General features: G+C 72.0%; 56 protein-coding genes (1 of these 56 only partly in view). 34 read left to right on the top strand and 22 right to left on the bottom strand.

All coding sequences use genetic code 11. The features are described from left to right. Positions 1–69 precede the first annotated feature (69 nt). The 3 genes from ACFYX0_RS04735 (at position 70) to ACFYX0_RS04725 (ending at position 3324) form a co-directional block, all read left to right on the top strand. Positions 70–669: a hypothetical protein gene (locus ACFYX0_RS04735; RefSeq protein ID WP_388966303.1), complete on the top strand. Its 600-nt coding sequence runs from the start codon at positions 70–72 to the stop codon at positions 667–669. A 490-nt stretch (positions 670–1159) separates the two neighbouring features. Next, complete coding sequence (locus tag ACFYX0_RS04730; RefSeq protein ID WP_388966300.1) at positions 1160–2581, top strand: rhodanese-like domain-containing protein; 1422 nt, start codon at positions 1160–1162, stop codon at positions 2579–2581. After that, a complete protein-coding gene (locus ACFYX0_RS04725; protein WP_388966297.1) occupies positions 2578–3324 on the top strand; it encodes a sulfite exporter TauE/SafE family protein in 747 nt (248 codons plus the stop codon). Before ACFYX0_RS04730 ends, ACFYX0_RS04725 begins: the two co-directional genes overlap by 4 nt. 12 nt (positions 3325–3336) lie before the next feature. On the opposite strand, the gene ACFYX0_RS04720 is transcribed toward ACFYX0_RS04725, so the two are convergent. Next, complete coding sequence (locus ACFYX0_RS04720; protein ID WP_355905683.1) at positions 3337–3624, bottom strand: metal-sensitive transcriptional regulator; 288 nt, start codon at positions 3622–3624, stop codon at positions 3337–3339. Between the two features lie 75 nt (positions 3625–3699). Here ACFYX0_RS04720 and ACFYX0_RS04715 point away from each other — a divergent pair, with 75 nt between their 5' ends. Beyond that, entirely contained in the window at positions 3700–4299 is a 600-nt protein-coding gene (locus ACFYX0_RS04715; protein WP_388966295.1) for a rhodanese-like domain-containing protein, read from the top strand. Positions 4300–4372: 73 nt separating this feature from the next. Here ACFYX0_RS04715 and ACFYX0_RS04710 read toward each other — a convergent pair whose 3' ends face one another. After that, on the bottom strand, positions 4373–5812 hold the full coding sequence (locus tag ACFYX0_RS04710; protein ID WP_388966292.1) for an FAD-dependent oxidoreductase: 1440 nt from the start codon (positions 5810–5812) through the stop codon (positions 4373–4375). A 228-nt stretch (positions 5813–6040) separates the two neighbouring features. Here ACFYX0_RS04710 and ACFYX0_RS04705 point away from each other — a divergent pair, with 228 nt between their 5' ends. Further along, a complete protein-coding gene (locus tag ACFYX0_RS04705; protein WP_388966290.1) occupies positions 6041–6541 on the top strand; it encodes a DUF6214 family protein in 501 nt (166 codons plus the stop codon). 97 nt (positions 6542–6638) lie between these two features. Here the strand turns inward: ACFYX0_RS04705 and ACFYX0_RS04700 are convergent, their stop codons facing one another. Further along, positions 6639–7352: a TetR/AcrR family transcriptional regulator gene (locus tag ACFYX0_RS04700; protein WP_388966287.1), complete on the bottom strand. Its 714-nt coding sequence runs from the start codon at positions 7350–7352 to the stop codon at positions 6639–6641. 290 nt (positions 7353–7642) lie between these two features. Here ACFYX0_RS04700 and ACFYX0_RS04695 point away from each other — a divergent pair, with 290 nt between their 5' ends. After that, complete coding sequence (locus ACFYX0_RS04695; RefSeq protein ID WP_388966284.1) at positions 7643–7888, top strand: DUF2630 family protein; 246 nt, start codon at positions 7643–7645, stop codon at positions 7886–7888. A gap of 19 nt (positions 7889–7907) precedes the next feature. Here the strand turns inward: ACFYX0_RS04695 and ACFYX0_RS04690 are convergent, their stop codons facing one another. From ACFYX0_RS04690 to ACFYX0_RS04680, 3 genes are all read right to left on the bottom strand, one after another. Further along, positions 7908–8606 (bottom strand): HAD family hydrolase, encoded by a 699-nt coding sequence (locus tag ACFYX0_RS04690; protein ID WP_388966281.1) that lies wholly within the window; start codon positions 8604–8606, stop codon positions 7908–7910. A gap of 96 nt (positions 8607–8702) precedes the next feature. Further along, on the bottom strand, positions 8703–9638 hold the full coding sequence (locus tag ACFYX0_RS04685; protein ID WP_388966279.1) for a M56 family metallopeptidase: 936 nt from the start codon (positions 9636–9638) through the stop codon (positions 8703–8705). Positions 9639–9779: 141 nt separating this feature from the next. Further along, positions 9780–10325, bottom strand: a complete 546-nt coding sequence (locus ACFYX0_RS04680; RefSeq protein ID WP_388966276.1) for a DUF5134 domain-containing protein — start codon at positions 10323–10325, stop codon at positions 9780–9782. Between the two features lie 169 nt (positions 10326–10494). Between ACFYX0_RS04680 and ACFYX0_RS04675 the strand changes: the two genes are divergently transcribed. Together ACFYX0_RS04675 and ACFYX0_RS04670 are read left to right on the top strand one after the other, a co-directional pair. After that, entirely contained in the window at positions 10495–12132 is a 1638-nt protein-coding gene (locus tag ACFYX0_RS04675; RefSeq protein WP_388966273.1) for an FUSC family protein, read from the top strand. Continuing rightward, positions 12129–12758: a MarR family winged helix-turn-helix transcriptional regulator gene (locus ACFYX0_RS04670; protein WP_388966271.1), complete on the top strand. Its 630-nt coding sequence runs from the start codon at positions 12129–12131 to the stop codon at positions 12756–12758. The genes ACFYX0_RS04675 and ACFYX0_RS04670 overlap by 4 nt, the downstream gene beginning before the upstream one ends. A 67-nt stretch (positions 12759–12825) precedes the next feature. Here the strand turns inward: ACFYX0_RS04670 and ACFYX0_RS04665 are convergent, their stop codons facing one another. Continuing rightward, on the bottom strand, positions 12826–13284 hold the full coding sequence (locus tag ACFYX0_RS04665; RefSeq protein ID WP_388966268.1) for a nuclear transport factor 2 family protein: 459 nt from the start codon (positions 13282–13284) through the stop codon (positions 12826–12828). Between the two features lie 117 nt (positions 13285–13401). On the opposite strand from ACFYX0_RS04665, the gene ACFYX0_RS04660 reads away from it, so the two are divergent. Genes ACFYX0_RS04660 through ACFYX0_RS04650 form a run of 3 tightly spaced genes read left to right on the top strand, consistent with a single transcriptional unit; the run spans position 13402 to position 14476 of the window. Next, complete coding sequence (locus ACFYX0_RS04660; protein WP_388966265.1) at positions 13402–14007, top strand: hypothetical protein; 606 nt, start codon at positions 13402–13404, stop codon at positions 14005–14007. Next, entirely contained in the window at positions 13998–14264 is a 267-nt protein-coding gene (locus ACFYX0_RS04655; RefSeq protein WP_388966262.1) for a hypothetical protein, read from the top strand. Before ACFYX0_RS04660 ends, ACFYX0_RS04655 begins: the two co-directional genes overlap by 10 nt. After that, positions 14204–14476: a hypothetical protein gene (locus tag ACFYX0_RS04650; RefSeq protein WP_388966259.1), complete on the top strand. Its 273-nt coding sequence runs from the start codon at positions 14204–14206 to the stop codon at positions 14474–14476. The genes ACFYX0_RS04655 and ACFYX0_RS04650 overlap by 61 nt, the downstream gene beginning before the upstream one ends. Positions 14477–14488: 12 nt before the next feature. Here the strand turns inward: ACFYX0_RS04650 and ACFYX0_RS04645 are convergent, their stop codons facing one another. Both ACFYX0_RS04645 and ACFYX0_RS04640 read right to left on the bottom strand, forming a co-directional pair. Further along, positions 14489–15259 carry a VOC family protein gene (locus ACFYX0_RS04645; RefSeq protein ID WP_388966256.1) on the bottom strand — a complete coding sequence of 257 codons (771 nt, stop codon included), beginning with the start codon at positions 15257–15259 and terminating at the stop codon, positions 14489–14491. Positions 15260–15319: 60 nt separating this feature from the next. After that, the gene (locus ACFYX0_RS04640; RefSeq protein ID WP_388966253.1) at positions 15320–15712 is read right to left on the bottom strand and encodes a VOC family protein; all 393 of its coding nucleotides are present in this window, start codon (positions 15710–15712) and stop codon (positions 15320–15322) included. A 72-nt stretch (positions 15713–15784) separates the two neighbouring features. Here ACFYX0_RS04640 and ACFYX0_RS04635 point away from each other — a divergent pair, with 72 nt between their 5' ends. Beyond that, positions 15785–16333, top strand: coding sequence for a GNAT family N-acetyltransferase (locus tag ACFYX0_RS04635; protein WP_388966250.1), 549 nt, complete (start codon positions 15785–15787; stop codon positions 16331–16333). A gap of 93 nt (positions 16334–16426) precedes the next feature. Here ACFYX0_RS04635 and ACFYX0_RS04630 read toward each other — a convergent pair whose 3' ends face one another. Further along, on the bottom strand, positions 16427–17110 hold the full coding sequence (locus ACFYX0_RS04630) for a glycerophosphodiester phosphodiesterase family protein (protein ID WP_355905632.1): 684 nt from the start codon (positions 17108–17110) through the stop codon (positions 16427–16429). A gap of 442 nt (positions 17111–17552) precedes the next feature. Between ACFYX0_RS04630 and ACFYX0_RS04625 the strand changes: the two genes are divergently transcribed. From ACFYX0_RS04625 to ACFYX0_RS04610, 4 genes are all read left to right on the top strand, one after another. Then, on the top strand, positions 17553–18950 hold the full coding sequence (locus ACFYX0_RS04625) for a DUF6421 family protein (RefSeq protein WP_388966247.1): 1398 nt from the start codon (positions 17553–17555) through the stop codon (positions 18948–18950). A 56-nt stretch (positions 18951–19006) separates the two neighbouring features. Further along, a complete protein-coding gene (locus tag ACFYX0_RS04620; protein ID WP_388966245.1) occupies positions 19007–19759 on the top strand; it encodes an SDR family NAD(P)-dependent oxidoreductase in 753 nt (250 codons plus the stop codon). Continuing rightward, positions 19756–20826, top strand: coding sequence for a threonine aldolase family protein (locus ACFYX0_RS04615; RefSeq protein ID WP_388966243.1), 1071 nt, complete (start codon positions 19756–19758; stop codon positions 20824–20826). The genes ACFYX0_RS04620 and ACFYX0_RS04615 overlap by 4 nt, the downstream gene beginning before the upstream one ends. A 95-nt stretch (positions 20827–20921) precedes the next feature. Further along, positions 20922–21515, top strand: a complete 594-nt coding sequence (locus ACFYX0_RS04610; protein WP_388966240.1) for a transglutaminase domain-containing protein — start codon at positions 20922–20924, stop codon at positions 21513–21515. A 143-nt stretch (positions 21516–21658) separates the two neighbouring features. Here the strand turns inward: ACFYX0_RS04610 and ACFYX0_RS04605 are convergent, their stop codons facing one another. Continuing rightward, a complete protein-coding gene (locus tag ACFYX0_RS04605; RefSeq protein WP_355905617.1) occupies positions 21659–22387 on the bottom strand; it encodes a lysophospholipid acyltransferase family protein in 729 nt (242 codons plus the stop codon). Between the two features lie 285 nt (positions 22388–22672). On the opposite strand from ACFYX0_RS04605, the gene ACFYX0_RS04600 reads away from it, so the two are divergent. The 5 genes from ACFYX0_RS04600 (at position 22673) to ACFYX0_RS04580 (ending at position 25833) form a co-directional block, all read left to right on the top strand. Next, positions 22673–23068, top strand: coding sequence for a thioredoxin family protein (locus ACFYX0_RS04600; RefSeq protein WP_355905826.1), 396 nt, complete (start codon positions 22673–22675; stop codon positions 23066–23068). 127 nt (positions 23069–23195) lie between these two features. Next, positions 23196–23276: a putative leader peptide gene (locus ACFYX0_RS04595; protein WP_388966510.1), complete on the top strand. Its 81-nt coding sequence runs from the start codon at positions 23196–23198 to the stop codon at positions 23274–23276. A gap of 47 nt (positions 23277–23323) precedes the next feature. Further along, complete coding sequence (locus ACFYX0_RS04590; RefSeq protein ID WP_388966237.1) at positions 23324–23833, top strand: flavin reductase family protein; 510 nt, start codon at positions 23324–23326, stop codon at positions 23831–23833. A gap of 194 nt (positions 23834–24027) precedes the next feature. Continuing rightward, a complete protein-coding gene (locus ACFYX0_RS04585; protein ID WP_311700845.1) occupies positions 24028–24813 on the top strand; it encodes an electron transfer flavoprotein subunit beta/FixA family protein in 786 nt (261 codons plus the stop codon). A gap of 57 nt (positions 24814–24870) precedes the next feature. Next, the gene (locus ACFYX0_RS04580) at positions 24871–25833 is read left to right on the top strand and encodes an electron transfer flavoprotein subunit alpha/FixB family protein (RefSeq protein WP_388966235.1); all 963 of its coding nucleotides are present in this window, start codon (positions 24871–24873) and stop codon (positions 25831–25833) included. Between the two features lie 56 nt (positions 25834–25889). Here ACFYX0_RS04580 and ACFYX0_RS04575 read toward each other — a convergent pair whose 3' ends face one another. Beyond that, entirely contained in the window at positions 25890–26795 is a 906-nt protein-coding gene (locus ACFYX0_RS04575) for an endonuclease/exonuclease/phosphatase family protein (protein WP_388966233.1), read from the bottom strand. A 217-nt stretch (positions 26796–27012) separates the two neighbouring features. Between ACFYX0_RS04575 and ACFYX0_RS04570 the strand changes: the two genes are divergently transcribed. After that, the gene (locus ACFYX0_RS04570) at positions 27013–28317 is read left to right on the top strand and encodes a DUF6986 family protein (protein ID WP_388966229.1); all 1305 of its coding nucleotides are present in this window, start codon (positions 27013–27015) and stop codon (positions 28315–28317) included. Between the two features lie 64 nt (positions 28318–28381). On the opposite strand, the gene ACFYX0_RS04565 is transcribed toward ACFYX0_RS04570, so the two are convergent. After that, complete coding sequence (locus ACFYX0_RS04565) at positions 28382–29458, bottom strand: LacI family DNA-binding transcriptional regulator (protein ID WP_388966226.1); 1077 nt, start codon at positions 29456–29458, stop codon at positions 28382–28384. 232 nt (positions 29459–29690) lie between these two features. Here ACFYX0_RS04565 and ACFYX0_RS04560 point away from each other — a divergent pair, with 232 nt between their 5' ends. The 4 genes from ACFYX0_RS04560 to ACFYX0_RS04545 all read left to right on the top strand — a co-directional run bounded on the left by ACFYX0_RS04560 (position 29691) and on the right by ACFYX0_RS04545 (position 36645). Next, positions 29691–30650: an ROK family protein gene (locus ACFYX0_RS04560; RefSeq protein ID WP_388966507.1), complete on the top strand. Its 960-nt coding sequence runs from the start codon at positions 29691–29693 to the stop codon at positions 30648–30650. 211 nt (positions 30651–30861) lie between these two features. Then, positions 30862–35163 carry a TIR domain-containing protein gene (locus ACFYX0_RS04555; protein ID WP_388966223.1) on the top strand — a complete coding sequence of 1434 codons (4302 nt, stop codon included), beginning with the start codon at positions 30862–30864 and terminating at the stop codon, positions 35161–35163. 61 nt (positions 35164–35224) lie between these two features. Then, positions 35225–35419, top strand: a complete 195-nt coding sequence (locus ACFYX0_RS04550) for a hypothetical protein (RefSeq protein WP_311700851.1) — start codon at positions 35225–35227, stop codon at positions 35417–35419. Between the two features lie 182 nt (positions 35420–35601). Next, a complete protein-coding gene (locus tag ACFYX0_RS04545) occupies positions 35602–36645 on the top strand; it encodes an NUDIX domain-containing protein (RefSeq protein ID WP_311700852.1) in 1044 nt (347 codons plus the stop codon). 162 nt (positions 36646–36807) lie between these two features. On the opposite strand, the gene ACFYX0_RS04540 is transcribed toward ACFYX0_RS04545, so the two are convergent. Then, positions 36808–38163: a dipeptidase gene (locus tag ACFYX0_RS04540; protein WP_388966220.1), complete on the bottom strand. Its 1356-nt coding sequence runs from the start codon at positions 38161–38163 to the stop codon at positions 36808–36810. Positions 38164–38372: 209 nt separating this feature from the next. Here ACFYX0_RS04540 and ACFYX0_RS04535 point away from each other — a divergent pair, with 209 nt between their 5' ends. After that, positions 38373–39605: a geranylgeranyl reductase family protein gene (locus tag ACFYX0_RS04535; protein ID WP_388966217.1), complete on the top strand. Its 1233-nt coding sequence runs from the start codon at positions 38373–38375 to the stop codon at positions 39603–39605. Here the strand turns inward: ACFYX0_RS04535 and ACFYX0_RS04530 are convergent. Then, the gene (locus ACFYX0_RS04530) at positions 39595–40044 is read right to left on the bottom strand and encodes a nitroreductase family deazaflavin-dependent oxidoreductase (protein ID WP_388966214.1); all 450 of its coding nucleotides are present in this window, start codon (positions 40042–40044) and stop codon (positions 39595–39597) included. The two genes, ACFYX0_RS04535 and ACFYX0_RS04530, sit on opposite strands and share 11 nt — an antisense overlap. Before the next feature lie 191 nt (positions 40045–40235). Between ACFYX0_RS04530 and ACFYX0_RS04525 the strand changes: the two genes are divergently transcribed. The 3 genes from ACFYX0_RS04525 to ACFYX0_RS04515 all read left to right on the top strand — a co-directional run bounded on the left by ACFYX0_RS04525 (position 40236) and on the right by ACFYX0_RS04515 (position 42964). Continuing rightward, a complete protein-coding gene (locus tag ACFYX0_RS04525) occupies positions 40236–40928 on the top strand; it encodes a TetR/AcrR family transcriptional regulator (protein WP_388966212.1) in 693 nt (230 codons plus the stop codon). 99 nt (positions 40929–41027) lie between these two features. After that, positions 41028–42302 carry a sensor histidine kinase gene (locus ACFYX0_RS04520; protein WP_388966209.1) on the top strand — a complete coding sequence of 425 codons (1275 nt, stop codon included), beginning with the start codon at positions 41028–41030 and terminating at the stop codon, positions 42300–42302. Next, the gene (locus ACFYX0_RS04515; protein ID WP_388966207.1) at positions 42299–42964 is read left to right on the top strand and encodes a response regulator; all 666 of its coding nucleotides are present in this window, start codon (positions 42299–42301) and stop codon (positions 42962–42964) included. Before ACFYX0_RS04520 ends, ACFYX0_RS04515 begins: the two co-directional genes overlap by 4 nt. On the opposite strand, the gene ACFYX0_RS04510 is transcribed toward ACFYX0_RS04515, so the two are convergent. Together ACFYX0_RS04510 and ACFYX0_RS04505 are read right to left on the bottom strand one after the other, a co-directional pair. Then, complete coding sequence (locus ACFYX0_RS04510) at positions 42925–43236, bottom strand: DUF6332 family protein (protein WP_388966204.1); 312 nt, start codon at positions 43234–43236, stop codon at positions 42925–42927. The two genes, ACFYX0_RS04515 and ACFYX0_RS04510, sit on opposite strands and share 40 nt — an antisense overlap. Positions 43237–43305: 69 nt before the next feature. Further along, the gene (locus ACFYX0_RS04505; protein ID WP_388966201.1) at positions 43306–44808 is read right to left on the bottom strand and encodes an MFS transporter; all 1503 of its coding nucleotides are present in this window, start codon (positions 44806–44808) and stop codon (positions 43306–43308) included. Positions 44809–44894: 86 nt separating this feature from the next. Between ACFYX0_RS04505 and ACFYX0_RS04500 the strand changes: the two genes are divergently transcribed. Continuing rightward, the gene (locus ACFYX0_RS04500; protein ID WP_388966198.1) at positions 44895–45290 is read left to right on the top strand and encodes a MarR family winged helix-turn-helix transcriptional regulator; all 396 of its coding nucleotides are present in this window, start codon (positions 44895–44897) and stop codon (positions 45288–45290) included. A gap of 12 nt (positions 45291–45302) precedes the next feature. Here ACFYX0_RS04500 and ACFYX0_RS04495 read toward each other — a convergent pair whose 3' ends face one another. Then, on the bottom strand, positions 45303–46043 hold the full coding sequence (locus ACFYX0_RS04495) for a maleylpyruvate isomerase family mycothiol-dependent enzyme (protein ID WP_388966195.1): 741 nt from the start codon (positions 46041–46043) through the stop codon (positions 45303–45305). A 52-nt stretch (positions 46044–46095) separates the two neighbouring features. Then, positions 46096–47382 carry a cytochrome P450 gene (locus ACFYX0_RS04490; RefSeq protein WP_388966193.1) on the bottom strand — a complete coding sequence of 429 codons (1287 nt, stop codon included), beginning with the start codon at positions 47380–47382 and terminating at the stop codon, positions 46096–46098. Between the two features lie 287 nt (positions 47383–47669). On the opposite strand from ACFYX0_RS04490, the gene ACFYX0_RS04485 reads away from it, so the two are divergent. Continuing rightward, positions 47670–48401, top strand: a complete 732-nt coding sequence (locus ACFYX0_RS04485) for a CBS domain-containing protein (RefSeq protein WP_311701365.1) — start codon at positions 47670–47672, stop codon at positions 48399–48401. A 69-nt stretch (positions 48402–48470) separates the two neighbouring features. Here the strand turns inward: ACFYX0_RS04485 and ACFYX0_RS04480 are convergent, their stop codons facing one another. Both ACFYX0_RS04480 and ACFYX0_RS04475 read right to left on the bottom strand, forming a co-directional pair. Next, positions 48471–50306 carry a glycoside hydrolase family 15 protein gene (locus ACFYX0_RS04480; protein WP_388966190.1) on the bottom strand — a complete coding sequence of 612 codons (1836 nt, stop codon included), beginning with the start codon at positions 50304–50306 and terminating at the stop codon, positions 48471–48473. 217 nt (positions 50307–50523) lie between these two features. Further along, a complete protein-coding gene (locus ACFYX0_RS04475; protein ID WP_388966188.1) occupies positions 50524–51303 on the bottom strand; it encodes a DeoR/GlpR family DNA-binding transcription regulator in 780 nt (259 codons plus the stop codon). A 138-nt stretch (positions 51304–51441) separates the two neighbouring features. Between ACFYX0_RS04475 and ACFYX0_RS04470 the strand changes: the two genes are divergently transcribed. Both ACFYX0_RS04470 and ACFYX0_RS04465 read left to right on the top strand, forming a co-directional pair. Next, positions 51442–52422, top strand: coding sequence for an SIS domain-containing protein (locus tag ACFYX0_RS04470; protein WP_388966185.1), 981 nt, complete (start codon positions 51442–51444; stop codon positions 52420–52422). A gap of 12 nt (positions 52423–52434) precedes the next feature. Further along, positions 52435–53319 (top strand): ketose-bisphosphate aldolase, encoded by an 885-nt coding sequence (locus tag ACFYX0_RS04465; RefSeq protein WP_388966182.1) that lies wholly within the window; start codon positions 52435–52437, stop codon positions 53317–53319. Between the two features lie 46 nt (positions 53320–53365). On the opposite strand, the gene ACFYX0_RS04460 is transcribed toward ACFYX0_RS04465, so the two are convergent. After that, a protein-coding gene (locus ACFYX0_RS04460) for a methyltransferase (protein WP_388966179.1) crosses the window boundary here: on the bottom strand, positions 53366–54404 show its 3' portion. Its footprint extends 98 nt past the window's final position; the window shows 1039 of its 1137 coding nt (coding positions 99–1137); its start codon lies beyond the right edge, outside the window; its stop codon occupies positions 53366–53368.

The raw sequence follows: 54404 nt of genomic DNA, 5'->3' as shown, positions 1-54404 counted from the left end.
GCGGCGGCCCGGCTCTCGTATGGGAGGGCGTTCGGGGGTATCCGTGCGTGCGTGAGAAGGAGGGCCTCGATGAGGCGGCTGCCATCGATGACGGCGTTCCGCGGTCCCAGGGTGTGGTGGTGGCGGTGGCGGAGCAATCCGCTGCGGCGCCGCAGCGATGCGCTGGAGGCCTGGGTCGTCCTCACCGTGTGGGTGGTGTCCGTGGTCGGGGGAGTGCTGACAGGGGTGGCGGCGACGCACTCCGTGGAGCACGGGCTGGCCCAGGAGCGGGCCCAGTGGCGTCCGGTCGTGGCCCTGCTCACCGAGGACGCGCCGAAGGCGACGGCCTCGACCGCGTCCGGTGCGGGACGTGTCTGGGCGGATGTGCGCTGGACCGGGACCGACGGCCGCTCCCACGCGGGCGAGGCCCGGGTGGCAGCCGGCAGCCGCACGGGCACGACCGTCACCGTGTGGACGGACGGCAGCGACTCCCTGGTGACCCGGCCCGCCTCCCTGTCCGAGGCGCAGATACGCGCGGCGATGGTCGGGGTGCTGGTCGGCGCGAGCGTCGCGGCCGTTCCGTACCTGGGCGGGCGCATCGTCCGCGAACGCCTGGAACGGCGTCGCATGGCGCAGTGGGACGAGGCCTGGGCGCGGTTCGGCCCGATGTGGGGCCGCACGACGGGCTGATCCGGCCCGGGCCCCGGAACGGGTCCGGTCGAGCAGCCCCCAGGGGCGCAGACGGCTGCGTCCCGCAACAGTGCAACGCCTGCGGCGAGTTGCCTTCCGTTCGGGAGCGCGGGCGCCGTCGCGGAAGCATGTCTGGGTGGAACGTCGCGGCCCGGCCATACCGGCCGCGACGTTCCACCCAGACATGTTCAAGGCAGGCCCGCCCGACACCGCGCGCCTGAGACGGTCCCACCGGCACACCCGGCCCTGAGCGCCCCGCCCGGCACGGCCCGGCGGGGCGCAGCCAGGCGGCACGCCGGCCGCCGACCCGCCTGTCCGACGACGTGACGAGGCGCAGCAGTCCCTGCCGCATCGAAAGCCCCCCGGCCCGTTCTGCGTGGCCCTTCGACCCCTTCCGAGATACCCCCTGGGGTAATCGTGTTAGCCTCCAGATACCCCCGGGGGTAATTCGGTCGGCGAGGGCCGACGAAGGCGAGCGAAGGAGTGCCCGGTGTTCTTCATCGACACGATCGAGCTGTCGGGGCTCGGAAACCGCAGCTATCTCGCGGGCGGCGCGCACACGGCCGTGGCCGTCGACCCGCCCAGGGACGTCGACCAGGTGATCGCCGCGGCCGCGCGGCGCGGCGTGCGGATCTCGCATGTCGTCGAGACGCACCTGCACAACGACTACGTCTCCGGCGGCCTCGAACTGGCTCGCGTCAGCGGCGCCGCGTATCTGGTCCCGTCCGCCGCGAGCGTCTCGTTCGCGCGGACCGCCGTGCACGACGGCGACACCGTGGTGATCGACACCGGCCTGACCCTGCGCGCCCTCGCGACCCCCGGACACACGCCGCACCACACCTCGTACGTCCTGGAGGAATCCGCCGTCCCGAACGCGGCGACCACGCCCGTGGCGGTGTTCACCGGCGGCTCGCTGCTCATCGGCGCGGTCGGCCGCCCCGACCTCGTGGAGCCGCGGCTGACCGAGCGGCTCGCCCGCGCCCAGCACGCCTCCGTCCACCGCCTGGCCACCGAACTCGCCGACGACACCCCCGTGCTGCCCACGCACGGCTTCGGCAGCTTCTGCGCCTCCACCTCCGTACAGGCCGTCGGCGGCGCCACCACCATCGGCAAGGAGAAGGAGACCAACGAGGCCCTGCTGCGCGACGCCGAAGCCTTCGTCGCGGACCTGCTGGCAGGCCTGGCGGACATACCCGCGTACTACGCGCACATGGGCCCCGCCAACGCCGAGGGCCCCGCGCCGGTCGACCTGACCCCGCCCGCGATCGCCGACGCCGAGGAGATCGCCGCACGCCTGGCCGCGGGGGAGTGGGTGGTGGACCTGCGCAGCCGGGTCGCCTTCGCCGAGGGGCACGTCGCGGGCTCGCTGAACTTCGAGGCGGGCGGGCAGCTCGCCACATATCTGGCCTGGCTCGTCCCGTGGGGCAAGCCCGTCACGCTGCTCGCCGAGTCACCGGAGCAACTGGCCGCGGCGCAGCGCGAGCTGACCCGGGTGGGCATCGACCGCCCGGCCGCGGCCGCTGTGGGCGGACCCGCCTCGTGGATACGGGACGGCGAGGCCCCGGCCTCCTTCCGCCGCGCCACCTTCGCCGAACTCGACGCCCGGCGCACCACCGGGTGCACGGATGGGGACATCGTCGTCCTGGACGTCCGCCGCGCCGCCGAACGCGCCGACGGACACGTCGAGGGATCGGTGCACATACCCCTCCACACCCTGTACCGGCGACTCGACGAGGTCCCCGCGGGCGAGGTGTGGGTGCACTGCGCGGGCGGCCTGCGCGCCGCGATCGCCGCGTCCCTGCTCGACGCCGCGGGCCGTTCCGTCGTCGCCGTCGACGACGGCTTCCCGTCGGCCGTGGCGGCCGGACTCACCGTGCGGCGGAGCCGTGGCGCCGGCGGCCCGGCAGCGTGAGCACTCTGATCCTCGCACTCGCCGCCGGAGCCGTGATCGGTCTGGCGCTCGGGGCGCTCGGTGGCGGTGGGAGCGTTCTGGCCGTCCCCGCCCTGATCCATCTGTTCGGCTTCACGCCGGTCGCCGCCACCACCGCAAGCCTGCTCATCGTGGCGACCACCTCCGCCACCGCCCTGGTCGCACACGCCCGCGAGGGCAACGTCCGCTGGCTCGCGGGAAGCCTGTTCGCCGCGGCCGGCATCCTCCCCGCGATGCTCACGGCGGTCCTGGCGGCCAGGGTGCCCGAACCCCTGCTGGCCGGTGCCTTCGCCGTCGTAGCGGCGGCGGCCGCACTGCGCATGCTGTGGCCGCGGCAGGCGGCCGACGAACAGCGCGAGCCACGGGCGGCGCCCGCCGCCGCGGCAGGCGCGGGGCTCGGCGCGGTCACCGGGTTCCTCGGGGTCGGCGGCGGCTTCCTCGCCGTACCGGCGCTGGTGAACGTCCTCGGACTGCGGATGCGGCTCGCGGTGGGCACCAGCCTGCTGGTCATCACGATCAACTCGCTGGCGGCACTCGCGGCCCGCACCAGCACGGCAGCCGGTCTGAACTGGTCCGTCGTCGCGCCCTTCGCCGGGGCGGCGGTCCTCGGCGCGTGGGACGGGAAACGGCTCGCCGCCCGCATCCCGGGCGGCCGGCTCCAGCGGTACTTCGCGGTCGTGCTGCTCGCGGTGGCCGTGTTCATGCTGGCCGACGCGATCCTGTGAACGCCCGTCGCGTCACGCCAGCGACAGGAAGAGCTTCTCCAGACGGGCGCGCATCGCCTCGCGGTCCTCGGTCGGCGTGGATCCGTCCTCGCTGTCGGTGAGGCACTGCTGCAGACCGGTCGCGATGATCGCGAAACCCGCCCGGTCGAGGGCGCGGGAGGCGGCGGCGAGCTGGGTGACCACGTCCTCGCAGTCGCGGCCCTCCTCGATCATCCGGATCACACCGGCGATCTGGCCCTGCGCGCGACGCAGTCGGTTCAGTACGGCGCGCAGCTCGGCGCCCGCAAGATCCAGGTCCACGATCCCTCCTCAGGAATACCCCTGGGGGTAATCTACCCCGCTTCGGGGCAACAGCGACAACCAAGGATGACATTCATGTCCGACCCGCAGACCACCGCTCCGTACGCCCCGCCCGCCCTCGACGCCGCCACGGCGCGGGCCCGGCTGGCCGATCTGACCGTCGTCGACGTGCGGACGCCCGCCGAGTACGCCTCGGGGCATCTCCCCGGGGCGCTCAACATCCCCCTCGACGCCCTCCGTGACGCCCTGCCCGATCTTCGTGAGGCCGCCTCCCGCAGCGATGTGCTCCTGGTCTGCGCCTCCGGCAACCGCTCGGCGACGGCGTGCGGGTTCCTCGCCGGGCACGGGGTCGACGCGGCCACCCTTGTCGGGGGCACGAAGGCGTGGGCCGGCGCCGGGTACGAGGTGCAGCGCCCGGAGTCCGGCGCGCGTGAGGTGTGGGGGATGGAGCGTCAGGTGAGGTTCGCCGCGGGCTCGTTGGTGCTGGTCGGCCTCGGGCTCGGCCGACTGGCTCACCCGGCGCTCCGGCTGCTGTCGGCGGGCGTCGCGAGCGGCCTCGTCTACTCGGCCGTCACCGACACCTGCGGGATGGCCCTCCTGCTGGGCAAGCTCCCGCACAACCGGCCGCGCGGCGCGGGCCTGGACGCCACTCTCACCCGGCTGCGCGAGCGCTGACGGGCACGGCCGTGGACACGGTCGCGGCCCGGGGGGGTCGCGACCGCCGTCGGGGGGAGAGACGGCAAGAGGCTCAGACGGGCTGCTGATCCCGAGGCGGTTGCCGCTGTGCGGTGTGTCGCGTGACGGTCATGGGCGCGTCGCACCGCGCGGCGGCCATGAGGGACTGCCAGTCCGGAAGCTTCACCACCGTCCGGCCGAGCGACAGCCCGAGTTCGGCCTCCGCCCGCTCGATCGCCAGCCACCCCGGCCACTCGACCGGAGCGAGTCCGTCCGCCCGCAGCAGCGGAAGTGCGTCCTCGGGCACCTCCCGCCCCCTGAGCCCGGAGGCGTCCTCCAGCAGGGAGGTCACCGTCTCCTTGGCACAGGGCCGGTTGGTGCCGATCACACCGGTCGGACCCCGCTTGATCCACCCGGCCACGTACTCGCCCGGTGAGGCGGCCCCGTCCCGCAGCACCCGCCCCGAACTGTGCGGCACGGTGCCGCTCTTCGCGTCGAACGGCAGCCCCTCCAGGGGTACCCCGCGATAGCCGACCGAGCGCAGTACGAGCTGGGCCTCCACGTCCTCGTAGCGCCCGGTGCCCTTGACCCCGCCGGCCCCGTCGGGGACCGTCCGCTCGAAGCGCACCGCGCCCACGCGGCCTTCCCCGGGCTCCGGGCCTGGTTCGAGCGGAGAGGTTCCCTCGGCGGGGAGCAGTTCCGCCGGCCGTAGAAAGAACCGCAGGTGGATCCGGCGGGTAGCTTCGCGCGGGGGTGTCGCGGCCCAGGTGCGCAGCACCTCGACGTTGCGGCGCTGGGCGGCCGGCAGCCCGGACGGGTCGAGGTACGCCGGGTCGAGCGCCAGCTCCTCCTCGTCCACGATCACCTCGGTGTCCGGCAGGGTGCCCAGTTCGCGCAGCTCCTTGGTGGTGAACCGGGCCTGTGAGGGGCCGCGCCGGCCCACCATGTGGATCTCCGTGACCTGGCTGGCAGCGAGCGCCGTGAGCGCCGCCTGCGGCATGTCGGTGGGGCTCAGCTCCGTCACCCCGCGGGCGAGGATCCGGGTCACGTCCACCGCCACGTTCCCGACGCCGATCACCACGGCCGACCGCGCGCCGAGGACGAACCCGTCGGCCATGGAGTCCGGATGCGCGCTGTACCAGGACACGAACTCCGTCGCCGACCAACTGCCGGGCAGCTCCTCGCCCGGGATGCCCAGATGCCGGTCGGTCGCGGCGCCCACGCAGTAGACCACCGCGTGGTAGAGCTCGCGCAGCCGGGCGGGCGGCACCCCGCCCTCGCCCACCTCGACACCGCCGAGGAACCGGATCCGCTCGTGCTCCAGAACCGTGCGCAGGTTGTTCTGCAGCGACTTGATCTTCTCGTGGTCGGGCGCCACTCCGTAGCGCACCAGCCCGTACGGGCAGGGCAGCCGGTCGAGGACGTCGACACGTACCTCCGGGTCCTGCTGGACAAGGCTCTGGGCGGTGTAGACCCCGCTCGGCCCGGAGCCGACGACGGCGACATTCAGCACGGCGGAACTCCCTCGCTCAGGAGATCGCTGGTGGCTCCAGCATTGCACCGCGCATGACGGGAGGGGAGAGCGGTCGTGGCACTGGGCCGACGGAGTGCGGAGCGGGTTCCTGCCGTGCGTGGCTCTTCGCATGGTATGTGATCGCTCGCTTACGTTGCGTATATGTTGGAAGCGTCCTTTGGGGATTTTTCCGATCACTTCCGATCCGACTTCCCTTCGGACGGGCCGGTGTCCGTGTGGCCCGCCTGGGAAGTGCAGGAGTGCGGGAGTGTCACGTCGTGGTTCGCGGTCCGGCTCGATCTGCCCGACGGGGGACGGGTGGACGTGCTCGCGGTGGCGGCCGGCGGATGCGTGGAGATCGAGGAGGTCAGGGCGCAGCCGCCACTGTCCCTCGACGATCTGACGGCGCTCGCCGACTGGATCGAGGAACCTCTGCTGGAGGCGTGCGCCGCGCAGTCCGCCTCGTCGCACGAGTCCGCCCGGCCGCCAGAGTCCGCCCCGCCGCCCGAGTCCGCCGAGGCGCTCGCGACCGGCGACCGTCCCGTCTGGCCGTCCGGCGCCGAGGGGATGCGCCTCGTCGCCGAGGAGTACCTCGCGGCCCAGGGGCAGGGGGCCGACCCGGTGCTCGCGGTGATGTCCGCGACGGGCCGAAGCCGCCGTGGCTCGCTCAGACTGATCGGCGGTGCACGCGACGCCGGCTTCCTGACGCCACGTCACACACGGCGCTGAGCGGGACGCGCACGACGGCAGAGGCGTGCACGAGGGCAGGGGTGTGGCCGGGCCACGCCTCAGCCAGCCGCGTCACCAACCTGTCCGCTCAGCACACCTAGCCGTCCTGCCCGGTCTCCTCCGGAGGGCAGCTGTCCTGGCCGGTTCTCTCGGGTTCGCGGCTCTCCGTCGCGAAGAACCGCGACAGGTCCTTGTCGTGCGGCTCGGGCGTGCCCTCGGCGTCCGGCGGCGTCCCCAACCGCCACTCCAGTCCGTACCGTTGGAACAGCTCGGCCCGCAGCACCGGCAGCGGCATCGGCGCGCCGGGCACGAGCGCCGCGTAGACCGCGCCCATCAACAGGGCCCGCAGTCTCGGGTAGTCGGCGCCGGGGTCCTGCGATCCGTTGCCGGCGACCGTGCTGCGCAACAGCTCCGCCAGCCGCTGCTGTTCGGGGCACTGCACGAACCCCTCCGCCTGCAGGATGCCCGCCATGTGCTGGCGCATCAGCACCGGATGATGAACCGTCAGCCCCAGGATCGCGTCGATGGCCCGTGCCATCCGTTCGCGGCCGTCCTCGGTGCGGGGCTCGCGCTCCAGGGCCTCCTCCAGGGTGCGGTGCATCAGGCGGTGCACGGCGGACTGGAGGAGTTGGCGTTTGCCGGGGAAGTAGTACGACACCAGACCGCGCGCGGAACCGGCGCGGTCCGCGATGTCGCCGAGGGTCGTCGCGTCGTAGCCGCGCTCGCTGACCAGTTCGACCGCGGCCTGCAGCAGCCGCTCGCGGGAACGCCGCCGCAATTCTTCATTGACCGAGGCGCTGCGCGGGGACATCCTGGACTCCTGCGTTGACTGGCTGCCAGCCAACTATACTCAGCGCATCCGGACCGTGCCCGGCGGGCCGGTTCCGGGGACGCCTGCCCTGGGTCACGCGGGGGATGATCCAGGGCAGGCACCGGTCATGCCTCCGTGCCGAGCGTCGGCCGTACCCGCCCGCGCCGGACCTGCCCCGAGAACTCGCACCCCACCCCCGCCCTCCTCGCGTGTCGCGGTCTCGGTCAGGTCTCGCAGTGGCGCTCAACGGTCCCTAGAGTGGGCACGAGTCCCAGAGGAGGCATACGCACATGGACCAAGAGCAGATCCTGACCCGGATCTCGGCGATGGTGGACGAGGAGCGCGGCCTGCGTGACGCGTTGCAGTCCGGTCGGATCGACAGTGTGACGGAGCACGAGCGGCTCACCGAACTGGAACACGCGCTCGATCAGTGCTGGGACCTGCTGCGCCAGCGCCGAGCCAAGGCCGAGTTCGGCGAGAACCCTGACGACGCCCGCGTCCGCCCGGCGTCGCAGGTCGAGGACTACGAGAGCTGAGCGCGGCCGGACGGCCGGCTCAGTCGATCAGGTCCAGCACGGGACGGAGCCCGTCCGGGCGTTCGGTCACCGGGCGATGATCGACGAAGTGCACCGCGCAGCCCAGGTCCGCCGCGCCGCCGTCGGCGCGGCGGTCGTCCCCCACCATCAGCGTGTGCTGCGGAGCCACCCCGAGCGCGTCGCAGGCGAGGGCGAACAGCCGGGTGTCCGGCTTCTGGATCTCGTGCTCGTACGACAGCACGTATGCGTCCACGTAGGGGGCGACCCCGTGCTCGCGGAAGATCGGTCGCAGGTCCCAGCCGATGTTGCTGACCACGCCGACGGCCACGCCCCGCTCCCGCAGTGCGCCGAGAACCTCGGTCGTGTCCGGGTAGGGCCGCCAGGCGGCAGGCGTCATATGGCGGTCGTAGAGGGCGTCATGCAGCCGCGGGTCCGGCAGCGGCACCTGACGGGAGAGGCCGGTGAACGCGGCCCGGTGCGCCTCGGCGCTGCGGTCCCGCACCGCCCACAGCGCGGCCAGGTCGTCCGGCAGGGGAGCGGTGGGAGCGGCGCCGCCGGCCAGCGCGCCCGCCGACTCCAGCCGCTTGGCCGCGTGGATCAACTCCGCCTCGGGCAGGGCAAGTCCGGCCTCCGTCGTCGTGGCGCGCAGCCATGACTCGGTCGACTCGATACGGAAAAGCGTCCCGGAGAAGTCGAAGAGCACAGCTTTGATCGTCATGGGCCGATCCTTCGGGACCGGTCCGCACGGGTCAAGGACCGCTTCTCGCCGGAGCGCGGCGCCCGACGGGCCACCCCGGCCGCGTGCGACCGATGGCTATCCCAGGGCCCGCAGTCCCGGTACGAACGCCACCAGCACCGGAATCACCGGAACCAGCGCCGCCGTCGCCGTGAGCCTGAGCCGGTGCGCCGCCGGCAGCCGGTCCGGCGGAGTCAGAAGACGGTGGACACGCTGCGGCACATGGGAGTGCGGGGTGGCGCAGGGCCCGAACACGCCCCGGTCCTCGTTGAGTTCCACCAGCGCGAGCGCGGTGGTGAGGCGGCCGTGACGGCGCGACGCCATGTCGTCGGCCGCGAGCTCGACCAGCCGGTGCATCTCGTCGCGGAACGCGGCGAAGACCGGCACCTGCGGGAACCCGTTGGCCAGGGCGGCCGAGGAGTGCAGCAGCCAGTCGTGCCGCGCCCGTGCGTGGCCCTGCTCATGAGCGAGCACCGCGTCCAGCTGGCTGCCCTTGAGCCGGCGCAACGCGGCCGTGGTGATGACCAGCCGGGGCGGCGCTCCGGGCAGCCACCAGGCGTCCGGGCGCTCCCCCTCCAGCACCACCAGCCGGTCGCTGCCGGGCTCCTCGCCGGGCAACTGCGGGGCGCGCACGAGCAGTTCGGCCCGGCTGCGCCGACGGCGCGCCTGCGCTCGTACGACCTCCCGCACCAGCATCGCCGCCGTCCACACCCCGCCGCACGCCAGCGCCACGGCGGTCGTCGCGGCCCAGGTGTTTCCGGTGCCCAGCGCATAGGCGTCCACGACGCCGTGCGGTGCGGTGGCGAACACATGGCCCCGTACGGCGGTCCAGGCCGCGGCAGCGCTGATGGTCATCGACAGCGCGCAGCACACCAGTACGGCCGCCACCACGCACTGCCACACCCACAACGCGACCACCGGTTCCCGGTCCGGCCAGTCCGCCCGGGCGAGCAGCCGCGGAGCGAGCACGGCGGTCAGGGCGCCGAGCAGCAACAGTGCCGCGGGGACCATCATGGGCCGAAGCCTATGAGCCGGGCGGCGCCACGGGATACGTGCTGTCGCGCCAAAGTGACGTACACCACGGTTTCGTTGGGCCGTCTCGTACGTGGCCGGTGTGCCCGCGCGATCGCCCGTTCCGGAGTACTTCGGAGCGCTTCAGAGGGTCAGAAGCATCGCCAGCATCCCGATCGCCATGGACAGCCTGCACACCCGTGCGAGCTCAGGACGGTCGCCCCAGCCCACGGGCCGCGCACCCCCGGCCGTGGCCACCGCGGTCACCGGCACCAGCCGCACCCCCGACCACAGCACATAGACCGTGAAGTAGAGCAGGAGTGCCCCGGTCAGGGGCACAACGCCCCCGTGCTCGTGGTGCCCGGGCGAGGAAGCCATCGCCGCCGCCATGTAGACCATCGCCACGGCACCCACCAGGTGGTGCAGATGGTGGGTGCTCGTCCGGGCCGCCCAAAGGGCCCGCAACGCGGCCCCGCCGAAGACGACGGCGTAGGCGACCCAGACCCAGTGCGGCGGCACCACGACCGCTGTGGGCACCGCCATGACCGCCATGCCGAACCCCATCAGCGCCTCACCTCCCGCCGCCCGGCGCTGCTCCTCGACGGCGCTGCGCATGCGCAGCAGACAGTAGGCACCGGTCGCCGCGCACAGCGCGACGAGCAGCCAGCCGGGCGAAGCCGGTCCGTGCACCGCGCACCTCCCGCTCGACACTGAGACGGACTCAGGGGGCATGCCCGTCACCGACGGTGCGCAAGCGAGCGCACAGGGGTACGCCGGGGGAGCGTGGGGGACGCGGCGCAGGTCGTGGGGTGCGGCATGAGAATCATTTACGAGTAAAACACCTGCTAAACTTCTGGGTATGAGCAGTGCGCCCCCCAGAACCTCCCGTGTCCTGCCGCTTCCCGTGTCCGGCCTTCTGCGTCTCGGCAGGCCGTCGGAGATCTGGTTCAAGCCCGCGCTGAGCGTGGTCGCCGCGGTCGCCCCACCGAACCTGACCCTGCTCGCCCTCGGCCGCCTCGACCTCGCGGCCTACACCATGGCGGGCGCCCTCTGCGCCCTCTACGGGCACAGCCGCCCGTACGCCGCCCGTGCCCGCACGCTCGCCCTGGTCGTCCTCGGCATGCTCGGCGGCCTCGCCGTCGCCCTGCTCGCCGCCTCGCTCACCACGGACGCGGTGGTGCTGGTGACCGTCGGCGCCCTGCTCGCGGCCGTGCAGAAGGTGCTTTGCGACGCGACCCGGATCGGCCCGCCCGGGAACGTGATCTTCACCTTCATCAGCTCGGCATCGCTGTTCGTCCCGCAGACACTCGGCCAGGTGCCCGGCCATCTGGCCCTCGCCGCCGCAGGGGGTGCCTGGTCCTGGATCGTCGGCATGGCCCCCGGCCTGCTGCGGCCCCACGGACCCGAGCGCCGGGCCACCGCCCACGCGCTGACCGCGACCGCAGCGTTCACCGAGACCGGTACGGACGCCGCCCGGGCCGGTGCGGCGGCCGCGGTGCACACCGCCTGGCAGTCGCTGCTGTCCACCGGGGCCCGTTCGGCGCCGCGGCGCGCCCTGGAGCGGCTCGTCGTCCGGGCCGAGGTCGCACTCGCGGCACCCGCCGACAGCGACCCCGAGCGACTGCGGGTCTGGGCCCGAGCCCTGCGCGGCACCGGGCCGGTGCCGCAGCCGGACGACCTCGGCGAGGCCGCCGACGAACTCCTCGGTGTCGAGGCCGAACTCGACAGCCTGGCGCCCCCGCTGCATCGCAGGCTCGGCCCGCTCGGTCCCCTCGCCCTGCGCACCGCGATCGGCTGCGCGCTGGCCGGATACGCCTCGCTCGCGTTCGGCGTCGGTCGCCCTTACTGGGCGCTGGTGACCGCCGCCTCGCTCTACCAGGCCAACGTCACCCTCACCTGGAGCCGCGGCGTCCAGCGCGTCGTAGGCAATCTGGTCGGCGTTCTGCTGTTCGCTGCCATCGCACCGCTCGCCCACCAGAGCCGGCTGTCCCTCGTGCTGTGCGGCCTCGCGCTCAACTTCGGCGCCGAGGCGCTGATCGGCCGCAACTACTGGCTCGGCAGCGTCTGCGTGACCCCGATGGCCCTGCTCATCACCGAGTTCGCCCACTACCAGGAGCCCGGCACGCTGATGGCCGACCGCGTCCTGGACACGCTCGTCGGAGCGCTCCTCGGCTTCGTCGCTGCCGTCGCCGTCACCAACCGGCGCGCCGGTGACCGTATCGAGAACGCCCTCGCCGACCTGGAGCGGGCCCGGGTGCACGCCAGCGGTGCGGTGGCCGCGGAGCACCCCGAACCGGGCTCCCTGGAGACCGCGCGCCGTGGTCTCGCCGCCGCGGTGGTGGACCTGCGCGCCGTGGCCGACGCGGCGGCCGGCGAGTGGTGGCAGCGCGCCCTGCCGCAGGAGCGGGTGCTGCGCGCCGAACAGGCCGGACACCGTACGCTCGCCGCGACGGTACGACGGCAGGGACTGCACACCGCGGAAGGCGCACGGGCATGACGGCAGGGAACGGACGGGCTGCGGCCGCGGGCGGCGAGGACGCGGACGGACGAGAGGCTGTCGGGCCGGGGGCACCTGGCCCTGCCGCTGCGGCCGCCGGTGCCGTGGTCGGGCGTGGCCGCGTCAGCGACACCGTCGCCGGCGTGGTGCGCCAGTGGCAGGCCGTCCGCCCCGACATCGACACCGGTCCCATGGAGATCATCGGGCGGGTCAACCGCTGCGCCGCCCTGCTCCAGCAGGCCGAGGACGCACCGCTGCGCCGCGCGGGGCTCACCCGGCCCGAGTTCGACGTCCTCGGCACGCTGCGGCGTACCGGCCACGAGCTGACGCCTGGTGAGATCGCCCGTGAGACGTTCTCCTCCGGCGCCGCGGTCACCAAGCGCCTCAAGCAGCTCACCGAACGCGGACTGGTCGAGCGGCGCGGCGACACCCGGGATCGCCGGGTCGCCCATGTCCGCCTCACCGACGCGGGCCACGACCTGGTCGACGCCGTCCTGCCCGAGCAGCTCACCTACGAGACGGCGGTCCTCTCCGGCCTGGACGGCCAGGAACAGTCGCAGCTCGCGTCGCTGCTCGGGGAGTTGCTGTTCCAGCTGGAGGGACGGCTCGGCGCACCGCGCGGCTGAGCGCCCACCGCCGACCCGACCGTGGCGCGCGGACCGGCCGCACCGGGCCGCGCAGCACCGACAGGGCCTAAGCGCCCACACCCAGAGGCGGGCGGCCCCTCGTCCATATCGGCCGGACCGTCACATGGCTGAAGCGCCAGCCCCCGGAGGTCCGGCGCAGCTCTGCGTCGAAACGGCCGCCGACGGTGAAGAGCGGATCGGTGCCGGCCCCGTACTCCCGGAGTGTGGCGTCGTCGTGCACATGGGTCATCAGAGCGTTCCAGGAGGCGCCTGCGCGGTCGGCCCCGGCGGCCGCGTCGACGACGACCCCGGACACGAGGTGCTGCGTGCGGTCGTAGCGGCCGAGCGCCTCCTCCGTGGCGCGGACGGCAACGGCCCCGTGGAAGGTGCCCAAGGGCGTTTCCATGCCGGAGTCCTCGGTGAGGAAGTCGTCGGTCCAGCCACTTGCGAACGTCCGCTCGTCCAGCGCCCGGAAGAACCGGTCGACGAGCAGGGTGATCTCTGCGTGATCGTCCTGTGCGGTCATGAGCAGAGCCTTCTGCCTCAAGCGCACTTGAGGTCAAGCCCCCGCCTGCCCGGTCGGCCGCACTGTCCGAGGCGCGCCGTAGGGTTCGCGGAACCTCGCCGTCCCTGGGAGATTCGCGTGCCTGCTCGTGCCCGGCTCCATGCCACCGTCCCCGCTCTCATGCCCTCGGCGCAGAGCGACACCCCGGCCCTGCTCGGTCCGCCCGGGCGCCGGATGCTCGTCCAGCGGGACGACGACGCGATCGTGGCCCAGCCCCTGGACGACACCGCGCTCACACCGTCCGACGCCGAGGTCCGCTTTCCCGCGCCCTGGCCACGCCGGCGCGGGCCCTGGGCGGTCGCGCCGGACGCGAGCCTGGCGGTCTTGGCGGGTGTCCACGCGGTGCGGGCGGTGGAGCCGTCCGGCGCGACGCGCTGGGAGGTCCGGCACGGCTGCTGGTACGGCGCCTGCCTGGAGATGCACCAGTCGTACGACGACTACGCGGACCGCGAGGACCATCGGTACCCGGAGCGCGGCTCGGCCGGGTTCTCGGCCGACGGGAAGCTCGTCTGGGCGCACATACGCGGTCCGCTGCCCGAAGGCGAGCTGAGCCCGGACACGTCGACGAGTGGCTGGTCCTGGACGTGGCGGACGGGCGCGTGCTCGCCCGGGCGGACGCCGAGGCCGCGGCGTCCGGCAGCTTCCACCTGCCCGACCCGGCCGATCCGCAGCAGATGGGGCTGAGCATCGGCGAAGGGCAGGACGGGGCGCCCCTGCGCTGGGGCCGCTGGGACGGACAAGAGCTCGGCGTCGATCACTTCGAGGGCGACCTCGCCCTGCTGAGCGTGAGCCCCTCGGGCGAGCGGCTCATGACCGTGACCCACTGTCAGGAAGCACTCGCCGTGCGTGACACCCGTGGGCTTGTCCTGGAGGGCGCCGAGTGGGACGCCGCTCCCAGGCATCCCGACGCCGAGCCGGACAACGACGAGGCGCTGCCCTGACCGTCGAGGGCGACGAGGAGTGGTGCGAGGGCCGGCACTGGCTCATCGACCCCTCGGGGACGCGTGAACTCGTGCAGATCACCTACCCGTTCCCGGTCACCTGCCCGCCCACCGCGGTGGGTGACGGCACCTGGTTCACCCTGTCCGCGTCCCGCGACGCCGTGCATGTGTGGACCCTGGAGACACCGCCGGAGGACCGGCCCGGGGACTGACCCCGTGGGGCGTCATGCCCGGCTCTCCTCGGGGGCCGTGTAGATACCGAAGATCGCGCCCTCCGGGTCTTTCAGGAGGGCGATACGACGCCCGCCCGGGAGCGATGTAGGTTCCATGAGGATGCTCCCGCCCGCGCCCGTGGCGACGGACGCCATGGCGTCCACGTCCTCGACCGCGAAGTACGGCAGCCAGTGCGACGGCACCTCGGGCGGGAACCGGTCGCCCATGGTCATCATGCCGCCGAAGTCGGCGCCGGCGACGCCCCATTGCGTGTAGTACTCGGAGGGGTTCACGCTCCAGCCGAAGACCGTCGTGTAGAAGTCGGTGACCCGGTCCGGGGCGCGGGTCAGCAGTTCCACCCAGCCGAGCGTGCCCGGCGCGTTGAACAGCCCCGCACCCGGGAAGCCCCTCGGCTGCCACATCTGGAAGGCCGCGCCGCCCGGATCGACGGCGACCGTGAAGCGGCCCGCGTCGTGGATGTCCAGCGGCCCCAGGATCAGCGTGCCGCCCGCCGCCCGCACCGCCTCGGCCGCCGCGTCGGCGTCGTTCACCGAGAACGCCACGTTCCAGGCGACCGGCTGCCCCTCCTGGTGCAGCGGGGCAAGGGCCGCGACCGCCGCGTCACCGAGGTGGGCGACCGTGTAACCGCCCGACTCCTGCCGGGGATCCGTCTCCGGACGCCAGCCGAACAGCTCGGTGTAGAACCGCTCGGCCGCCGCCAGATCGCTGGTCCCCAGTTCGGCCCAGCACGGTCCGCCGGTCACCGGTTTCTCGAGCTTCATGGGGTCCTCCCGTGACGCGCACCCCTCCAGCAGGCTATGCCCCCCGCCCCGGCGACGGCATCAGATGCCGGGACGGTGGCGCAGGGGATGATCGGCCGGGATCTCCACCAGCACGATCCGGGTGCCGTCCGGGTCCGCGATCCACATCTCGATCAGTCCCCACGGCTCCTTGACCGGGGGTCGCACGATCTCGACGCCGGCACCGGCCAGCTCCTTGTGCGCGGCCGTGACGTCCTGCACCTGGAGCCAGAGCCTCAGCGCAGGGGAGGGCGGTGTCTCACCGCGGCCGGAGACCTCGAGGAAGCCACCGCCGAGGAAGTACACGACCCCGCGTTCCGGGCCCGCACCGAACTCCCGGTAGACCGCCAGCCCGAGTTTCTCGCCGTAGAACGCCCGGGAACGCTCGGGGTCGGTGGGACGCAGGAGAACGCGGCTGTTCAGTACGTGGACCATGCAAACGGAGCCTAGCGGGAGCGTTACGCTCAACGGTGCCCGCGCCGCGCCACTGATCGGAGGAACAAACCCATGGAGAGCGCCGCCACCGCCACCACAGGCCTGATCTTCCGCGACGCCACCCAAGGTGACGTCGACGCGCTGGTCGCGCTGATCGAGTCGGCCTACCGCGGCGACGCCAGCCGGGCCGGATGGACGACCGAGGCGGACATCCTGGAGGGACAGCGGACCGACCCGGCGGGCGTGCTCCAGGTCATCGAGTCGCCCGGCAGCCGGTTGCTCACGGTCGAGCGCGACGGCGTGGTCGTCGCCTGCTGCCAGCTCGAACACCGCGGGGAGGCCGCCTACTTCGGCATGTTCGCGGTGAGCCCCACGCTCCAGGGCGAGGGCCTGGGCAAGACGGTGATCGCCGAGGCGGAGCGCATGGCCCGTGCGACCTGGGGCGTCACGGAGATGCACATGACGGTGATCTCCGTCCGCGACGACCTCATCGCCTGGTACGAGCGGCGCGGCTACCGCCGTACGGGACGGATGACCCCCTTCCCGTACGGCGACGAGCGCTTCGGCATCCCGCAGCGCGACGACCTCCAGTTCGAACTGCTGGTCAAGCCGCTGGTCTGACCTCCTGCGCGATGCACGGCGCGACGTGCACGCCGGGCCTGCGGCGGTGCGGGAAACCGTTCGAGCGGGGCCGTACGTACGTTCGCGGCGACCTCAGGCGGTGAAGCGGCCGGTGCGCCTGATCTCCGGGTAGTCCGTGGTCGCGCCGTCCAGTTCCAGGGCGCGGACGAGCCGCAGATGGTCCAGGGTGTTCACGACCCAGGCGATGATCCTCAGGTCCGCCTTGCGCGCGTGCTCGACGACCTCCAGGGTCAGCCGGCGGATGTTGAGGCAGACGGTCCCCGCCCCCGCCGCGACGGCTTCGTCCACCACGTCGGTGCCGTAGCGGCCGGCGATCAGCGCGGTGCGCACGCCGGGGACCAGCCGGGCGATCTCGGTGATCGCCTCTGCTTGGAACGACGACACCTCGACCCGGCCGACGAGGTCCCGGCGGTGCATCACCTCGGCCAGTGCCCGCGCCGCGGCCACGTCCTTGATCTCCGCCTGGAGCGGTGTCCGCACCGCGTCCAGGACCTCCTCGAAGACGGGGACCCGCTCACCGAGGCCCGCGTCGAGCGCGCGCAGCTCGGCGACGGTCTTCTCGGCGATCGGCCCGGTGCCGTCGGTCGTCCGGTCCACTTCGGCGTCGTGCATGATCACGAGGGCGCCGTCCTTGCTCAGATGCAGATCGAGCTCGATCAGATCGAGGCCCGCACGCTCCGCGGCGACAAACGACCGGAGGGTGTTCTCGGGTTCGACACCCATGACTCCGCGGTGACCGATGGTGAGGAAGTTCAAGGTTCAACTCGCTTCCGTCGACGGCGGCTCGGCTGCCGCGAGGCGTTCCCGCACCGTCGCGGCAGGGCGCAGCCTAGTGGTCCCGGTGTGAGCTGAACCCGCTCCTGTACGGGGCAACGGGCGCATGGCGCGGCGCGAAACCGGATGGACAGAGCCGGGCGGGTGTCACTCCAGGGTGGGCGCGTCATACCGCCGTTGACCGTCGCCCCGATCGCCCGCCGCCTCCTGGGATGGCCGAAAACGTACGACTGCCCATGCGCCGTCGCGGCCTCTTCGCGCCCCGCCGATGTGTCGCGGATGTCACGCACGCTTCGGTTCCCGGCAGGAAAAAGAGCGGTGTGGATGGGAGCGGGCAGGATAATTTCCCGATCGTCCTCTTGCTGGGAGAAACACTCGCCGCATACGGTGTCCCTACTTGAGGTTCTTCCGCGGAGGATGGGTCATGACGGAAATTCTTGTGCAGGTGGGTACGGAGGGGAAGGTTCCTCCGCAGGACAAGGTGGTGGACCACCCGGCCTGGCCCGTGCTCAAGGGTGCCGTGGAGCGGATCCGGCCATGGCAGTCCAAGGACGGCTCGATCGACTTCGACGCCGAGGGCGCCCCCGAGCGTACGGCCGTCGAGGAGGCCGTGAGCGATGTGGTGCGGGCCGTCGAGGAGCTCGCGCTGCTGCTGCCGCACGACGCCGCCTACCACGAGGCGCTCGTCAAGGACCTGCGCCGGTGGGCCGACGGGGGCTTCCAGGTCCCCGACTTCCTGGACTCGTTGCTGGCCTTCCAGCCCGCCGCCGACCGCCAGGACGGCCTCCAGCACCTGGTCGTCTTCCCGATGTACACGCAGAACGGCAACCCCGACCGCAACCTCGAGGCGGTCGTCCTGCGCATGGTGTGGCCGGAGTGGCTCGCCGAGCTGGAGGCCACCCGCTACGACAACCCGCTGTTCTGCGGCATCACCTTCGAGGACTTCACGGCCGGCTACGACACCAACTCGGCCGTCCTCTTCCCGGAGACCATCGCCGTGCGTGAGGCGCCGGAACGTTTCTCCTGGGGCGGCATCTTCTGCGACCGTGAGGCCGCGCGCTTCCGCCGGGTCACCGCGGCGGCCGTCGACCTCCTGGGCCTCGAGCTGCCCGAGGACATCGCCGCCATGGTGCACGACCAGGAGCGCTGCCAGCAGGCGTTCGTCCTCTGGGACATGGTCCACGACCGCACCCACAGCCACGGCGACCTGCCGTTCGACCCGTTCATGATCAAGCAGCGCCAGCCGTTCTGGATGTACGGCCTGGAGGAGCTGCGCTGCGACCTCACCGCCTTCAAGGAGGCCGTGCGGCTGGATGCCGATGGCTTCCCGCAGGGCCGTGACGTGCAGTACGCGGTGCTCTTCGACCGTATGTTCCGCTTCCCCGTCACCGGTGAGCGCGTCCGCAACTACGACGGCCTCGGCGGCCAGCTGCTCTTCGCCTACCTGCACAAGCACGACGTGGTGCGCTGGACCGACAACAAGCTCTCCATCGACTGGCAGCGTGCGCCGGAGATCACCAACCAGCTGTGCGCCGAGATCGAGACGCTGTACCGGGACGGCATCGACCGCCCGAAGCTCGTGCACTGGTTCGCCGCCTACGAGCTGGTCTCCACCTACCTGGCCCCGCACCCGGGCTCCAAGTGGGCCAAGGGCCCCGAGGCCCTCGACCTGAGCCAGCCGCCGCGCAAGCTCGTGGACGACGTGCTTGCGGACGAGTTTCCCCTGAGCATGTTCTATGAGGCGCTCCAGAAGAAGCTGAAGAACGTGATCGCCTCCACCAAGGGCATCACCGCGGAGACCGCCGAGCGAGTCGCCGCGTGAGCGCCCGCGCCGTGGGTACGGCTGATGCAGCGGACGCTGTTCGGGAGGCGAGGACCATGCGGAACGGGAACGGACCACTGAGTGGCGCGGTGATCGCGGTGGCCGGCGCGGGCGGAGCGGCCGGCCGGGCGACGCTGCTGAGGCTGGCCGAGGCGGGCGCGACCGTCGTGGCCTCGGACAACGACCCCGAGCGGCTCGCGGAGGCCGTCGACGCGGCTCGCTACGCGCTCGGCGGCTCGACGGTCACCGGGGACACGGTGGACCTGCTCGACCTGCAGTCCACCCGTGACTGGGCCACCCATGTCGAGAAGGACTTCGGGCGGGTCGACGGGCTGGTGCACCTGGTCGGCGGCTGGCGCGGCAGCGAGACCTTCACCAAGACCAGCCTCGACGACTGGGACTTCCTCGAACTGCTGCTCGTGCGCACCGTGCAGCACACCTCCCTCGCGTTCCACGAGGCGCTGCAGCGCAGCGAGCGCGGCCGCTACGTCCTGATCAGCGCATCGGGTGCGAGCAAGCCCACCGCGGGCAACGCCGCCTACGCCGCCGCCAAGGCCGCCGCCGAGGCCTGGACGCTGGCGATGGCCGACTACTTCCGCAAGGCCGGGGGCGAGCAGGGGCCGACGTCGGCAGCTGTGATCCTGGTGGTGAAGGCGTTGGTGCACGACGCGATGCGCGCGGAGCGCCCCAATGCGAAGTTCGCGGGCTTCACGGACGTCAAGGACCTGGCCGAGGCCATCACCGGCGTCTGGAGCGAGCCCGCCGCGGAAGTGAACGGAAAACGCCTGTGGCTGACCGAGAAGCCGTGAACCCCCCCAAGACCGACGCGCGCCGCCGTCACGACCCGGAGGTCCGCGGTTTCGCCAGCGACAACTACGCCGGGGCCCACCCGGAGGTGCTCGCCGCCCTGGCCGTGGCCAACGGCGGGCACCAGGTCGCGTATGGCGAGGACGTCTACACCGAGAACCTCCAGCAGATTATCCGCGGTCACTTCGGCTCCACAGCCGAGGCGTTCCCGGTGTTCAACGGCACCGGCGCGAACGTCGTCGCGCTCCAGGCCGTCACCGACCGCTGGGGAGCGGTGATCTGCGCGGAGAGCGCGCACATCAACGTCGACGAGGGCGGCGCCCCCGAGCGCATGGGCGGCCTCAAGCTGCTCACCGTGCCCACGCCCGACGGCAAGCTCACCCCCGAGCTGATCGACCGGCAGGCGTACGGCTGGGACGACGAGCACCGCGCCATGCCACAGGTCGTCTCGATCACCCAGAGCACCGAGCTGGGCACCCTCTACACGCCCGACGAGATCCGCGCGATCTGCGAGCACGCCCACGCCCACGGGATGAAGGTGCACCTGGACGGCTCCCGGATAGCCAACGCGGCCGCCTCCCTGAACGTGCCGATGCGGGCGTTCACCAACGCGGTCGGCGTCGACATCCTCTCGCTGGGCGGCACGAAGAACGGCGCGCTGTTCGGCGAGGCCGTCGTCGTGATCAACCAGGACGCCGTCAGCCATATGAAGCACCTGCGCAAGCTGTCGATGCAGCTCGCGTCGAAGATGCGCTTCGTGTCGGTGCAGCTGGAGGCCCTGCTGGCCAAGGATCTGTGGCTGCGCAACGCGCGTCACGCCAACGAGATGGCACAGCGGCTCGCGGAGGGCGTGCGGTCCGTGCACGGGGTGGAGATCCTTTACCCGGTGCAGGCCAACGGCATCTTCGCCAAGCTCCCGAACGAGGTGAGCGAGCGGCTGCAGCAGCGGTTCCGGTTCTACTTCTGGGACGAGGCCGCCGGCGTCGTCCGCTGGATGTGCGCCTACGACACCACCGAGGACGACGTGGACCGGTTCCTGGCGGCGCTGAAGGAGGAGATGGCGCGCTAGGCGTCCTTCGGCCGTTGGCTCGCCTCCCGCATAAATATGCGGCCGATCGAAAGGTCATTGACCTTCGATCGGCCGCATTCCTATGCTCTGAAACCATGGAGATGATCCAGCAAACGCCGGACCTGTCCGACTATTTGGCCGCGGACGACGTCATCGACCATCATCATCCGGTGGTGCGCGCAACGGCCATGCGTCTGGCCGGGCAGGTGGCGGACTCGTATGCCTATGCGCAAGCCGCCTATGAGTTCGTACGCGACACCATCCCGCACTCCGCCGACAGCGGTGACCTGCGCGTCACCTGGCGCGCCTCCGACGTCCTCCGGGAGCGCACCGGTGTCTGCTACGCCAAGGCGCACGCCCTGGCCGCGCTGCTGCGCGCGGAGGACATCCCGGTGGCCTTGTGCTACCAGCGGCTGCTGCACGACGACGGCAGCGGCCATGCCGTGCACGGACTGGTCGCCGTCCGGTTCCACGGTGCCTGGCACCGGCAGGATCCCCGCGGGAACAAGCCCGGGGTGGACGCCCGGTTCTCCCTGGACGGGGAGCGGCTGGCCTGGGTCCCCGACGAGAAGTCCGGCGAGGTGGACTACCCGGACCTGTATGCCGAACCTCATCCCGCCGTACTGGACGCCCTCAGAGCCGCACCCGACCGGCCGGCCCTCTGGAAGGCGCTCCCCGCCGCGCTCTGAGGCGGGCGACGACGCTCGTGAACGGGCCCGGCGCCGAGGGAGCACGGGCGGTGAGTGACCGGGGCCGGTGCCGAACTTGCCGAAATGCCGGAGAAGTTGAGCCCCGGGGCGCGAGTCGCGGTGCGCGCCCCGCCTGATCCGGCTCAGTGCGCCTCGGCGGCGCGCAGTTCCTCCATGGTCGGAGCGGTGCCGCCGAGGTGGGCCGGCAGCCACCACGCGTCCTCGGGCCCCTTCGGGCGTCCGGGGTAGGCGCGCTGGGCGGTCTCCAGCAGCTCCTGGACGCGCCCGCGCAGCTGGCGGGTGAGCGCGCCCGCGTACGAGTCCCGCGGGGCTTCGATCGGCTCACCGACCCGGATGGTGACCGGAGTGTGGCTGCGCTTGAGGTTGCGTGGGTGGCCCTTGGTCCACAGCCGCTGGGTGCCCCAGACCGCCATCGGGACCACCGGGACGCCCGCTTCCTGGGCCAGCCGTACCGCGCCCGACTTGAAGCTCTTCAGGGTGAACGACTGGGAGATCGTGGCCTCGGGGAAGACGCCGATGACCTCGCCCGACCGCAGCGAGTCCAGCGCGTGCGCATAGGCGGCCTCGCCCTGCTTGCGATCCACCGGGATGTGCTTCATGGCGCGCATCAGCGGGCCGGAGATCCGGTGCCGGAAGACGGACTCCTTGGCCATGAAGCGGACCAGGCGCTTCTGCGGCAGGGCCGCCAGGCCATTGAAGATGAAGTCCAGATAGCTGATGTGATTGCTCACCAGCACCGCACCGCCCGAGCGCGGGATGTTCTCCGAGCCCTTGCAGTCGATCTTCAGGTCCCATGCCTTGAACATCGTGAGGGCGAGACCGATGACGGGGCGGTAGACGAGCTCAGCCATGGACGCGGTGGACCCTTCTCTCTGCCTGGGAAGGGACTCCCGGCGGAAGTTACGCAGCCGTAGGTTTACGGCGTCTCGCAGATCGTGCCCCAAGAACGGACGAGGGGCCAGTTCTGGCGCCCGTGTGCGGCGAGATCCTCATCACGTCAGCGGTATGACCCATCGTGAGCTTTTCGTCTGGTCATATTCCTTGTGTCGGGGTCACGTGTCCTACGGGCGGATACCGCCCGCGGGAATCATTGCGGACCCATGGACGCTGCAACGGAGAATGACCGGATGTGTGACATGTGGCCGTGCTTGCCCCGGGCGGGCGTCGGCGATGTGCCGCGGTGGCGGCGGAGCGGGAGAGTGAGCGTGCGCGGGCGGGACGAGGAAACGCGGCTCGGGGCGACCGAGTTGGGTCAGGGGCTCGGCGAGCGGGCGACGCTGGTCCAGTTCTCCAGCGCCTTCTGCGCGCCCTGCCGGGCCACGCGGCGCGTCCTCGCACAGGTCGCCGGGATGGTGCCCGGGGTCGCTCATGTGGAGATCGACGCCGAGCAGCGGCTCGAACTCGTCCGCGCGCTCGGCATCCTCAAGACGCCGACCGTGCTCGTCCTGGACGCGGACGGGCGCATCGTACGGCGGGCGACGGGGCAGCCCCGCAGGGCGGACGTCATCGCCGCCCTGGGCGAGGCCGTGTGAGGCCCCCGGCGAGCGCCGCCGGGTATTTTGACACCATATGAGGTGAACCGTGAGGCAGCCGGTGACTCATCTCCCGGATCCCGGTGCGCACTTGACTGCGCGCACCACCTATCGTCAGTCTGACCGTATGCCCCCGGAACTCCTTCTCTTCGAGCGTGTCCATGTGGACCTGGCCCGCACCTCGAGTGCCTGCTGTCCGGCCCGGTGACCGGCCACGGTTCCTCCTCCACGCCTCTCTCGCAGAAGGACAGCTCCATGACGGCAACGCCCGGCCTCGACGCCACCCGGCTCGCTTCCCCGGACCTGCTGCGCGCGGTCTTCCGCCGGCATGCCGCGGGAGTCGCGGTGATCACCGCCCGGGGGGACGACGGCCCGGTCGGCTTCACCGCCACCTCCCTCACCTCCGTCTCCGCCGAGCCTCCGCTCGTCTCCTTCGGTATCGGCCTCGGCGCCTCCAGCTGGCCCGCCGTCTCCCAAGCCGGCCATGTCGGCGTGCACATACTCGGCGAGCATCAGGAGGCGCTGGCCGGCACCTTCGCCCGTAGCGGGGCCGACCGCTTCGGTGCGCCCACCGGCTGGCGCGAGGGGCCGCACGGTGTCCCCGTGCTGGACGACGTGCTGGCCTGGCTCGTCTGCCGTGTGGTGGCACGGGTGCCCGCAGGCGACCATCGCCTGGTGGTCGCCGAGGTCGTCCACGGCGACCCGTCCGGCACCGGCCGCCCGCTGCTCTACCACCAGGGGCGCTTCAACGGGCTGCGTGACTGAACCTACTCGCCGGTTACGCAGCGTTGCCAAGGTCACAGTTCAAAGCGCTTGCTTAGCGGGCATGGAGTAGGTGTACTGGCGAGTAATATTTCGTTCGGAGCGCGGGGTCGCCCCGACCGGGATCGGCCGCTTCAGGCGCCTATGCTGCCTGCAAGAAGGCAGCCCAGAAATGACGATGCAGTAGGAGAGCCGGCGTGAGCTTGAGGATCGTTGTCACTGTGAAGTACGTGCCCGACGCCACTGGCGACCGGCACTTCGCCGATGACCTGACCGTCGACCGGGACGACGTGGACGGTCTGCTCTCCGAGCTGGACGAGTACGCTGTCGAGCAGGCGCTGCAGATCGCGGAGGACGCCGACGACGCCGAGGTCACCGTGCTGACCGTGGGTCCGGAGGACGCCAAGGACGCGCTGCGCAAGGCCCTGTCGATGGGTGCCGACAAGGCGATCCACGTCGAGGACGACGACCTGCACGGCACCGACGCCATCGGCACCTCGCTGGTGCTGGCCAAGGCCATCGAGAAGGCCGGCTACGACCTGGTGATCTCCGGCATGGCCTCCACCGACGGCACCATGGGTGTCGTGCCGGCGCTGCTGGCCGAGCGCCTGGGCGTGCCGCAGGTGACGCTGCTGTCCCAGGTGTCCGTCGAGGACGGCACCGTGAAGGGCCGCCGCGACGGCGACGCCGCCTCGGAGCAGCTGGAGGCGTCCCTGCCGGCCGTCGTGTCGGTCACCGACCAGTCGGGCGAGGCGCGCTACCCGTCCTTCAAGGGCATCATGGCGGCCAAGAAGAAGCCGGTGGAGTCCTGGGACCTCTCGGACCTGGACATCGAGGCCGACGAGGTCGGTCTCGAGAACGCCTGGACCGCGGTCGAGGCCGTCGCCGAGCGCCCGGCGCGCACCGCGGGCACCATCGTCAAGGACGAGGGCGAGGGCGGCAAGCAGCTCGCTGAGTTCCTCGCGAGCCAGAAGTTCATCTAAGGCTCCTCAGCCTGACCGCCCCTGAAGACTTCGTAATCCGCAAGGAGATCCATTCCCATGGCTGAAGTTCTCGTCTACGTCGACCACGTGGACGGCGCCGTCCGTAAGCCCACCCTGGAGCTGCTGACGCTGGCCCGGCGCATCGGCGAGCCGGTCGCCGTCGCCCTCGGCAACGGTGCCGCCGGCACGGCCGCCGCGCTCGCCGAGCACGGCGCGGTGAAGGTGCTCACCCACGACGCGTCCGAGTACGCCGACTACCTGGTCGTGCCGAAGGTGGAGGCGCTGCAGGCCGCCTACGAGCAGGTGTCCCCGGCCGCCGTCCTGGTCCCGTCCTCCGCGGAGGGCAAGGAGATCGCCGCCCGTCTCGCGCTGCGCATCGGCTCCGGCATCATCACCGACGCCGTCGACCTGGAGGCCGGCGACGAGGGCCCGGTGGCCACCCAGTCGGTGTTCGCCGCCTCCTTCACCACCAAGTCCCGTGTCTCCAAGGGCACCCCGGTCATCACGGTCAAGCCGAACTCGGCCGCCGTGGAGGCCGCTCCGGCCGCCGGCAGCGTCGAGGAGCTGGCGGTGACGTTCTCCGACAAGGCGACCGGCACCAAGGTCACCGGCCGTACGCCGCGTGAGTCGACGGGCCGCCCCGAGCTGACCGAGGCCGCGATCGTGGTCTCCGGCGGCCGTGGTGTCAACGGCGCGGAGAACTTCGCGATCATCGAGGCGCTCGCCGACTCCCTCGGTGCGGCCGTCGGTGCCTCGCGTGCCGCCGTCGACGCCGGCTGGTACCCGCACACCAACCAGGTGGGCCAGACCGGTAAGAGCGTGTCGCCGCAGCTGTACATCGCCTCCGGTATCTCCGGTGCGATCCAGCACCGCGCCGGTATGCAGACCTCGAAGACGATCGTGGCGATCAACAAGGACTCCGAGGCCCCGATCTTCGACCTGGTCGACTACGGCGTGGTCGGCGACCTGTTCGAGGTCGTCCCGCAGCTGACCGAAGAGGTCAAGGCCCGCAAGGGCTGAGCGACTTCGCGGCTGTGAGGCCCCCGGGACCGTGACGACGGTCCCGGGGGCCTCGTTCATCCAAGGGTCAGCGACGCCTGCACCGGCAGGTGGTCGCTCGGGAACCGCCCGTCCGGGGCCAAGGTGTTGACACAGGCCCAGTGCGCGGTCACGCCGGGGGTGGTCAGGATCCAGTCGATGCGATCGCCGTACGGCTTCGGGGGGCGGTAGCCGTGGAACGTGCCGTAGGGCGCGGTGCGTTCGGCCGCCATCTCCCAGGTGTCCACGAGACCGGCGCCGAGCAGGGTGCCGTACACGGGGTTCTTGTGGGCGGCCACGTTGAAGTCGCCCGTCACCACGAGCGGCACGGCACGGTCGAGCCAGGCGATGCGATCGGCGATGAGGGACGCGGCACGCGTGCGTGCGTACTGGCTCTTGTTGTCCAGGTGGGTGTTGAGGACGTAGAACTCCCGCCCGGGCGGCTGCGCGTCGCGGAAGCGGACCCAGGTGACCATGCGGATACAGGAACCGCCCCAGGTGTTCGAGCCGATCACGTCGGGCGTGTCGGAGAGCCAGAAGTGGTCGTACTCCATCGGGGTCAGCCGGCGCGTGTCGTAGAAGACGGCCACGAACTCGTCACGGCTGCCGCCCGCACGGCCGGTGCCGAGCCACGCGTACTCCGCCCCGAGATCGGCCGCGATGTCACGCACCTGGTGGTACAGGCCCTCCTGGGTGCCGATGACATGCGGCCGTTCGCCGCGCAGCAGCGCGCGCATCGCCGGGCGGCGGACCGCCCAGTTGTGGCGTCCCGTGTCGCTCGCGTACCGCAGGTTGAACGACATGACCTCCAGATGGCGCTCGTGCCGGTCCGAGACCGAGGCGCCCTGCGACGACAGTGCCGCACCGGACACGGGCAGGACGGCCGCGGCCGCCACCGCCGTCTTGAGGCCCAGACGGCGCGTGACGCTGTTGAGATGGGGCACGGGAGGCTCCTTCTGTGGCGGGTGCCGGACGAGCCCTGCGCCCGTAGTGTGACAGAGCCGGATGAGATGGGCGTGAACTGCGCGAGGGCGGGGAGTGTCCGCCCCGGAGCGGGAGCCGCCGCACGGGTTCCGAGGGTGTTGACCCATGGCGACAGCCGCGGATAGCTTCGTTCAACGAATTGTTGATTCCGTGCAGGGGAAAGCAGGAGGGTGCCGGATGGGTCAGGGCCAGCAGGAGCGGGCGGCGACGACCCTGCCGGGTGCCGTGTGCGAGGCGATCGGCGCCTCCCTCACCCCGGTCGACGCCGAGTTGGAGCGCCGCTATCCCGGTGACCCGGGCACGCGCCAGCCCGTCCACACGGTCTACGTCCCCGGGGACGTCTTCGCCGCCGACACCATGCGCTCCTGGGGTGCGGCGGCCCTGGCCGCCCTCGACGAACACGCCCCGGACGCCGCGTCCTTGGCCGCCGTGCTCGGCCTCCCGGACGAGCTCGCCGGGCCCGTCCACGACCGCGTCCGCGCGAAGCTGGAGCGTGAACCGGTCGAAGACCTGCGCGTCGACTTCGAGGACGGCTACGGATCGCGGCCGGACCCGGAGGAGGACCAGGCGGCCGCCCGTGCGGCGCGACTGATCGCCGAGGCCTTCCGCGACGGCACGGCGGCCCCGTACATGGGCATCCGTATGAAGTGCATGGAGGCGCCCGTACGGGACCGGGGCATCCGCACGCTCGACATCTTCCTCACCGGCCTGATGGAGGCCGGTGGCCTCCCGCGGGGCCTCGTGCTCACCCTGCCCAAGGTCACCTACCCCGAGCAGGTCACCGCCCTGGTGCGGCTGCTGGAGGAGTTCGAGGAGGCGCACGGGCTGGAGCCCGGCCGGATCGGGTTCGAGATCCAGATCGAGACCAGCCAGGCCATCCTCGCCGCCGACGGCACGGCGACCGTCGCGCGCATGATCCAGGCCGCCGAGGGACGCGCCACCGGACTGCACTACGGCACCTTCGACTACAGCGCCTGTCTCGGCGTGTCCGCCGCGTACCAGTCCAGCGACCACCCGGCGGCCGACCACGCCAAGGCCGTCATGCAGGTCGCGGCCGCCGGCACCGGAGTGCGCGTCTGCGACGGCTCCACCAACGTGCTGCCGGTCGGCCCGACCGAGAAGGTCCACGAGGCATGGCGGCTGCACTACGGGCTCACCCGGCGGGCCCTGGCCCGCGCCTACTACCAGGGCTGGGACATGCATCCCGGGCATCTGCCCACCCGGTACGCGGCCGTCTTCGCCTTCTATCGCGAGGGCTTCGAGCAGGCCGCGGCGCGCCTGGTCCGGTACGCGGGCCGGACCGGTGGCGATGTCATGGACGAACCGGCGACCGCCAAGGCGCTGAGCGGCTATCTGCTGCGCGGACTGGACTGCGGCGCGCTCGAGATGGCCGAGGTCGCCCGGGCGACCGGCCTGACCCGGGCGGACCTGGAGGGCTTCGCGAGGCCGCGCCGGGGCGGCCTGACGGCGTCGGCCCAGTAGGCGCACGCCGGGACGGAGGCCGGCCGGGCCGACGGCGCGCTGCCTGCCGCCCGCGCACCGATCGTCAGTCCGCGGGCGGCAGTTCGCCCGAGCCGCGGGTGATCAGACGGGTCGGGAGCTCGATGCGCTCCGGAGTGACGAGCGAGCCGTCGAGCTGGCGGAATAGCCGCTCGGCGGCCGTGCGCCCGAGGGCGGCGGCGTCCTGGGCGACGACCGTGACGCCGGGCTTGAGCAGATCCGCGAGTTCGAAGTCGTCGAAGCCGACGAGGGCGACCTGACGGCCTTGCTCCGCCAGGACACGCACCACGGTGACGGTCACCCGGTTGTTGCCGGCGAAGATCGCGGTCACGGGGACGGGGCCGGAGAGCATCTCCTCGGCGGCCCGACGCACCCGCTCGGGGTCGGTGACGCCGAGGGACATCCAGGAGGGCTCGACCTCTATGCCCGCGTCCTCCATGGCCGCCCGGTAGCCGCGCAGTCGCTCGGCCGCGGTGTGGATGCGGGGCATGTCACCGATGAAGCCGATCCTCCGGTGGCCGTGCGCGATGAGATGGGCCACCCCGTCACGGGCGCCGCCGAAGCTGTCGGACAGCACCACGTCCGCGTCGATCCGGCCCGCCGGGCGGTCCACGAACACCGTGGCGACGCCCGCCTTGAGCTCGGGCTCCAGATAACGGTGGTCGTCACCGGCCGGGATGACCACCAGTCCGTCCACCCGGCGCGCGCACAACGCCAGCACCAACTCCTGCTCGCGCTCCGGGTCCTCGGCGCTCGACCCGTTGATCAGCAGGGCGCCGTGGGCCCGGGCGACCTCCTCTACCGCGCGGCTGAGCGGGCCGTAGAACGGGTCCGCCAGATCCTCCAGGACCAGGCCGATGCTCGCCGTACGTCCCTTGCGCAGGACCCGCGCGCTGTCGTTGCGACGGAATCCCAGTGCCTCGATGGCCTCTTGGACCCGGCGCTCGGTGTCCGGGGTGACTCCGGGTTCGCCGTTGACGACACGCGAGACCGTCTTCAGGCCTACTCCGGCTCGTGCTGCCACGTCCTTCATCGTCGGACGATTGCCGTAGCGGCTTCCGGAGACGCGGTCTCCTCGGCGGGCGGTCTCGGGCACGATGCGCTGTCCTGTCCTGTCGTCCACGGGGGGTGCGGCGGTCCATGGGGTTGTATGAGGATGTGGCGTCGAGCATAGAGCCTGGACAACGTTGTCAGATGCGGGAGAGACTGTCCACCGCAATCTCCGGCCTGCGCCTTCCTTCAGAGGCGCCTTCTGCCCGTACCCGGCCGGGGGCCCGGACCCCGCGGCGCCCGCCGCAGTGCGTCCGGTCCGGCATGACTCCGGTACGACTCAAGCCTTGGGAGATCTGACACTGATGCACAACGACCTCGTGGCCGCGCTCGACATCGGCGGCACCAAGATCGCCGGGGCGCTGGTGGACGGCCACGGCCGGATCCTGGTGCGCGCGCAGCGCGCGACGCCCGCGAAGGAGGACGGCGACACCGTGATGGGCGCGGTGGCGGACGTCGTCGCGGAGCTGGCGCTCTCCCCGCTCTGGTGCAGGGCGAGTGCCGTGGGCATCGGCAGTGCGGGCCCCGTGGACGCCTCCGCGGGCACGGTGAGCCCCGTCAACGTACCGGGCTGGCGCGGCTATCCGCTGGTCGAGCGGGTCCGTGCGGCGACGGGCGGCCTGCCCGTCGCGCTGATCGGCGACGGCGTGGCGATCACGGCCGCCGAGCACTGGCAGGGCGCCGCCCGCGGCCATGACAACGCGCTCTGCATGGTGGTGTCGACGGGCGTCGGCGGCGGTCTCGTGCTGGGCGGGCGGCTGCACCCGGGTCCGACCGGCAACGCGGGCCACATCGGGCACATCAGCGTCGACCTGGACGGTGATCCGTGCCCCTGCGGTTCGCGCGGCTGTGTGGAACGCATCGCGAGCGGACCGAACATCGCGCGCCGTGCGCTGGAGGGCGGCTGGCAGCCGGGCCCGGACGGCGACACCTCGGCCGCCGCGGTGGCCGCCGCCGCACGTCAGGGCGATCCGGTGGCCGTGGCCTCCTTCGAGCGGGCCGCGCAGGCGCTGGCGGCGGGGATCGCCGCGACCGCGACTCTGGTGGAGATCGACATCGCGGTCGTCGGCGGCGGAGTGGGCAACGCGGGCGACGTACTCTTCACGCCCCTGCGCCGGGCCCTTTCCGACTACGCCACGCTGTCCTTCGTGCAGGGCCTGACCGTGACGCCCGCGGTGATGGGCACGGACGCGGGCCTCGTGGGCGCGGCCGCGGCGGCCCTGGGAGGCCGGGACAGCATGCCGACGGCGGGCATCGCGACCTGACCGGCCCCAAGGGGCGGGGTCGCGGCGCGCACCTGGCCGGTTGTCGCGAGGTCACCGGGATCCGTACGGGCCCGGTCGCGGCCGCCCCGCCCTCGAGGACGGCGCCGGCCGCGAGGCGACGCGGGAACGGGTGCCGCGCCCGAGTCGGTGGCGGGGCCCTGCCGCACGGTGGGGCACGGGGAGCGGGACGTGAGCGGTAGGGTGCCTGGCCATGACGCGTACCGAACCGTCCGACGCGCCAAGGGTGTTCATCTCCTACGCGCACGAGGACGACGGCGGGGCCCACGCCGACCAGGTGCGGGAGCTGTACCGCCTGCTGCGGGCCAACCACGTGGACGCGCAGCTGGACCGGATCGCCGCCGAGCAGCGGCAGAACTGGCCCAGTTGGATGCGCGGGGAGGCCAAGGAGGGGGACTTCGCCCTCGTGATCGCCTCACCCGCCTACAAGCGGCGGGCCGAGGGCACCGAGGCCCCGGGGGTCGGCCGAGGGGTCGCCTGGGAGACGGGCCTCCTTCAGGAGTATGTGTACCGGCACCCCCTGACATGGCACCGCCACGTCATCACCGTCGTGCTGCCAGGAGGTTCGCCGGACGAGTTGCCCGATTACCTCCTGCCCGCCTCCGTACCGCCCTTCGTGGTCGATCCCATCACTCTTGAGGGCGCCGAGAGACTCCTCCGCTATCTTCTCGGGCAGCCCTATGAGATCGAGCCCGAACTCGGACCCCGGCCGGTGCTGCCGCCGCGCGACACCTCGGCGGGCGCCCGACAGGGCGGCGAACCACCGGAGTTGGCGGAGTTATGGCACAACTCGCAGGCCGCTGCCGCCGAGGCCGAGGTCGTCGGCGTACATCCCCTCGGCCACGACCTGCTGCTCTCCCACGGGCTGTATGTCCAGCGCACCATCGAGAAGGATGTCGTCGCGGCCCTGGAGAGCCCGGGCTGCACGGCGGTGGTGGGTGAGGCCGGCTACGGCAAGACGAGCCTCGTCTGGAGCATCCACCGTCGCCTCGCCGGGCAGGGACGGCGGCCCCTGTTCATCCGCGCGAGCAGCCTGCTGTCCGGTCTCCACGAAGCGGGGCAGGGCGACTCGGCCCGGCGCAGGGGCGTCCTCGCGCCCGATACGGTGCTCCGCGCGATCGAGCAGGCGGCCCGACGGGAACCCTCTACGGTTCTCCTGGTCGACACCGTCGACCTGCTCATGCACAGCGACGACGCCTGTGCCCTCGTCGTCGACGTGGTGCGCGCCGCCGACCGCCTGAGCCTGCCCACGCTCCTGACGTGCCGTCCGGTGGAGGCCCAGCGCCTGGCCACCGCCGCGGCGCGAGCGGGAGTGGACCTGAGGACCCGTCTCCTCGGGTCCTACGACGCCGACGAGTGGCCCGCGGCGGTCCGCAGCTATGCCCATGGCTTCTACGACGGACTGGACTGGGCCCCGCCGACCGAAGCGGTCGTCGACCGGGTCACGAACGCCGCCTCGCTGGGCCGCGCGCTCCGGGAGGTATGCGCCAACCCCTTCGCGCTGCGCCTGCTGTTCGAGCTGTACGCGCCCGACATGCCCGACGAGGACGTGGACACGCCACATCTGTACGACCGGTTCTGGAAGCGTCGAGTGGTGACCGACCAGCGGGCCTGGCGGACGTCGTCGACCACGCTGCCCGCGACCGATCTGTCCCCGCACGCCAGGGCCGCCGCGCGACTGATCCTCGCCTCCAGCCGGCTCGATGCCCGGCGGGCCGTGCTGGAGGACAGGATCGAGGCCCAGCTGACGCGCACGCGGGAGCCGGACATGCGGGGCGGCCCCGATGTCCCGGCCGCCCTGGAGGCGCTGCGCTCCCGGGGCGTGCTCTCCATCCGGGAGCAGACCGGATACCTCTGGTTCTTCCATCAGACGTTCTTCGAGCACGCGGCGGCGCGGGGCGTGCTCGCGTGCGGCAGCTCGGCCGTCGACGACCTGATGGCGAGAGTCGCCCGCGATCCGGCGGACCTCTACTTCGGCGAGGTGGCCGGCGAGGTCCTGCTGATGGCCGGACGGCTTCCCGAAGCGGGCGGCGAGACCTTCTCCAAGGACCGGGCCGATGCGGCCCTGGCCGGCTGGCTCGCCTCCGACGACCCCGCTCTGCTGGGCATGGGGCTGCGCGTCTACGCCAAGTTCAAAGAGCCCGGCCCGCTGGTGCGCGCGAACGCGCCGGGCGCGCTGAGACGCGCCGACACCCCGCTGATCGACCGCTTCCTGCGACTGCTGCCGTCCGTGACCCACCAGAACCTGAGCCGGCCGCTGGACGACCTCGCCCTGCTGTGGGCGGGGGAGCGGGACAGCAAGCGGGTCAGGCGGGGCGTGATCGAGGCCCTGGTGCGGCTCGCGACCCAGGACGCCGTGGCCGTCGAGGCGTTCACCCGGACCCACGGCTGCTTCGAGTGGCTGCGGTCGTTGCCCGCCAACGAACTGCACCACAACGAGAAGCTGGCCTTCCGGCTGCTCGACGCCGTGGTGGCGGCCAACCAGGAACGCGCCGTCGATCTCGCCGTCGAGTTCTGGCGGCTGGCCGCGGGCACCGGCAGACTCGCCCTGCTGACCGACCTGTTGGTGCGGATGGCCCGCTGGACCCTTCCGCCACGACTCGTCCGGAAGTCCGTCAAGGCCTTCATGGAGGAACTCGCGGACATTCAGCCGGACAAACAGGACACCGTTCCCTTTGAGCGGGCGTTCGGCAGCCTCTTCCTCAACAGCGCGCCGCGAGCCGAGGAGGTCCTCCCGGAACTGCGCAGACGGCTGGGGCTCGGCCAGGATCGGACGGCTGCCCAAGGGCGTGAGCGCCGCACGAGCGTACTGGCCCTGCGGACGACGCTGCGCATGCACACGGCTGCCGTGCTCGGCGGACTCGCCGTCGATCCCGCCGACTACCTGGACACGGTCCTGTCCACCCGCGAACCGGCGCACCAACTGGCCGTGTGCTACGGCGTCCTGACCGAGTCGCTCGTCGGACGGGCGGCACGCTTCCGGCACGACCCGCGCACCACCACCGGCCCGGCTCACCCTGCCGACGACGACCCGGACGCCGTACCCGAGACCGGCGATCCGCTCACCGTCGAGGCACGCCGACGCTGCGCCCGGGCACTGCGCGACCTGCCGTGCGAGGAGAACTCACCGCAGGGCGGCAAGGACGAGAGGTGGCTGTGGCGCAACGCCCTTCAGGAGGCGCGGCTGCCCGCCGCGGCCCTGCTCACGCTGCTGCCCGAGGCCGGGGCCGGCCCGTTCGACCCGGACCGCTCGCTGTGGCTGAGCAACACGGGTCTGAGCTCGTTCCTCATCTCCGCCGCCACCGCCCGGCACGCCGAGGCCTGCACAGCGCTGACCGCCCTCGTCGGCGACCGTGAGGTCCAGGACGCGCTGCGCGCCACGCGGCAAGGGCGCGCGGCGCTGGAGAACATGGTGGGCCGGCTGCAGTACGCGGTACCCCGCCACCCCGAACTCGTCGACCAACTGATCGTCTACGCGCGGACCGCGGCGAAGCCGGAGGTGCTCCACCAGACGCTGGGGGACATGGCCAAGGCCGTGCGGTCCGACGCGCACGACGCCCCGCCGGTCCGGGGGTGGCTCCCGGCCCCGCACCGGCAGGCGCTGATCGAGTACCGGCGACGGCTCGTCGACGACCGCAGACCGGACATCCGCCGACACGGCTTCATCCTCTGGAAGGTTCATCTCGAACTCGGCTTCGACGACTGCCCGACGATCGACGAGATCGTCGGGGCCTGGGAAGCGGCGGCGGCGCAGGATCTGCGCAACGCCCTCCTGGAACTGGCGACGGTGACGGTCCCCGCCCGGGTGTGGGACTCGACGGCTCCCACGATGCTGCTGCGCGCCCTCAGACCGCTCCTGAAGGCCGGCCGGGCGGCACGCGCCGAACCGCCGAGCCGGACCACCGAGCAGGTGATCAGCCATGAGTCGAAGGCCCGCATGCTGCTCACGCAGGCGCACGCCCATCTCGGGGCGCTGCACCGCGCCGACGGCATCGTCGCCTTCGCGCTCTGCCTGGCCGAGCGCGCAGGCTACGACGTGCGCTCGAACCTCGGCAGCGGGACGGTGAGCGAGATCTTCCGGTCTCTGGGCTTCCTCATGGAGCGGCTCGTCCCCGAGGACCCCGTGGAGGCGGCCCGTCTGACGGCGACGATCGTGGCGGCCATGCACCGGGTCCAGTCCGACAACGTGAAGTGGAAGCGCGACATCGCCCGGCCCTGGGCGGTCTTCCTCGGCGACCTGTGCACCCGGCTCGCGCCGGTCGACCAGGAGCGCTGGACACGGAGCATGCTGTGCGAACCCGCCTTCTGCGCGCCCGTGGTGTCGGCAGCGGCCCAGCTCAAGCCCAAACCGACCTGGCTCGACGCGCTGTTCCGGGAGGAGACCACGCCGGCCTCGCTGCGGGAGAGCATGAGGGGCAGCAACTACCTTCACGCCCGGACGGAGGGCACCCTGGGCGGCTGGCCGGAACTGCTGGAGCGGGCGCCGCTGTACTGAGCGGCCGGGTCGGCGGAGGAGGGGCCGTGACCCGAGGCCGGTGGCGGCAGTTGAACCGGTCATGAAGAAGCGCAGCATGCTCGCCCTCGCCTCCCTCGCCACCGGCTTCGTCGTGGCGGCAGTCACCCCCTCCCACGCCGCCGACCGCGACTCGCTCGGTGATCTGAACGTCAAGGACACCCTGAGCACCGTGGACCACACCATCGACCAGGACGGCCTCGCCACCGAGGACGGCACCCTGGGGCAGAACGGCTGAGGGGGAGCCGAAGACGCGGCGCCGGTGGCCCTGGACGACAGGGGCACCGGCGCCGCGGTATGCGGTCCCCTGACCACCCCGGCGTCCCCGCGATCGGCCCCGGACGCACCCTCATCAGCGCCGGGTTTCCATGGCAGGGTGGAGCGGGCAAGCCACAGGGGGCCAACAGAAGAGGGGGAACTGTGATCGTCGTCTGGATCAACGGCGCGTTCGGTGCGGGGAAGACCACCACCGCACGGGAAGTGATCGAGCTGATCCCGAACAGCACGCTCTTCGACCCTGAGGTCATCGGCGGAGCGCTCACGCACCTGCTGCCGCCCAAACGCCTCGCCGAGGTCGGCGACTTCCAGGACCTTCCGATCTGGCGACGGCTCGTGATCGACACCGCGGCGGCCATGCTCGCCGAACTCGGCGGTGTCCTCGTGGTTCCGATGACCTTGCTGCGCCAGGAGTACCGCGACGAGATCTTCGGCGGCCTCGCCGCCCGGCGCATCTCCGTGTGCCATGTCCTGCTCGCCCCGGCCGAAACGATCCTGCGCGAGCGGATAGCCGGTCGGGAGGTGCCGCCCGACCTCCCCGACGGCGAGATGCGGATCCGCCAGTGGTCGTACGACCACATCGAGCCCTACCGCGCCGCGCTGGCCGGCTGGCTCGCCGCCGACGCCCACCCCGTCGACACCAGCGCGCTCACCCCGTACGAGAGCGCCCTGCGGATCGCCGAGGCCGTACGCACCGGCGACGCGCCCGTCAGCGACATCGTGCAGACCCCCGAGCCGACCTCCGAGACCCTCGCGGCCGGGGTGCTCCTCTTCGACGAGCAGGACCGTGTGCTGCTCGTCGACCCCACCTACAAGGCCGGCTGGGAATTCCCCGGGGGCGTCGTCGAGCCCGGCGAGGCACCTGCCCGCGCCGGCATGCGCGAGGTCGCCGAGGAGACCGGGATCACGCTCCAGGAGGTTCCCCGGCTTCTCGTCGTCGACTGGGAGTCCCCCGCGCCCCCCGGCTACGGCGGACTGCGCCTGCTCTTCGACGGCGGTCGCCTCGACAGCACCGAGGCCGAGCGCGTCCTGCTGCCCGGACCCGAGCTGCGCGCCTGGCGGTTCGTCACGGAGGCGGAGGCGGCCGATCTGCTGCCGCCGGTGCGCTACGAACGTCTGCGCTGGGCGCTGCGGGCCCGCGAACGCGGTGCGGCGCTCTATCTGGAGGCAGGCGTCCCGCTCGGCTGACGAGCCGTCCTCCTCCGTCTTCAGCGGGGACGTCGTACGTGAACAGCGCTCCCCGCTCCGGGAGGTGGAGCACGATGCCGCCGGGCGGGTGGCCGCGGGCGTGCACGACCGTGGAGAGGGCCCCGCCCGCGGACGGGGCCCTCTACCGTGGGCAGAACCGGTTCAGCCCGCCGCGTAGTTGCGCAGGAACAGGGCCTCGGCGACCGACAGACGCTCCAGTTCCTCCGGGGACACGCTCTCGTCCAGCGCGTGGATCTGCGCCTCCGGCTCGCTCAGGCCGATGAGGAGGATTTCGGCCTGCGGATAGAGCGACGCGAGGGTGTTGCAGAGCGGGATGGAGCCGCCCTGGCCCGCGTACTGCATCTCCTCGCCCGGGTAGGCGACCGCCATCGCCTCGGCCATCGCGGTGTACGCCGGTCCCGAGGAGTCCGCCCGGAACGCCTGCCCCTGTCCGATCTGTTCCGTCCGCACCCGGGCGCCCCACGGCGTGTGGGCCTCCAGATGGGCCTGCAGCAGCTTCGTGGCCTCGGTCGCCTCCACCCCCGGCGGCACCCGCAGGCTGATCAGCGCGCGGGCGCTCGCCTGCACCGACGGGGTCGCGCCCACGACCGGCGGGCAGTCGATGCCGAGGACGGTCACGGCGGGCCGGCCCCACAACCGGTCGGCGACGGAACCGGAACCGATCAGCTCCACCCCGTCGATCACCTTGGCGTCCTTGCGGAACCGCTCCTCGTCGTACCGCAGGCCCTCCCAATCGGAGCCGCCCGTGAGCCCGTCGACGGTCGTCGAGCCGTCCGCCGAGCGCAGCGAGTCCAGGACGCGGATCAGCGCGGCCAGCGCGTCCGGGGCCGCACCGCCGAACTGGCCGGAGTGCAGATTGCCTTCCAGCGTGTCGATCCCGACCCGGACCAGGGTCATCCCGCGCAGCGTGGTGGTGACGGTCGGCAGGCCGACCCGGAAGTTGCCCGCGTCGCCGATGACTATGGCGTCGGCGGCCAGCAGGTCGGGGTGCTGCTCGGCGTACCGCTCCAGGCCGCCCGTGCCCTGCTCCTCCGAGCCCTCCGCGATCACCTTCACATGCACCGGCACACCGCCGTTCGCCCGCAGCGCCCGCAGCGCCAGCAGATGCATGACGACCCCGCCCTTGCAGTCGGCGGCGCCGCGTCCGTACCAGCGGCCGTCACGCTCGGTCAGTTCGAAGGGCGGCGTGGTCCAGCCGGCCTCGTCGAGCGGCGGCTGCACGTCGTAGTGCGCGTAGAGGAGCACGGTCTTCGCGCCCTCGGGGCCGGGCAGATACCCGTACACCGACTGTGTGCCGTCCGGGGTGTCCAGCAGGGCCACGTCCTGGAAGCCCTCGGCGAGCAGCGCGTCGGCGATCCAGCGCGCGGCGCCCTCGCTCTCGCTCTTGGGGAACTGGCCGAAGTCCGCCACCGATTTGAAGGCCACCAGTTCGGTGAGCTCCTCCTTCGCCCTGGGCATCAGCGAGGCGACGGTCTCGGCGACGGGATTCGACGACATGGAAACGCTCCTTGAGGTGCGGTGTGGCACCGATGGGTACTTCTGTGTAGGTGTGTAATTCTGTGTGCGAGTGATCACGCTGGGGTACGCGCACACGGGTGTGCAGTGCACGTACGGTGCCGATCCTCCCACAGCGGCCTGCGACGACGCCGCCGTAGGATGCGGGGGACAGGTGCGGCAGGCGGCTTGATCGGGAGCAGTAGACCATCGTGAGCAGCGAGAACTCTTCGGCGGACGACGTGCAGCGGGTATGGGACGTCGTCGTGGTGGGCGCGGGACCCGCGGGGGCCTCGGCCGCCTATGCGGCGGCCGTCGCGGGACGCAGCGTGCTGCTGCTGGAGAAGGCGGAGCTGCCTCGCTACAAGACCTGCGGCGGCGGCATCATCGGCCCCTCGCGCGACTCACTGCCCCCCGGCTTCGAGTTGCCGCTGCGCGACCGGGTGCATGCGGTCACCTTCTCGAACAACGGCCGCTTCACCCGCACCCGACGCTCCAAGCAGATGCTGTTCGGGCTGATCAACCGTCCCGAGTTCGACCAGCAACTCGTCGAGCACGCGCAGAAGGCGGGCGCGGAACTGCGGACGGGTGTGACCGTCTCGCGGGTCGAGCAGCACGGGTCGGCTGTGCCCGACCGGCGCACGGTCGCCGTCGTCCTGCAGGGCGGCGAGACGGTGCTGGCGCGCGCGGTGGTGGGTGCCGACGGCAGCGCCAGCCGCATAGGGGCCCATGTCGGGGTGAAGCTCGACCAGGTGGACCTGGGCCTGGAGGCCGAGATCCCGGTGCCGGAGACCGTCGCCGAGGACTGGAAGGGGCGGGTCCTCATCGACTGGGGCCCGATGCCCGGAAGCTATGGCTGGGTCTTCCCGAAGGGCGACACACTGACGGTCGGCGTGATCTCCCGGCGCGGTGAAGGTGCCGCCACGAAGCGGTATTTGGAGGACTTCATCGCCCGGCTCGGTCTCGCCGGCTTCGAACCGAGCATTTCCTCCGGGCACTTGACCCGCTGCCGCTCCGACGACTCGCCGCTGTCGCGCGGGCGGGTGCTGGTGTGCGGCGACGCGGCGGGGCTGCTGGAGCCGTGGACGCGGGAGGGCATCTCCTTCGCGCTGCGGTCGGGGCGGCTCGCCGGGGAGTGGGCGGTCCGGATCGCCGAGGCGCACGACGCGGTGGACACGCGGCGCCAGGCCCTGAACTACGCGTTCGCGATCAAGGCCGGCCTGGGCGTCGAGATGAGCGTCGGGAAGCGGCTGCTGGCGGCGTTCGAGCGGCACCCCGGGCTCTTCCACGCGGCGCTGACCGGCTTCCGCCCCGCGTGGAAGGCCTTCAAGGACATCACGCAGGGGGCCGCCTCCCTGGCGGAGATGATTCGCACCCGTCCGATCGCCCAGCGCGCCCTGACCGCGCTGGACCGGCGGCAGGCCGGGGACGAGGTCAGTTCCTGACCGTGACGTGGAAGACCGGGTGGTCGGGGGCGATCCGGCGCAGTTCCTGGTCCGGGGAGTCGGGGCCGACACCGTTGAAGAAGACCCCGACCTCCGCCTTCCAGCGCTTGAGGTAGGCGCGCAGCAGCGGAACCTTGTCGTCGTCGGCGACCTCGGTGGCCGTGAACACGTCCACGTTCCTGCCCAGGCGGAGTTCGCCGCCGCCGGCCGCGCGCATGTTGTGGGTCCACTGCACATGGCCGCGGGGAGCGAGCAGGTACTGCTGTCCGTCCACGGTCAGCAGATTCACGGGGGTGGTGCGCCACTCGCCGCTCTTGCGGCCGCGCACCGCCAGCACCCGGGATCCCCAGATGCTGATGCCGCGGCGGGTCATCCAGGCCACGGCGCGGTTGAAGACGTTGACGGTGAACCAGCCGGGCTTCTGGACGTGTGTGGACATGGGGCCGTCCTCCTGGGGCGGAAAGTGTGAGCGGTGCTCTCGCTGTGGGAACAGTGTGGGGGAGATCGGCGCTCCACCGCAAGAGCAGTGCTCACATTTTGGTGCGACGCTCTTTTTGAGTGCGACGCTCTAGTTTGAGTGCAGCGCTCGCGGTTGTGTGCACTGCTCCGGGAACATGGCACACTGCGGAGATGAGCACCCCCCAAGGAGCCCGCGCCCGAGCCCGGATCGAGGTCACCGCCGCCATCAAGGACGCGGCCCGCAGACAGCTCGCCGAGGAAGGCGCGGCCAAACTCTCCCTGCGCGCCGTTGCCCGGGAGCTGGGCATGGTCTCCTCCGCGCTCTACCGCTACTTCCCCAGCCGGGACGACCTGCTCACAGAGCTGATCATCGACGCCTACGACGCTCTGGGGGAGGCCGCCGAGACCGCGGCCGCGCGGGCCGGCGACCTCGCCCCCGCTCGGCGCTGGGTCGCCGCGTCCGAGGCCGTACGCCGCTGGGCGCTCGCGCACCCGCACGAGTACGCCCTGATCTACGGCACACCGGTGCCCGGATACTCCGCGCCCGAGACGACCGTCCCGTCCGCCTCCCGCGTATGGGTCGTGCTGCTCGACATCGTGCGCGACGCCCACCGGGAGCGCGGCGTGGCCCGAACCCCGGTGCCCCCCGAACTCGAGCCGGAGGCCCGCCGTATGGCCGCCGACCTGGCCCCCGATCTGCCGCCCGAGGTGGTCACGGCCCTGGTCGCCTCCTGCGCGCAGCTGTACGGGCTGGTCGGATTCGAGCTGTTCGGGCAGTTCAACAGGGTCGTGGAGGACCGGGAGACGTTCTTCCGGCACGCGGCGGCCCAACTGGCGCACGGCGTGGGCCTGGTCTTCCCGTAACCACCGCTCACCGGCCCATGGCGTACTCCCCGGGGAGTACGCCTGATCACCTCACCCGGCTGACGCCACCCGTGCCCGGCTGCGTCTAGCGTGAACGTCATGGAGGAGCAGAGCACAGCGGGGCCGGCGCGACGGTCCGCGCCGCCGCGGCCGCCCGGCCCGTCATGGCGGCCCGGACCGCCGTGGTGGAACCGTGAGGGCGACGAGGTCCGCGGCTCCCGTCTGCCCTGGCGCTCCACCCTGCTGCTCACCGTCCTGGTGATCGTCGGTACGCATGCAGCGGCACTCGACCGGCAGCACGGCCGCGCGCCTCTGGATGTCCTCGCCTATGTGTTGCTGCTGGTGGCCTCGGGGGCGCTGCTGTGGCGGCAGCGGCATCCCGTGTCCGTCGCGTTCGTGACATCCGTGGCCGCGACCGTGTATCTGTGCGCCGGATACCCCTACGGCCCGGTGTTCCTCACCGTCGCTGTCGGCTGTTTCGGCGCGCTCGTCGCGGGGCGCCGCACGGCGGCGTGGACGGCCGTCGGGGTTTTCTGGGCCGGACACGTCCTTGTGGCGCACTGGCTGTACCGCTGGCTGCCGCCGCCCGGGGACTCGGCCGCCTCCTGGGGACAGGAACTGGTCGTCACCGCCTGGGTGGTGGCCTTCGTGGCGGTCGCGGAACTGGTGCGGGTCCGGCGCGAGCAGTGGGCCCGCGAGCGGGCCGAACGGGCGCAGGCCGCACGTCGGCGTGCCGACGAGGAGAGGCTGCGCATCGCCCGTGAACTCCACGACGTCCTCGCCCACAGCATCTCCGTGATCAACGTCCAGGCCGGGGTCGGTCTCGCGCTGCTGGACGCCGATCCGGAGCAGGCGCGCACGGCGCTCACCACGATCAAGGCCGCCAGCAAGGAGGCGCTGGGGGAGGTGCGTCAGGTGCTCGACACCCTCCGCACGCCCGGTGACGCGCCCCGCGCGCCCGCGCCCGGGCTCGACCGGCTGCCGGAGCTGGTCGAGCAGGCCGCGAGCGCCGGACTGGCGGTCACCGTCGAGGGCACGGTGCCCCGGCTCGCCCCCGCCGCCGACCTCGCCGCCTTCCGCATCGTCCAGGAGGCGCTCACCAATGTCGTACGGCACTCGGGATCGCGGCACGCGCGCGTACGTGTCGAGACCGGGGCGGGGGCCCTCCGCCTCCGTATCGACGACGACGGACCCGCGACCGGCGCCGACGCGGGCGGCAGCGGCAACGGGCTCGCCGGGATGCGGGAGCGGGCCGCCGCCCTCGGCGGCACGATCGAGGCGGGCGCGCGGGACGACGGCGGCTTCCGGGTGCTCGCCGTGCTGCCGCTGAGGGCGTCGTCCGAGGAGTCCGTCGAGCGCCGGGAGGGCCGATGATCCGTGTACTGCTCGCCGACGACCAGTCGCTGGTCAGGGCCGGGTTCAGGGCGCTGCTGGACGCCCAGCCCGACATCGAGGTGGCGGGGGAGGCGGCCGACGGCGAGGAGGCACTGCGCAGAGTCCGCGAACTGCGGCCCGACGTCGTGTTGATGGACATCCGCATGCCACGGGTCGACGGGCTCGCGGCGACCCGCGGGATCACCGACGACCCGGATCTGCAGACGGTGAAGGTGGTCATGCTCACCACCTTCGAACTCGACGAGTACGTGTTCGAGGCGATCCGTTCCGGAGCCTCCGGCTTCCTGGTCAAGGACACCGAGCCCGAGGAACTGCTGCGCGCCGTCCGGGCCGTGGTCGAGGGCAACGCCCTGCTCTCGCCGGGTGTGACGAGGCGGCTCATCTCCGAGTTCGCCGCCCGGTCCAAACAGCCCGCCGCCGGGGCCTCGCTCTCCGCGCTCACCGAGCGGGAGCGGGAGGTGATGGCCCTGGTCGGGATCGGTCTGTCCAACGACGAGATCGCCCGACGGCTGGTCGTCAGCCCGCTCACGGCGAAGACCCACGTCAGCCGCACCATGGTCAAGCTGGGCGCCCGTGATCGGGCTCAACTGGTGGTCTTGGCCTACGAGTCGGGGCTGGTCCGACCCGGCTGGCTGGGCTGACTCCCGGCGCCGCGCCCGAAGCGCACCAGCACGCTGACGACCCGGACGGCGAAGAGCACCACGGCCCCGACGGCCCCCGAGACGAGGAGGGCGCGCCGCGCGCCGCCGACCAGGTGGAACACGAACACCGGTCCCGCCACGGCACCGAACAGCAGGGCCGCCGCGAACGCGGCAGTGCCCAGCGCGTAGCCGATCTCGACCGTGATCGCGTCCCGCTCGGCCTGGGTGCGCCGTCGCCGGCCGCCAGGTGAACGACCCCCGTGGTTCTCCATGCGCCGATCAAACAGGCGGGCGCCCGGCGGAGCAAGGAAGCCCCGCCGGGCGCACGTGGAGGCGACCCCCTAGTCGCGGACCGCCACGTGCTCCGCGTGCGCCTCCTGGGAGAGGGCCCCGACCTCCTGCGGAAGGGACCCGGCGACGACCAGGGACCGCTGCGACCGGCGGGCGCGCAGTCCTGTGAGGGTCACGAGCAGGCCCGCGAGGGCGATACCGGTGACCACGATCAGTCCGGGGCGGTAGCTGTCGAGCACGGCCTGCGGCGTGGGGTGCGCGGGCGTGTGCGCGGTCACCACCGCCGTCACCACGGCCAGGAAGAGGGCGCCGCCCACTTGGACCGAGGTGTTGAGCAGGCCGGAGACCATGCCCTGCTCGTGGTCCTCGACACCGCTGGTGGCCTGGATGTTGAGCGAGGGGAAGACCAGCGCGCAGGCCGCACCGATCAGCAGCATGCTCGGCAGGATGACGGCCGCGTACACGGGGTCGAGACCGACGCGCAGGAACAGTGCGTAGCCGACGACCATGAATGCGAAGCCCACCGCGATGAGCCGCTGGGTCCCGAAGCGGTCGACGATCGCGCCCACCTTCGTCGACGAGACGGCGACCAGCGCCCCGGCGGGCAGGAAGGCGAGCGCCGTGTGCAGCGCCGACCAGCCGAGCAGCGACTGCATGTACAGCGTGACCAGGAACTGGAAGCCGACGTAGGACCCGAAGAAGGCCATCGCGCCGAGCTGGGCGCGGATCTGGGTGCCGGAGCGCAGGACGCCCAGCCGGATCAGCGGACCGGCCGAGCGCCGCTCGACGGTGACGAACGCGGTCAGGAGCACGGCGACGGCGAGGAAGGACAGCAGCGTCCGGGCGGACGCCCAGCCGGCCTGCGGTGCCTCGACGACGGTGAAGACGAGCAGCAGCATCGACGCGGTGCCGATGACGGCGCCGGGGATGTCGTAGCCGTTGTGGTCCTTCTCCCGTTCGCTGCGGGGCAGCAGCTTGAGGCCCGCGAGCAGGGCGATCAGCGCGATCGGCGCGGGCAGCAGCATGGTCAGGCGCCAGCTGGCCTCGGTGAGCAGACCCGAGAGCACCAGGCCCATGGAGAAGCCGGTGGCGGCGCAGGTGGTGTAGATCGACAGGGCGCGGTTGCGCAGCGGGCCCTCGGCGAAGGTCGTGGTGATGATGGACAGTCCGGCGGGCGCCGTGAACGCGGCGCTCAGGCCCTTGATGAAGCGGCTGGCGATCAGCAGGGGACCCGAGTCGACGAGCCCGCCCAGCAGTGAGGCCACCGCGAAGACGCCCAGGGCCACCAGGAACACCTGGCGCCTGCCGAGCAGGTCCGCGGTGCGTCCGCCGAGCAGGAGCAGGCCGCCGTAGCCGAGGATGTAGCCGCTGACGACCCACTGCAGCGTCGACGTCGTCAGATGGAGGTCGGAACCGATGGACGGCAGGGCGACGCCGACCATCGACACATCCAGGGCGTCCAGGAACATCGCGGCGCAGAGCACCAGCAGGGTGCCCCACAGCCGCGGGGTCCAGCGTCCCTCGGACGCGGTGTTGGGGAGCGGAGAGGTCATGCCTCAGAGACTTACATGCGCATGCATTGAATGCAAGCGCATTTAATTCGGATGCAACAAAGCGGGTTCTTTGCTACGGTGCGGCCATGGCGGAGGTGAACAAGGCCGAGCGGGCGCTCGTGGACCAGTGGCGCGACATCCTGGGGCTGCACGCGCACACCCAGTGCGAACTCGACCGAGCCCTGCACCCGCACGGCCTGTGCGCCAGTGACTTCGAGGTGCTCGACCTGCTGTCCGAGCGCACCGCCCCGGACGACTCGGGTGCCTACCGCGTCCAGGAGATCTCCGAGCGGGTCCATCTGAGCCAGAGCGCGCTGTCGCGGCTCGTCGCCCGCCTGGAGAAGGACGGACTGGTCGAGCGGGCCATGTGCGCGGAGGACCGGCGCGGTGTGCGCGTGGTCCTCACGGCCAAGGGGAGCGATCTGCACCGCGAGGTGCTGCCGATCCACCGAGGGGTGCTGGCGAGGATGCTGGCGGGTTGAGGGCCCGGTCGCTCAGCTCCAGGTGACGGCGGACCTCTCGCGCCACAGGGCGGCGACCGAGGCGTCACCGGTCACCTCCGGGAACGGCAGCCGGTTCCACAGGGACAGGTACAACTGCTCGGCGGGCCCGGCCACTTCACAGTCGGCGTCCCCTGCCCCCACCCGCTCGGCCACGGGCGGCCCCTCCGACAGCCGTACGCTCCACACCGCGTCGTCGGCGTCCGTCGCCCGCACCCGCAGCACCCGAGGCTCCTCGCTGCGGACCCCGCTCCTGGAACGGGCGTGGAAGCCGTGCAGCAACTCGTCGATGCCGTCGAGCGCGAAGTCCGTGCCGACCGCGGTGGGCGTCCCGCCACGCGCCGCCTCCGCGTCGAACCGGTGCACGGCCGTCTCGTGCGCCTGCCGCCGGGCCCAGAAGGCGAGCGGCGAGGGGGCCGGCAGGAAGTGCCAGCACTGCACGTCGGGCGCGGCGCCGGAGAGGGTGTCGACGAGGTGGCAGTGCCCCTCGCGGAACCAGGTCAGGAGCGCCGCGCCGTCGAGATCCGGCAGTCCGCCGCCGGGGTGGTACGCGGTGTGCCCCTCGGTGACGAAGGCCGCCGCCCATCGGTGCACCATGCCCGTGTGCCGCAGCAGATCCCGCACCAGCCAGTCCGGGCAGGTCGGCACCTTCGCGGCGGTACCCGACTCCTCCGCCGCGGCGGCCAGCAACCGCCCCTCCCGGTCCAGGACCTCGATGAACTCGGCATTCTCCATGAGGTCGAGTGTGCCGTACCGGTGATCGGCGCGTGAGCGTTAGGCACATCCCTCAGAACCGCACCGGCAGCCGCAGCAGGTGGAACCCGTCGCCAGGCCAGTGCCCGAACTCCAGCTCGTCCCGCCCCACGGCGAGATCGGTGCCGGGACGGCGGACCAGCACCTGGTCGAGCACGACCGCGGTGACGAGACGACCGAGGGCTGCGCCGAGGCAGTAGTGGGCGCCGTGGCCGAAGGCGAGATGGCCGTCGCCGCGGCCGAACTCCCGGGTGATGTCCAGTCGGTCGGCTGTCTCGCCGTACTCCTCCGCGTCATGGTTGGCGGCGAGCAGTGCCACGGTCACGGTCTCCCCCTTCTTCAGGGCGGTCCCGGCGAACTCGAAGTCCTCGGTGGCGTACGTCGAGGCACCGATGCGCACGAGGCTGACGTGACGGAGCAGTTCGGGCACCGCACGCTCCAGCAGCGCGGGATCGGCCCGCAGCGCGGCGAGCTGCTCCGGGTGGTCGAAGAGGGCGAGGACCGCATGGGCGAGGAACAGGGCGGGCGGGGTGATCCCGGTGCTGATCAGCAGGAAGACCACCGACACCAGCTCGTCCTCGGTCAGCGGCTCCCCGCCGTCGTGGCTCGCCCCGATCAGTGCGGAGACGAGGTCCTCGGTGGGGGCGGCCCGCCGCCGGGCGATCAGCTCCCTGGTGTAGTCCACGATGCCGACGAGCCCGTCCACCGTGCGGCTGCCGTCGCCGTACGCGAAGTCGTGGATCCAGGCGCACACCCGGTCCCGGTCGTCCTCTTCAACACCGACGAGTTCGCAGACGACGACGGTGGCCAGCGGGTACGCGAACTCGCCCAGCAGATCCGCCTCGCCCCGCGCCGCGAGTCCGCGCAGCAGGTCCTCGGCCGTCCGTTCCACGAACGACCGCAGGGCCGCTATGCGCCGAGCGGTGAACGCCCGGGTCAGCGGGGTGCGCAGCCGGGCGTGCTCCGGGCCGTCCAGCAGCGCCAGATGACCGGCGACATAGCGGGCGTACTCCGCCGGGAAGCCGCCGAGCGCGGCCTCCAGCAGCTCGGCCTGCGGGTCGGCGCCGTCGGCCCCGCCGGGGACCCTGGAGCGGTCCCGGACGAGCCGCGGTTCGGTCAGGGCGGCCTTGACCTCGGCATAGCGGGTGACGAGCCGTGCCGGGGTCTGCAGGCCCGGAAGCACCACCTCGGGGAGCTCGGACCGGGTGCGGAAGCCGGCGTAGGCGCCTACGGGGTCCTCGACGAGTTCGGGGGCCAGATGGACGGGGCAGGAGCCTGCGGTCGCGGGGGCGGTGTCGGTGGTGCCGCTGTGTGAGGTCATGCCGTAGAGCATGCGGACGGCTGCCTTCACGGTGGTTTCATCCCGGTTTCACGGCCGTCCGACGGCCGCCTGCTCGACATCAGGGCCGAACGGCCCCCGGTCCACCCCCGGCCAGCCCATGGAATCGCCCCGGAACCGCCGGATGCTCGAAGAGCAGAGGCAAGGTACGTGTCGAGAGGCAGGGGAAGAATCGAGAGGCATCGTGCTCGACGCCCGCGTGCGTACGTCTGCCGCCGCGCGGGCCCCAGGACCCATGTCTGCGCCCACTTCGCCGAGGAGGGAAGGACATGAAGCACAACAAGGTCGGCTCGGTGATGACCACGGATGTCATCCGCGCCGAGTACCGCACTCCGTTCAAGGAGGTCGCGCGGCTCCTCGCAGACCGCCACATCAGCGGACTGCCCGTCGTGGACGACGACGACAAGGTCATCGGCGTCGTCTCCGAGACGGACCTGGTGGCCAGGCAGTCGGAAGCCCTCGACGCGGACGAACCCAGGCGCCGCTTCCGGTTCGCCCCGCTGACGTCCAGGGCGCGCCGACAGGTCGCCAAGTCCACGGCCTTCACCGCCGGCCAGCTCATGACCGTACCGCCCGTCACCGTGCACGCCGAGGAGACCATCGCCGAGGCCGCGCGGACCATGGCGCAGCGGCATGTGGAGCGGCTGCCCGTGCTGGACGAGGAGGACCGGCTCGTCGGCATCGTCACCCGCCGGGACCTGCTCCAGGTCTTTCTGCGGTCCGACGCGGAGATCCGCCACGAAGTGATCGAGGAGGTGCTGATCCGCACCCTGCGGCTGGCACCCCGGAGCATCGATGTCTTCGTGGTCGAGGGCGTGGTCACGCTCACCGGCCAGCTGGTACGCAGGACCGAGACGGCGGTCGCCGTCTCCATGACCAAGCAGATCGACGGAGTGGTCGCGGTGATCGACCAGCTCACCTACCGCTTCGACGACTCCCGTCTGCCGCACCACGAGCGGTCGTCGCACGGCGCCGCCGGTGACTGGCTGCGTGACCCCTGACCGGACGTTTCCCCCTTCCGGCCCGGTGGGGCGAGGACTTCCGGCCGGGGGGGGGCGGCGAAGTCACCTTCAGCCCAGCGCCCGGTCCAGATTGAACGCCGCGCTGATCAGGGCGAAGTGTGTGAACGCCTGCGGGAAGTTGCCCTGTTGCTCACCGGTGCGGCTGATCTCCTCGGCGTACAGGCCCAGATGGTTGGCGTAGGTCAGCATCTTCTCGAAGGCGAGCCGTGCCTCGTCGAGACGGCCGGCCCGCACCAGTGCCTCGACGTACCAGAACGAGCAGATGGAGAACGTGCCCTCGTCGCCGCGCAGGCCGTCCGGCGCCGCCTGCGGGTCGTAGCGGTAGACCAGCGAGTCGGACACCAGGTCCTGGGTGAGGGCGTCCAGGGTGGACAGCCACTTGGGATCGGTGGGCGCGACGAACTTGGCCAGCGGCATCATCAGCAGCGCCGCGTCGAGCACGTCGCCGTCCTCGTACTGTACGAAGGCCCGGCGCTCGGCGGACCAGCCGTGTTCCATGATCCGCCGGTAGATCGCGTCCCGGCACCGCCGCCAGCGCAGCAGGTCGGCGGGCAGGCCCCGACGGTTGGCGAGCCGGATGGCCCGCTCGATCGCCACCCAGCACATCAGCCGCGAGTACAGGAAGTTCTTACGGCCGCCACGGGTCTCCCAGATGCCCTCGTCGGGCTGGTCCCAGTGGTCGCGGACCCAGTCGACCAGGGCGCAGACCTGGTCCCACTGGTCGCTGGAGATGGGCTGCGCCCACTTGTCGTAGAGGTAGATGGAGTCGATGAGGGCCCCGTAGATGTCGAGCTGGAGCTGGGTGGCGGCGCCGTTGCCGATCCGCACCGGCGCGGAGCCCTGGTGGCCCTCCAGATGGTCGAGCTCCCGCTCGGGCAGATCGGTGCGGCCGTCGATCCCGTACATGATCTGCAGCGGGCCGGACGGTCCGCCGTCCCCCGGGATGACGTGCCGGGTCACAAAGCTCATGAACGCCTCGGCCTCGCCGGTGAAGCCCAGCCGCAGCAGGGCGTAGACGCAGAAGGCAGCGTCCCGCACCCAGACATAGCGGTAGTCCCAGTTGCGCTCGCCGCCGAGTTGCTCGGGCAGGCTGGTGGTCGGGGCGGCGACGATCGCGCCGGTCGGGGAGTAGGTGAGCAGCTTCAGGGTGAGGGCGGAGCGGTGCACCATCTCCCGCCACCGGCCGCGGTAGCGCGAGGCGGCCAGCCAGCGGCGCCAGTACGCCACCGTGGTGGCGAACTGCCGTTCCGCCTCCGTGCGCGCGCACATGCGCGGAGGCATCGACTCACAGAGCTGGTCCAGCGCGAACACCGCCGCCTCACCCTCGGCCAGCTTGAAGTCCGTCCACACATCTGAGTCGTCGCCCTCCAGGGGCATGGTGGCGGTCAGGGCCAGCGTCAGGTCGGTGGACTCGAAGACCGCCACGTCGCCGAGCAGCCGGAGGGTGTGCGGTTCCGCGCCGTAGCCGAACCGTGGGGCGACCCGGGCCCGGAACGGGATGGAACCACGTACGCACAGCACCCGACGGATCAGCCGGTGGCGCTCGCTCTCGACGCACCCCTCGCCGATGGGCATGAAGTCCTGCACCTCGCCGACCCCGTCCTCCGTGAAGAACCGCGTGATCAGCACGTTGGTGTCGGGGAAGTAGAACTGTTTGGTACGGGCTGGCACGGTCGCCGTCAGCTCGAAGGACCCGCCCCTGTCGGCGTCCAGGATCGACGCGAACACGCTCGGGCGGTCGAAGGCCGGGCAGCAGTACCAGTCGATGGTGCCATTGGTGCCCACGAGGGCCACGGTGCGGAGGTCACCGATGAGCCCGTGATCCGCGATCGACAGGTACCGGGAGCCTCCGGACACAAACGCATCGCATGGCGTTTCGGCCATCACAGCCTCCCTGAGCACCCGACACGCCCCAGCGCAGTCCCAGCTTAGGCGCGGGCGTGGCCGGGAGCGCGGGGAGCGGGGCGTCGCCGATCACGACAGAGCGGGCCGTCGATCGCGCCTCGCCCGGCATCGGGCCGTGCGAGACCCTGCGAGAAGCCGGGGCCGGCCGCATCGGGCCCGTGCGAGACGCCGGGGCCACCCGCATCGGGGCCGGGTGTCAGACCACGACCACCCGCACACCCGCCTCCTCGAACCGCCGCATCACGTCCGCCCCGGCCGCTGAATCCGTGACCAGTGTGTCCACCGACTCCACCCCGCAGATCCACGCGAACGCGCGCTGCCCCAGCTTGCTGGAGTCCGCCGCGACGACCACACGCTCGGCGCGCTCGCACAGCAGACGGTTGATCGCGGCCTCCGCCTCGTCGTGCGCCGCCGCGCCATGGGTGACATCGAGAGCCACCACACCGAGCACGGCCACATCCAGGGTGATCCGGCCGAGCACCCCGTCCGCGAGCGGGCCGATCAGCTCGTAAGACTGCGGGCGCGCGACGCCGCCCGTCACCACGATCTTGAACTGCGGCCGCACGGCGAGCTCGTTGGCGATGTTCAGCGCGTTGGTGACCACGGTCAGCGCGGGGGAGCCCGTCGCCAGATCGCCGCGCACCGCCAGAGCGCGCGCCACCTCCGTCGTCGTCGTGCCGCCGGTGAGGCCCACCGCCTCCCCGGGGGCGATCAGATCCGCCACCGCCTTGGCGATGCGCTGCTTCTCGGAGGCGTGGCGGGCCGTCTTGTAGCGCAGCGGCAGCTCGTAGGAGACGCCGTGCACCACGGCGCCGCCCCGCGTGCGCACCAGCATCTGCTGCTCCGCGAGCTGGTCGAAGTCGCGGCGGATGGTCGCGGCCGACACCCCCAGCTCGGCCGCCGCCTCCTCGACATCCAGTCGGCCCCGCTCGACGAGCAGTTCCAGCAGCGCCTTCCAGCGGGCGTCCCGCGACATCCGCACGTCTCCGTTCCCCGGCCTGCGTTCCTCGGCCGCTGCGGCGACCCTAACGCACCCCACCTCGGTCCGAATGCTTGATTCTGATTGAAAGTCACCTATATCTTGCAGGAAATCGCACAGTGGGGAGGGTGAAGCATGACCCATGTCGAGGACGAGCTGAGCAGCCAGCCCGAGTGCTGGAGCCGCGCCGCCAAGGACGCGGCGGACCACACACGGGCCCTCCCGGCGGTGGGGGAGCGGGTCGCGATCGTCGGATGCGGTACCTCGTGGTTCATGGCGCAGTCCGCCGCCGCGTTGCGTGAGCGGTCCGGGCAGGGCGAGACGGACGCGTTCGCCGCCTCCGAGTTCCCCTACGGGCGCCCGTACGACCGGGTCGTCGCCCTCACCCGGTCCGGCACCACCACCGAGGTCCTCGAACTCCTCGGCCGGCTGCGGGGGCGGACCCGGACCACCGCGATCACCGCCGACCCCGGCACACCCGTGATGGACCGCGCCGACGAGGTGGTCGTGCTCGACTACGCCGACGAGCAGTCCGTCGTCCAGACCCGCTTCGCCACCACCGCGCTCACCGTGCTGCGGGCCCACCTCGGCCGGCACTCGGACGCCGTGGTCGCCGATGCCCGTACCGCACTGGAGACCCCGCTGCCCGCGGGCCTCGCCGACTGCACACAGTTCACCTTCCTGGGCCGCGGCTGGACGGTCGGACTGGCCAACGAGGCCGGACTCAAGATGCGGGAGGCCGCACGGGCGTGGACGGAGGCCTATCCGGCGATGGAGTACCGGCACGGCCCCGTCAGCATCACCACGCACGGCACCGCCACCTGGATGCTCGGGGAGGCGCCCGAGGGGCTCGCCCGGCAGGTGCGGGACACGGGCGGGCTGTGGGTCGCCGGTGAACTCGACCCGCTCGCCGAACTCGTACGCGTCCAGCGGCTCGCGGTCGCCGTCGCCACCGCCCGGGGGCTCGACCCCGACCGGCCGCGCCATCTGACCCGCTCGGTGATCCTCACTCCGGGCGCGGATCCGGGCCGCGACGGGAACCCCAGCGCGAACCCCGGCCCGAACCCCAGCGCGAACCCCGGCGGGCGCCCCGGTCCCGCCCCGCGTTCCCGTTGAGCGGGAGGACCCATGCCCCTCGCAGCCACCGGCGAGCTGATCGCCGCTGCCGCCGGCGCACGTCATGCCGTGCCCGCGTTCAACGTCATCACCCTCGAACACGTCGAGGCCGTCATCGTGGGCGCGGAGCACGCGGGCGCCCCGGTGGTGCTCCAGGTCAGCGAGAACGCGGTCAAGTACCGCTACGGACGTCTGCTTCCCCTCGCCCGGGCCGCCGCCGAGGCCGCCGAGCGCGCCGCCGTGCCCGTCGCCCTCCACCTGGACCACATCCACAGCGACGGCCTGCTCCGGCAGGCGCCCGGCGCCGGGTTCAGCTCGGTGATGTACGACGCGGCCCGGCTGCCGTACGAGGAGAACCTCGCCGCCACCCGCGCAGCCGCCGACTGGGCGCACGCCCAAGGGCTGTGGATCGAGGCGGAGTTGGGGCAGGTCGGCGGCAAGAACGGCGAGCCGCCGCCCGACCCGCACGCCCCCGGCGCCCGGACCGATCCCCAGGAGGCCGCCGCCTTCGTGTCCGGCACCGGCGTCGACGCCCTCGCCGTAGCCGTCGGCAGCACCCACGCGATGACCACGCGCACGGCCGCACTCGACCACGGTCTGCTCAAGCGGCTGAGTGCCGCGCTCGACATACCCCTCGTCCTGCACGGCTCCTCCGGACTGCCGGACGGAGAGCTGACGGCGGCCGTCGCGGGAGGCATCGCGAAGGTCAACATAGGGACCGCGCTGAACGTCGCGATGACCGGCGCGATCAGGGAGTTCCTCGCCGCGCATCCCGAGGCGGCCGACTCACGGGGCTATCTGGGCGTGGGACGGGAGGCGATGGTCCGGACCGTGGCCCGGCTGATCGCCGTGCTCAGGGACGGCGACGCGCCTTCACCCGCGCCCGAGTTTCCTTAGCCCCGCGTGGTGGGTCCCCGTCGGCGTGGGCCGCGGGGATCCACCGCTAGCTCCCTTTCTTGACGGCCCTAAGGACCACGAACTTCGCGTCGCTCGCGACCACTTCACTGTTGCCGAACAGACGGCGCAGCTTCACGTGGTAGCCCAGATGGCGGTTGCCGATCACCCACAGCTCGCCACCCGGCCGCAGGGCGCGCCGTGCCCCGGTGAACATGCGCCAGGCCGTGGCGTCCGTCGTCGCCTGATGAGAGTGGAACGGCGGGTTGTTGAGGACGAGGTCCACGCTCCCGGCGGGCACCCCGGACAGGCCGTCCCCCACTCGGAACTCGGCCTTCCCCTCCGCGTTGTCCCGGTACGTCGCCTCCGCCGACGCCACCGCCTGGTACGACTCGTCGACGAACAGCACCTCGGCGCCGGGCGCGTTCAGCGCGGCCGCCAGACCGACCACCCCGTTGCCGCAGCCGAGGTCCACGATGCGCTCGGCGTCCCGGCCGCTCGGCAGATGTCCGAGGAAGAACCGGGTGCCGATGTCGAGGCGGTCCGCGCAGAAGACACCGGCGTGGTTCGTGACGGTCCGGCCCGACAACGAGCCGATGCCGTCGGGGAGTCGATACCGGTACGGCCACGGGTTGGCGCCCCGTTCGAGCGCCGGATCGGGGGTGCAGAAGATCAGCCGGGCCTTCTGCTCGGCGAGCGAGGTGCGGGTCGGGCCGAGGATCTGCTCGAACAGCGTCAGGGTCGAGGTGTGGATCTCCTTGACCATCCCGGTGCCCACGACCACCGTGCCCTCGTGCACAGCGGGCGCCAGCCGGTGCAGCTGGTCCTCCAGCAGCGCGAGGCTCTTCGGCACCCGTACGAGCAGGACGTCGATCCGGGACGGCGGGGCGTCCCGCGTGGTCAGGAGGCGTACGGCGTCCGCGTCGACGTCGTTGCGGGCGAGGTTCAGCCGGGTCGCCTCGCGGGCCAGGAACGAGTCGCTGATCTGCGTCGGTCGGTGCGCCGCGAGCGCGGTGGTGAGCGCGCCCCACCGGTCGCCGACGACCACGACCGTACCGTCGAGCGACATACCGCTCGCCGCGAGGTGC

This window comes from Streptomyces sp. NPDC002573 (assembly GCF_042889625.1).
GTDB lineage: Bacteria > Actinomycetota > Actinomycetes > Streptomycetales > Streptomycetaceae > Streptomyces > Streptomyces gibsoniae.
Note: the sequence above shows the minus strand (reverse complement) of the source record. Positions and strands in the feature narration are given on the sequence as shown.

Excerpts from the sequence above, each read along its gene's own strand:
- ACFYX0_RS04735 (WP_388966303.1), top strand. The coding sequence starts at position 70 with ATGAGGCGGCTGCCATCGATGACGGCGTTCCGCGGTCCCAGGGTGTGG.
- ACFYX0_RS04475 (WP_388966188.1), bottom strand. The coding sequence starts at position 51,303 with ATGTCGCGGGACGCCCGCTGGAAGGCGCTGCTGGAACTGCTCGTCGAG.
- ACFYX0_RS04570 (WP_388966229.1), top strand. The coding sequence starts at position 27,013 with ATGGGTCAGGGCCAGCAGGAGCGGGCGGCGACGACCCTGCCGGGTGCC.
- ACFYX0_RS04495 (WP_388966195.1), bottom strand. The coding sequence starts at position 46,043 with ATGGAGAATGCCGAGTTCATCGAGGTCCTGGACCGGGAGGGGCGGTTG.
- ACFYX0_RS04600 (WP_355905826.1), top strand. The coding sequence starts at position 22,673 with ATGTGGCCGTGCTTGCCCCGGGCGGGCGTCGGCGATGTGCCGCGGTGG.
- ACFYX0_RS04605 (WP_355905617.1), bottom strand. The coding sequence starts at position 22,387 with ATGGCTGAGCTCGTCTACCGCCCCGTCATCGGTCTCGCCCTCACGATG.
- ACFYX0_RS04505 (WP_388966201.1), bottom strand. The coding sequence starts at position 44,808 with ATGACCTCTCCGCTCCCCAACACCGCGTCCGAGGGACGCTGGACCCCG.
- ACFYX0_RS04470 (WP_388966185.1), top strand. The coding sequence starts at position 51,442 with ATGACCCATGTCGAGGACGAGCTGAGCAGCCAGCCCGAGTGCTGGAGC.
- ACFYX0_RS04580 (WP_388966235.1), top strand. The coding sequence starts at position 24,871 with ATGGCTGAAGTTCTCGTCTACGTCGACCACGTGGACGGCGCCGTCCGT.
- ACFYX0_RS04520 (WP_388966209.1), top strand. The coding sequence starts at position 41,028 with ATGGAGGAGCAGAGCACAGCGGGGCCGGCGCGACGGTCCGCGCCGCCG.
- ACFYX0_RS04670 (WP_388966271.1), top strand. The coding sequence starts at position 12,129 with ATGACGGCAGGGAACGGACGGGCTGCGGCCGCGGGCGGCGAGGACGCG.
- ACFYX0_RS04515 (WP_388966207.1), top strand. The coding sequence starts at position 42,299 with ATGATCCGTGTACTGCTCGCCGACGACCAGTCGCTGGTCAGGGCCGGG.
- ACFYX0_RS04465 (WP_388966182.1), top strand. The coding sequence starts at position 52,435 with ATGCCCCTCGCAGCCACCGGCGAGCTGATCGCCGCTGCCGCCGGCGCA.
- ACFYX0_RS04610 (WP_388966240.1), top strand. The coding sequence starts at position 20,922 with ATGGAGATGATCCAGCAAACGCCGGACCTGTCCGACTATTTGGCCGCG.
- ACFYX0_RS04590 (WP_388966237.1), top strand. The coding sequence starts at position 23,324 with ATGACGGCAACGCCCGGCCTCGACGCCACCCGGCTCGCTTCCCCGGAC.
- ACFYX0_RS04525 (WP_388966212.1), top strand. The coding sequence starts at position 40,236 with ATGAGCACCCCCCAAGGAGCCCGCGCCCGAGCCCGGATCGAGGTCACC.
- ACFYX0_RS04530 (WP_388966214.1), bottom strand. The coding sequence starts at position 40,044 with ATGTCCACACACGTCCAGAAGCCCGGCTGGTTCACCGTCAACGTCTTC.
- ACFYX0_RS04555 (WP_388966223.1), top strand. The coding sequence starts at position 30,862 with ATGACGCGTACCGAACCGTCCGACGCGCCAAGGGTGTTCATCTCCTAC.
- ACFYX0_RS04675 (WP_388966273.1), top strand. The coding sequence starts at position 10,495 with ATGAGCAGTGCGCCCCCCAGAACCTCCCGTGTCCTGCCGCTTCCCGTG.
- ACFYX0_RS04595 (WP_388966510.1), top strand. The coding sequence starts at position 23,196 with ATGCCCCCGGAACTCCTTCTCTTCGAGCGTGTCCATGTGGACCTGGCC.
- ACFYX0_RS04645 (WP_388966256.1), bottom strand. The coding sequence starts at position 15,259 with ATGAAGCTCGAGAAACCGGTGACCGGCGGACCGTGCTGGGCCGAACTG.
- ACFYX0_RS04620 (WP_388966245.1), top strand. The coding sequence starts at position 19,007 with ATGCGGAACGGGAACGGACCACTGAGTGGCGCGGTGATCGCGGTGGCC.
- ACFYX0_RS04655 (WP_388966262.1), top strand. The coding sequence starts at position 13,998 with ATGGGGCTGAGCATCGGCGAAGGGCAGGACGGGGCGCCCCTGCGCTGG.
- ACFYX0_RS04700 (WP_388966287.1), bottom strand. The coding sequence starts at position 7,352 with ATGTCCCCGCGCAGCGCCTCGGTCAATGAAGAATTGCGGCGGCGTTCC.
- ACFYX0_RS04500 (WP_388966198.1), top strand. The coding sequence starts at position 44,895 with ATGGCGGAGGTGAACAAGGCCGAGCGGGCGCTCGTGGACCAGTGGCGC.
- ACFYX0_RS04550 (WP_311700851.1), top strand. The coding sequence starts at position 35,225 with ATGAAGAAGCGCAGCATGCTCGCCCTCGCCTCCCTCGCCACCGGCTTC.
- ACFYX0_RS04715 (WP_388966295.1), top strand. The coding sequence starts at position 3,700 with ATGTCCGACCCGCAGACCACCGCTCCGTACGCCCCGCCCGCCCTCGAC.
- ACFYX0_RS04540 (WP_388966220.1), bottom strand. The coding sequence starts at position 38,163 with ATGTCGTCGAATCCCGTCGCCGAGACCGTCGCCTCGCTGATGCCCAGG.
- ACFYX0_RS04695 (WP_388966284.1), top strand. The coding sequence starts at position 7,643 with ATGGACCAAGAGCAGATCCTGACCCGGATCTCGGCGATGGTGGACGAG.
- ACFYX0_RS04640 (WP_388966253.1), bottom strand. The coding sequence starts at position 15,712 with ATGGTCCACGTACTGAACAGCCGCGTTCTCCTGCGTCCCACCGACCCC.
- ACFYX0_RS04665 (WP_388966268.1), bottom strand. The coding sequence starts at position 13,284 with ATGACCGCACAGGACGATCACGCAGAGATCACCCTGCTCGTCGACCGG.
- ACFYX0_RS04625 (WP_388966247.1), top strand. The coding sequence starts at position 17,553 with ATGACGGAAATTCTTGTGCAGGTGGGTACGGAGGGGAAGGTTCCTCCG.
- ACFYX0_RS04635 (WP_388966250.1), top strand. The coding sequence starts at position 15,785 with ATGGAGAGCGCCGCCACCGCCACCACAGGCCTGATCTTCCGCGACGCC.
- ACFYX0_RS04510 (WP_388966204.1), bottom strand. The coding sequence starts at position 43,236 with ATGGAGAACCACGGGGGTCGTTCACCTGGCGGCCGGCGACGGCGCACC.
- ACFYX0_RS04490 (WP_388966193.1), bottom strand. The coding sequence starts at position 47,382 with ATGACCTCACACAGCGGCACCACCGACACCGCCCCCGCGACCGCAGGC.
- ACFYX0_RS04485 (WP_311701365.1), top strand. The coding sequence starts at position 47,670 with ATGAAGCACAACAAGGTCGGCTCGGTGATGACCACGGATGTCATCCGC.
- ACFYX0_RS04685 (WP_388966279.1), bottom strand. The coding sequence starts at position 9,638 with ATGATGGTCCCCGCGGCACTGTTGCTGCTCGGCGCCCTGACCGCCGTG.
- ACFYX0_RS04480 (WP_388966190.1), bottom strand. The coding sequence starts at position 50,306 with ATGGCCGAAACGCCATGCGATGCGTTTGTGTCCGGAGGCTCCCGGTAC.
- ACFYX0_RS04560 (WP_388966507.1), top strand. The coding sequence starts at position 29,691 with ATGCACAACGACCTCGTGGCCGCGCTCGACATCGGCGGCACCAAGATC.
- ACFYX0_RS04690 (WP_388966281.1), bottom strand. The coding sequence starts at position 8,606 with ATGACGATCAAAGCTGTGCTCTTCGACTTCTCCGGGACGCTTTTCCGT.